The sequence below is a fragment of the Serratia sp. (in: enterobacteria) genome (genome assembly GCF_051654945.1).
GTDB lineage: Bacteria > Pseudomonadota > Gammaproteobacteria > Enterobacterales > Enterobacteriaceae > Chania.
Map to the genome: position 1 here is coordinate 115344 of NZ_JBOFZA010000118.1, position 57671 is coordinate 173014.

55 protein-coding genes and 1 pseudogene (1 of these 56 only partly in view) are annotated in these 57671 nt (G+C 54.4%); 14 read left to right on the forward strand and 42 right to left on the reverse strand.

What is annotated here, in order from left to right; genetic code table 11:
- Positions 1–8: 8 nt before the first annotated feature.
- The 3 genes from ACRDCA_RS25865 to yfbV all read right to left on the reverse strand — a co-directional run bounded on the left by ACRDCA_RS25865 (position 9) and on the right by yfbV (position 1849).
- Positions 9–665, reverse strand: a complete 657-nt coding sequence (locus tag ACRDCA_RS25865) for a sugar phosphatase (RefSeq protein WP_438692068.1) — start codon at positions 663–665, stop codon at positions 9–11.
- Positions 666–686: 21 nt separating this feature from the next.
- Positions 687–1181, reverse strand: coding sequence for a YfbU family protein (locus tag ACRDCA_RS25870; RefSeq protein ID WP_025122797.1), 495 nt, complete (start codon positions 1179–1181; stop codon positions 687–689).
- Positions 1182–1393: 212 nt separating this feature from the next.
- The gene (gene yfbV, locus ACRDCA_RS25875) at positions 1394–1849 is read right to left on the reverse strand and encodes a terminus macrodomain insulation protein YfbV (protein WP_438692069.1); all 456 of its coding nucleotides are present in this window, start codon (positions 1847–1849) and stop codon (positions 1394–1396) included.
- Positions 1850–2251: 402 nt separating this feature from the next.
- On the opposite strand from yfbV, the gene ackA reads away from it, so the two are divergent.
- The gene (gene ackA, locus ACRDCA_RS25880; protein WP_438692070.1) at positions 2252–3454 is read left to right on the forward strand and encodes an acetate kinase; all 1203 of its coding nucleotides are present in this window, start codon (positions 2252–2254) and stop codon (positions 3452–3454) included.
- Positions 3455–3555: 101 nt separating this feature from the next.
- Entirely contained in the window at positions 3556–5715 is a 2160-nt protein-coding gene (gene pta / locus ACRDCA_RS25885) for a phosphate acetyltransferase (RefSeq protein ID WP_438692071.1), read from the forward strand.
- A 256-nt stretch (positions 5716–5971) separates the two neighbouring features.
- Here pta and ACRDCA_RS25890 read toward each other — a convergent pair whose 3' ends face one another.
- The 5 genes from ACRDCA_RS25890 to ACRDCA_RS25910 form a co-directional block, all read right to left on the reverse strand.
- The gene (locus tag ACRDCA_RS25890; RefSeq protein ID WP_438692072.1) at positions 5972–6934 is read right to left on the reverse strand and encodes a transketolase family protein; all 963 of its coding nucleotides are present in this window, start codon (positions 6932–6934) and stop codon (positions 5972–5974) included.
- On the reverse strand, positions 6927–7763 hold the full coding sequence (locus tag ACRDCA_RS25895; RefSeq protein ID WP_438692073.1) for a transketolase: 837 nt from the start codon (positions 7761–7763) through the stop codon (positions 6927–6929). Before ACRDCA_RS25895 ends, ACRDCA_RS25890 begins: the two co-directional genes overlap by 8 nt.
- On the reverse strand, positions 7760–9142 hold the full coding sequence (locus ACRDCA_RS25900) for a PTS ascorbate transporter subunit IIC (RefSeq protein ID WP_438692074.1): 1383 nt from the start codon (positions 9140–9142) through the stop codon (positions 7760–7762). Before ACRDCA_RS25900 ends, ACRDCA_RS25895 begins: the two co-directional genes overlap by 4 nt.
- Before the next feature lie 23 nt (positions 9143–9165).
- Positions 9166–9447, reverse strand: a complete 282-nt coding sequence (locus ACRDCA_RS25905; RefSeq protein ID WP_438692075.1) for a PTS sugar transporter subunit IIB — start codon at positions 9445–9447, stop codon at positions 9166–9168.
- A gap of 93 nt (positions 9448–9540) precedes the next feature.
- On the reverse strand, positions 9541–9984 hold the full coding sequence (locus ACRDCA_RS25910; RefSeq protein WP_438692076.1) for a PTS sugar transporter subunit IIA: 444 nt from the start codon (positions 9982–9984) through the stop codon (positions 9541–9543).
- Between the two features lie 356 nt (positions 9985–10340).
- Here ACRDCA_RS25910 and ACRDCA_RS25915 point away from each other — a divergent pair, with 356 nt between their 5' ends.
- Positions 10341–11360, forward strand: coding sequence for a LacI family DNA-binding transcriptional regulator (locus ACRDCA_RS25915; RefSeq protein WP_438692077.1), 1020 nt, complete (start codon positions 10341–10343; stop codon positions 11358–11360).
- A gap of 54 nt (positions 11361–11414) precedes the next feature.
- On the opposite strand, the gene ACRDCA_RS25920 is transcribed toward ACRDCA_RS25915, so the two are convergent.
- From ACRDCA_RS25920 to ACRDCA_RS25970, 11 genes are all read right to left on the reverse strand, one after another.
- The gene (locus ACRDCA_RS25920) at positions 11415–12107 is read right to left on the reverse strand and encodes an oligogalacturonate-specific porin KdgM family protein (protein ID WP_438692078.1); all 693 of its coding nucleotides are present in this window, start codon (positions 12105–12107) and stop codon (positions 11415–11417) included.
- 239 nt (positions 12108–12346) lie between these two features.
- Positions 12347–13636 (reverse strand): ABC transporter substrate-binding protein, encoded by a 1290-nt coding sequence (locus tag ACRDCA_RS25925; protein ID WP_438692079.1) that lies wholly within the window; start codon positions 13634–13636, stop codon positions 12347–12349.
- Between the two features lie 15 nt (positions 13637–13651).
- On the reverse strand, positions 13652–14779 hold the full coding sequence (locus ACRDCA_RS25930; protein ID WP_438692080.1) for an ABC transporter ATP-binding protein: 1128 nt from the start codon (positions 14777–14779) through the stop codon (positions 13652–13654).
- Positions 14780–14792: 13 nt separating this feature from the next.
- Positions 14793–15707: a carbohydrate ABC transporter permease gene (locus ACRDCA_RS25935; protein WP_438692081.1), complete on the reverse strand. Its 915-nt coding sequence runs from the start codon at positions 15705–15707 to the stop codon at positions 14793–14795.
- Positions 15700–16590: a carbohydrate ABC transporter permease gene (locus ACRDCA_RS25940; protein WP_024485193.1), complete on the reverse strand. Its 891-nt coding sequence runs from the start codon at positions 16588–16590 to the stop codon at positions 15700–15702. The genes ACRDCA_RS25935 and ACRDCA_RS25940 overlap by 8 nt, the downstream gene beginning before the upstream one ends.
- 655 nt (positions 16591–17245) lie before the next feature.
- The gene (gene yfcD, locus ACRDCA_RS25945; protein WP_438692082.1) at positions 17246–17821 is read right to left on the reverse strand and encodes an NUDIX hydrolase YfcD; all 576 of its coding nucleotides are present in this window, start codon (positions 17819–17821) and stop codon (positions 17246–17248) included.
- A gap of 142 nt (positions 17822–17963) precedes the next feature.
- Positions 17964–18515: a phosphodiesterase gene (yfcE, locus tag ACRDCA_RS25950; protein ID WP_438692083.1), complete on the reverse strand. Its 552-nt coding sequence runs from the start codon at positions 18513–18515 to the stop codon at positions 17964–17966.
- A 102-nt stretch (positions 18516–18617) separates the two neighbouring features.
- A complete protein-coding gene (locus ACRDCA_RS25955; RefSeq protein WP_021178550.1) occupies positions 18618–19262 on the reverse strand; it encodes an RpiB/LacA/LacB family sugar-phosphate isomerase in 645 nt (214 codons plus the stop codon).
- A gap of 45 nt (positions 19263–19307) precedes the next feature.
- A complete protein-coding gene (gene kduD, locus ACRDCA_RS25960) occupies positions 19308–20069 on the reverse strand; it encodes a 2-dehydro-3-deoxy-D-gluconate 5-dehydrogenase KduD (RefSeq protein ID WP_438692084.1) in 762 nt (253 codons plus the stop codon).
- 311 nt (positions 20070–20380) lie between these two features.
- Positions 20381–22444: a right-handed parallel beta-helix repeat-containing protein gene (locus ACRDCA_RS25965; protein WP_438692085.1), complete on the reverse strand. Its 2064-nt coding sequence runs from the start codon at positions 22442–22444 to the stop codon at positions 20381–20383.
- A 90-nt stretch (positions 22445–22534) separates the two neighbouring features.
- On the reverse strand, positions 22535–24100 hold the full coding sequence (locus ACRDCA_RS25970; protein ID WP_438692086.1) for an MFS transporter: 1566 nt from the start codon (positions 24098–24100) through the stop codon (positions 22535–22537).
- Between the two features lie 405 nt (positions 24101–24505).
- Here ACRDCA_RS25970 and ACRDCA_RS25975 point away from each other — a divergent pair, with 405 nt between their 5' ends.
- From ACRDCA_RS25975 to ACRDCA_RS26000, 6 genes are all read left to right on the forward strand, one after another.
- Positions 24506–25672 carry an oligogalacturonate lyase family protein gene (locus tag ACRDCA_RS25975; protein WP_438692087.1) on the forward strand — a complete coding sequence of 389 codons (1167 nt, stop codon included), beginning with the start codon at positions 24506–24508 and terminating at the stop codon, positions 25670–25672.
- A 26-nt stretch (positions 25673–25698) separates the two neighbouring features.
- Positions 25699–26022, forward strand: coding sequence for a cupin domain-containing protein (locus ACRDCA_RS25980; protein WP_438692088.1), 324 nt, complete (start codon positions 25699–25701; stop codon positions 26020–26022).
- A gap of 638 nt (positions 26023–26660) precedes the next feature.
- On the forward strand, positions 26661–27272 hold the full coding sequence (locus tag ACRDCA_RS25985) for a LuxR C-terminal-related transcriptional regulator (protein WP_438692089.1): 612 nt from the start codon (positions 26661–26663) through the stop codon (positions 27270–27272).
- A gap of 290 nt (positions 27273–27562) precedes the next feature.
- A complete protein-coding gene (yfcG, locus tag ACRDCA_RS25990) occupies positions 27563–28192 on the forward strand; it encodes a GSH-dependent disulfide bond oxidoreductase (protein WP_438692090.1) in 630 nt (209 codons plus the stop codon).
- Positions 28193–28349: 157 nt separating this feature from the next.
- Entirely contained in the window at positions 28350–28727 is a 378-nt protein-coding gene (folX, locus tag ACRDCA_RS25995; RefSeq protein WP_438692091.1) for a dihydroneopterin triphosphate 2'-epimerase, read from the forward strand.
- Positions 28728–28754: 27 nt separating this feature from the next.
- On the forward strand, positions 28755–29660 hold the full coding sequence (locus ACRDCA_RS26000) for a TIGR01777 family oxidoreductase (RefSeq protein WP_438692092.1): 906 nt from the start codon (positions 28755–28757) through the stop codon (positions 29658–29660).
- Positions 29661–29782: 122 nt separating this feature from the next.
- Here ACRDCA_RS26000 and hisP read toward each other — a convergent pair whose 3' ends face one another.
- The 14 genes from hisP to pdxB form a co-directional block, all read right to left on the reverse strand.
- Positions 29783–30556, reverse strand: coding sequence for a histidine ABC transporter ATP-binding protein HisP (hisP, locus tag ACRDCA_RS26005; protein WP_438692093.1), 774 nt, complete (start codon positions 30554–30556; stop codon positions 29783–29785).
- Between the two features lie 17 nt (positions 30557–30573).
- Positions 30574–31281, reverse strand: coding sequence for an ABC transporter permease (locus ACRDCA_RS26010; protein ID WP_025120689.1), 708 nt, complete (start codon positions 31279–31281; stop codon positions 30574–30576).
- Positions 31278–31964 (reverse strand): histidine ABC transporter permease HisQ, encoded by a 687-nt coding sequence (locus tag ACRDCA_RS26015; protein ID WP_438692094.1) that lies wholly within the window; start codon positions 31962–31964, stop codon positions 31278–31280. Before ACRDCA_RS26015 ends, ACRDCA_RS26010 begins: the two co-directional genes overlap by 4 nt.
- Before the next feature lie 97 nt (positions 31965–32061).
- Positions 32062–32844, reverse strand: a complete 783-nt coding sequence (argT, locus tag ACRDCA_RS26020) for a lysine/arginine/ornithine ABC transporter substrate-binding protein ArgT (RefSeq protein ID WP_438692095.1) — start codon at positions 32842–32844, stop codon at positions 32062–32064.
- Positions 32845–33141: 297 nt separating this feature from the next.
- Complete coding sequence (locus ACRDCA_RS26025) at positions 33142–33714, reverse strand: UbiX family flavin prenyltransferase (protein ID WP_438692096.1); 573 nt, start codon at positions 33712–33714, stop codon at positions 33142–33144.
- 147 nt (positions 33715–33861) lie between these two features.
- The gene (gene purF, locus ACRDCA_RS26030) at positions 33862–35379 is read right to left on the reverse strand and encodes an amidophosphoribosyltransferase (RefSeq protein ID WP_438692097.1); all 1518 of its coding nucleotides are present in this window, start codon (positions 35377–35379) and stop codon (positions 33862–33864) included.
- Between the two features lie 21 nt (positions 35380–35400).
- Positions 35401–35901 (reverse strand): colicin V production protein, encoded by a 501-nt coding sequence (gene cvpA / locus ACRDCA_RS26035; RefSeq protein ID WP_025120694.1) that lies wholly within the window; start codon positions 35899–35901, stop codon positions 35401–35403.
- A 471-nt stretch (positions 35902–36372) separates the two neighbouring features.
- Entirely contained in the window at positions 36373–37119 is a 747-nt protein-coding gene (gene dedD, locus ACRDCA_RS26040) for a cell division protein DedD (RefSeq protein WP_438692098.1), read from the reverse strand.
- Positions 37120–38385 carry a bifunctional tetrahydrofolate synthase/dihydrofolate synthase gene (gene folC / locus ACRDCA_RS26045; protein ID WP_438692099.1) on the reverse strand — a complete coding sequence of 422 codons (1266 nt, stop codon included), beginning with the start codon at positions 38383–38385 and terminating at the stop codon, positions 37120–37122.
- Between the two features lie 155 nt (positions 38386–38540).
- Complete coding sequence (gene accD, locus ACRDCA_RS26050) at positions 38541–39449, reverse strand: acetyl-CoA carboxylase, carboxyltransferase subunit beta (RefSeq protein WP_438692100.1); 909 nt, start codon at positions 39447–39449, stop codon at positions 38541–38543.
- Between the two features lie 228 nt (positions 39450–39677).
- Complete coding sequence (locus ACRDCA_RS26055; RefSeq protein ID WP_438692101.1) at positions 39678–40340, reverse strand: DedA family protein; 663 nt, start codon at positions 40338–40340, stop codon at positions 39678–39680.
- A gap of 80 nt (positions 40341–40420) precedes the next feature.
- Positions 40421–41242, reverse strand: coding sequence for a tRNA pseudouridine(38-40) synthase TruA (gene truA, locus ACRDCA_RS26060; RefSeq protein WP_438692102.1), 822 nt, complete (start codon positions 41240–41242; stop codon positions 40421–40423).
- Positions 41242–42252: an aspartate-semialdehyde dehydrogenase gene (locus tag ACRDCA_RS26065; protein ID WP_438692103.1), complete on the reverse strand. Its 1011-nt coding sequence runs from the start codon at positions 42250–42252 to the stop codon at positions 41242–41244. Before ACRDCA_RS26065 ends, truA begins: the two co-directional genes overlap by 1 nt.
- A gap of 96 nt (positions 42253–42348) precedes the next feature.
- Positions 42349–43470 (reverse strand): 4-phosphoerythronate dehydrogenase PdxB, encoded by a 1122-nt coding sequence (gene pdxB, locus ACRDCA_RS26070; RefSeq protein WP_438692104.1) that lies wholly within the window; start codon positions 43468–43470, stop codon positions 42349–42351.
- 337 nt (positions 43471–43807) lie between these two features.
- Here pdxB and ecpA point away from each other — a divergent pair, with 337 nt between their 5' ends.
- Positions 43808–44389, forward strand: coding sequence for a common pilus major fimbrillin subunit EcpA (ecpA, locus tag ACRDCA_RS26075; RefSeq protein ID WP_438692105.1), 582 nt, complete (start codon positions 43808–43810; stop codon positions 44387–44389).
- A gap of 16 nt (positions 44390–44405) precedes the next feature.
- Here ecpA and ACRDCA_RS26080 read toward each other — a convergent pair whose 3' ends face one another.
- Complete coding sequence (locus ACRDCA_RS26080; protein WP_438692106.1) at positions 44406–45179, reverse strand: AraC family transcriptional regulator; 774 nt, start codon at positions 45177–45179, stop codon at positions 44406–44408.
- Between the two features lie 235 nt (positions 45180–45414).
- Between ACRDCA_RS26080 and ACRDCA_RS26085 the strand changes: the two genes are divergently transcribed.
- Positions 45415–46308 carry a DMT family transporter gene (locus tag ACRDCA_RS26085; RefSeq protein WP_438692107.1) on the forward strand — a complete coding sequence of 298 codons (894 nt, stop codon included), beginning with the start codon at positions 45415–45417 and terminating at the stop codon, positions 46306–46308.
- Between the two features lie 36 nt (positions 46309–46344).
- Here ACRDCA_RS26085 and ACRDCA_RS26090 read toward each other — a convergent pair whose 3' ends face one another.
- Together ACRDCA_RS26090 and ACRDCA_RS26095 are read right to left on the reverse strand one after the other, a co-directional pair.
- Complete coding sequence (locus ACRDCA_RS26090; protein ID WP_438692108.1) at positions 46345–46971, reverse strand: CatB-related O-acetyltransferase; 627 nt, start codon at positions 46969–46971, stop codon at positions 46345–46347.
- Positions 46972–47151: 180 nt separating this feature from the next.
- On the reverse strand, positions 47152–48138 hold the full coding sequence (locus tag ACRDCA_RS26095) for a DMT family transporter (RefSeq protein ID WP_438692109.1): 987 nt from the start codon (positions 48136–48138) through the stop codon (positions 47152–47154).
- Between the two features lie 167 nt (positions 48139–48305).
- Here ACRDCA_RS26095 and ACRDCA_RS26100 point away from each other — a divergent pair, with 167 nt between their 5' ends.
- Positions 48306–49760 (forward strand): PLP-dependent aminotransferase family protein, encoded by a 1455-nt coding sequence (locus tag ACRDCA_RS26100; RefSeq protein WP_438692110.1) that lies wholly within the window; start codon positions 48306–48308, stop codon positions 49758–49760.
- Positions 49761–49930: 170 nt separating this feature from the next.
- Here ACRDCA_RS26100 and ACRDCA_RS26105 read toward each other — a convergent pair whose 3' ends face one another.
- From ACRDCA_RS26105 to ACRDCA_RS26120, 4 genes are read right to left on the reverse strand one after another with little or no spacing between them, the layout of a single operon-like run.
- A complete protein-coding gene (locus ACRDCA_RS26105) occupies positions 49931–50437 on the reverse strand; it encodes a protein disulfide oxidoreductase (RefSeq protein WP_438692111.1) in 507 nt (168 codons plus the stop codon).
- Positions 50430–51146 carry a DsbA family protein gene (locus ACRDCA_RS26110; protein ID WP_438692112.1) on the reverse strand — a complete coding sequence of 239 codons (717 nt, stop codon included), beginning with the start codon at positions 51144–51146 and terminating at the stop codon, positions 50430–50432. Before ACRDCA_RS26110 ends, ACRDCA_RS26105 begins: the two co-directional genes overlap by 8 nt.
- A gap of 2 nt (positions 51147–51148) precedes the next feature.
- The gene (locus ACRDCA_RS26115) at positions 51149–53179 is read right to left on the reverse strand and encodes a protein-disulfide reductase DsbD family protein (protein ID WP_438692113.1); all 2031 of its coding nucleotides are present in this window, start codon (positions 53177–53179) and stop codon (positions 51149–51151) included.
- A 50-nt stretch (positions 53180–53229) separates the two neighbouring features.
- Positions 53230–53598 (reverse strand): hypothetical protein, encoded by a 369-nt coding sequence (locus ACRDCA_RS26120; protein WP_025120715.1) that lies wholly within the window; start codon positions 53596–53598, stop codon positions 53230–53232.
- Between the two features lie 181 nt (positions 53599–53779).
- On the opposite strand from ACRDCA_RS26120, the gene flk reads away from it, so the two are divergent.
- Positions 53780–54805, forward strand: coding sequence for a flagella biosynthesis regulator Flk (gene flk / locus ACRDCA_RS26125; protein ID WP_438692114.1), 1026 nt, complete (start codon positions 53780–53782; stop codon positions 54803–54805).
- On the opposite strand, the gene ACRDCA_RS26130 is transcribed toward flk, so the two are convergent.
- Positions 54802–55254: a rhodanese-like domain-containing protein gene (locus ACRDCA_RS26130; RefSeq protein WP_438692115.1), complete on the reverse strand. Its 453-nt coding sequence runs from the start codon at positions 55252–55254 to the stop codon at positions 54802–54804. The genes flk and ACRDCA_RS26130 overlap by 4 nt on opposite strands.
- Before the next feature lie 92 nt (positions 55255–55346).
- Here ACRDCA_RS26130 and ACRDCA_RS26135 point away from each other — a divergent pair.
- A pseudogene (locus tag ACRDCA_RS26135) lies at positions 55347–56799 on the forward strand (PLP-dependent aminotransferase family protein).
- On the opposite strand, the gene ACRDCA_RS26140 reads toward ACRDCA_RS26135, so the two are convergent.
- On the reverse strand, positions 56768–57671 hold the 3' portion of the coding sequence (locus ACRDCA_RS26140) for an SLC13 family permease (RefSeq protein ID WP_438692116.1). Its footprint extends 212 nt past the window's final position; the window shows 904 of its 1116 coding nt (coding positions 213–1116); its start codon lies off the right edge, out of view — the gene reads right to left on this strand; its stop codon occupies positions 56768–56770. The pseudogene ACRDCA_RS26135 and the gene ACRDCA_RS26140 overlap by 32 nt on opposite strands.

Genomic DNA, 57671 nt, shown 5'->3' on the forward strand with positions numbered 1-57671 from the left:
AGTGCAGATTAAGCAATAAGTTCGATAACAGCGCCCTGCTCAGTCTTGGCAATCTTGATCTGTTCCAGAGAGGAAAGGATCAAATCGACCTGCTCCAATTTCGGTGTATCTGCTGGCGCGTTCACCGCAATCACCTGACAACCGGCAGCCAAGCCGGAAAGGATCCCGGCGGGCGCATCTTCTACCACGACGCAATCCTGCGGTGCCAAGCCAAGGCCTTTTGCCCCTAACAGATAGGCATCCGGATGCGGCTTACCCTGTTTGACCAGCTCACAGGTGATGAACACCTCAGGCAGCGGCAAACCACCGGCAATACGACGTGCGCTGGCCACCGGCACGGAACCCGAGGTGACGATCGCCCAAGGTATCCCCAACGCATTAATCCGTTGCAACAGGGCCAATGCACCTGGCAGGGCGTGGACGCCGTCGGTATCCTCTGCTTCCACCTGCTCAAGCAGTGTGAATTCATGCTGAAGTTCCGCCTCGGAGGCATTCGGCATAAAGTGGCGCAGCGAGGTGATCGCCTGTTTCCCGTGGATAAAGTCCAGCACCTGTTGCGGGCTGATGCCATGGCGTTCTGCCCAATGCGTCCAGGCTCGCTCTACCACCGGTAATGAATCTACTAACGTTCCATCAAGATCGAACAGAAAACCCTTACACTCCACGGGAAACCCCTCTACGTTTAATCAGGCATTGATGATTTGCGCAATCTCAACGGCGCTCAGATGATACTGGCGTGGGCAGGAGAGCCAGATACTCAGCATGCGCTGGTATTTTTCCCACATTTTGGTTTGGGCATTAAAACCGTGGCTGCCAGAATCGAAATGAGTATACCGCCCTTCCGTGCTAACCAGGAAACGCACATAGCTCAGATAACGTGCTTCGGTAGCGGCATCAAAGCCCAGAAACGCCAGGCGGCGTGCTTCCAGCCCCTGCCGCTCTTTGAGGTTCTCCCAAGACACCTGAAGCGCATGATGCATTTCCATAATGTTGATGATGGTGCGGCACACTTCTTCGCTCATCTCACCAAAATCTCGATCCAGCTCGCGCATTTGCAAACCAAAACCGCGCTCAATGATCGTTTGCAAGCGGCGGTAGCGCTCCGCATTGTCCGGATCGAGCATGGTCATCATCTTGTATTGATTCGATAAGATCAGGCGCTGGGCGTTAGTCATTTCCATTTCATCGTCCTCATTTCTTCAAATTAACGAGAGCATCGCATGAGTTGATTATGGCGTGGAATAGCAACTACGCCTTTCTTTGATTTGAAAGGGGGTATTCGTTGAATGTGAGCAGCTGCCAGACATGATCCAGGCAAGGACTTTATGTACAGGAGCTAAATTATGGCACATTCGGTCCCCTCTCCCTGTGGGAGAGGGTTAGGGGAATCACGCTAGAGATCGTCGAGGAAGGTTTTGTCCAACTGTTTGAAGGCACGTTTCAGCACGTCCGCCAGCGCCTGGTAGGTTGGTGTCCCTTCGACGGGGGCAATCGCCTGCCCGGCCTCCGCCAGCTTGTTGCGTACCTCATGGAACCATTGCAGCAAGGTTGGCGGCAACGGCGTCACCGAACGGCGGCCCAGCCACCACAACCCCTGCATTGGCAGGCTGCAGGCAAACAGCGCGGTGGCAATCGCCGGGCCAAGCTGGCCGCCAAGCGCTATCTGCCAGGTCAGGGTAAAAATCGCCAGCGGTGGCATAAAGCGAACGGCAAAGCGGGTAGCGCGCGACACGCGGTTCTCAGGGAAAAGCGGCGTCAACCGTTTGTCTGCTGGCCAGGTTTTCATGTAATGCTGCCCGCGCTGGAATATCTGAAACCAGCTTACGGAACCGGATGGTCTGCTCGTCATTGCGCACCTCAACTTCACGTATAAAAAATAAAATATTCTTGCAAACACACTAACAAAAAAGTTGAAGCTTTAAATTTATTTTGTGTTTGTGTCGGGCTATCGGTATCCTAAGCCGGCCTTGTGCCGGTAGAAGATGATAGAAGATTTGTCAACTTTTAGCCCTATCTCTCTATTTCCGCCGCTGGCGGTGATGAGGGGCCAGGGAGCGGTAAAAATCAGGATCGCTTAAACCGCAGAGAAATCATCGGTTTTTTCATCATTGTGTCCTTTGTATCACTGACATGATGTTAATCATAAATGTCAACGGCATTATGCGCTACGCTTGATGTCTGATTGACGTTTTATTCACCACGTGTTTTTGGGTCTTCCTTATACCAACACGAACTATAAGTAGGTACTTCCATGTCGAGTAAGCTAGTACTGGTCCTTAACTGCGGCAGTTCTTCCCTGAAATTCGCTATCATCGATGCAGCCAACGGTGAAGAATACCTCTCTGGCCTGGCCGAGTGCTTCCATCTTCCTGAAGCCCGTATCAAATGGAAAATGGATGGCGGTAAACAAGAAGCGGCACTCGGTGCCGGCGCAGCGCACAGCGAAGCGTTGAACTTCATTGTTAATACTATTCTGGCACAAAAACCAGAGCTTTCCGCCCAGTTGACCGCTATCGGCCACCGCATCGTGCACGGCGGCGAGAAGTTCACGGCCTCCGCCGTCATCAACGACGAAGTCCTGCAGGGTATCAAAGATTCCGTACCTTTTGCACCACTGCATAACCCGGCTCACCTGATCGGTATTGCCGAAGCGTTGAAATCCTTCCCTAATCTGGCTGATAAAAACGTTGCCGTGTTCGACACCGCGTTCCACCAGACCATGCCGGAAGAGTCCTACCTGTATGCCCTGCCGTACAGCCTGTACCGCGACCATGGTGTCCGCCGCTACGGCGCACACGGCACCAGCCACTTCTTTGTGACGCAAGAAGCTGCCAAGGCGCTGAACAAGCCGGTTGAAGAAGTTAACATCATCACCTGCCACCTTGGTAACGGCGGTTCCGTAACCGCAGTACGCAACGGCAAGTGTGTTGACACCTCCATGGGCCTGACCCCACTGGAAGGCCTGGTCATGGGCACCCGTAGTGGTGACATCGATCCAGCCATCATTTTCCACCTGCATGATGCCATGGGCATGAGCGTTGACCAGATCAACAAGATGCTGACCAAAGAGTCCGGCCTGCTGGGTCTGACCGAAGTCACCAGCGACTGCCGTTACGTTGAAGACAACTATGAAACCAAGGCCGATGCCAAACGCGCCATGGACGTCTTCTGCCACCGTCTGGCCAAGTACATCGGTGCCTATAGCGCCCTGATGGAAGGCCGTCTGGATGCCGTGATCTTCACCGGTGGTATCGGTGAGAACGCCGCGATGGTACGTGAGCTGACCCTGGACAAACTGGGCCTGCTGGGCTTTGAAATCGACCACGAACGCAACCTGGCTGCCCGCTTCGGTAAATCAGGCAACATCACCAAAGACGGCAGCCGCCTGGCACTGGTGATCCCGACCAACGAAGAATTGGTCATCGCGCAAGACGCTTCCCGTCTGACCGCTTAATGCTCTTCACACCGTCAGCCAAGGCTGGCGGTGTTGTTTTGAGCCTGTCATCTTTGTCTGCGCCCCCGTTGCAGGCAGAAAACCGTGAAGAGGACTATTCTGTGTCACGTACAATTATGTTGATCCCCACAGGCACCAGCGTCGGTCTGACCAGCGTCAGCCTGGGTGTCATCCGCTCCATGGAGCAAAAAGGCGTTCGCCTGAGCGTGTTCAAACCTATTGCCCAGCCACGTACCGGCGGCGATACCCTCGACCAGACCACCACCATCATTCGCAGCAACTCGACCATTCCGGCGGCCGAACCTCTGCGTATGAGCTACGTTGAGAGCCTGTTGAGTTCCAACCAGCAAGACGTGCTGATGGAAGAGATCGTGGCGCGTTACCACGAAAACACCAAAGATGCGGAAGTGGTGCTGATCGAAGGCCTGGTGCCTACCCGTAAGCATCAGTTCGCCAACTCGCTGAACTACGAGATCGCCAAAACGCTGAACGCAGAGATCGTCTTTGTGCTGGCACTGGGTAACGATTCTCCAGCCCAGTTGACCGAGCGTATCGAACTGGCTCGCTCCAGCTTCGGCGGCAGCAAGAACAAAAACATTACCGGCGTGATCATCAACAAGCTGAACGCACCGGTGGACGATCAGGGCCGTACTCGCCCAGACCTGTCCGAAATCTTTGACGATTCCACCAAGGCCAGCGTCGCCAACGTCGATCCTGCACAGCTGTTCGCCAACAGCCCGCTGCCGGTATTGGGTTGCGTACCGTGGAGCTTCGATCTGATCGCTACCCGTGCCATTGATATGGCCCGCCACCTGAAGGCGCGAGTGATCAACGAAGGCGACATCATGACCCGCCGGGTGAAATCCGTGACCTTCTGTGCGCGCAGCATTCCGCACATGCTGGAACACTTCCGCCCAGGCTCACTGCTGGTAACTTCCGCCGACCGTCCAGACGTGCTGGTTTCAGCCTGCCTGGCCGCGATGAACGGCGTAGAGATTGGTGCCATCCTGCTGACTGGCGGCTACGAGATCGATGCCTCCATCAACAAGCTGTGTGAGCGTGCCTTTGAAACCGGCCTGCCGGTATTCATGGTTGATACCAACACCTGGCAGACCTCGTTGAGCCTGCAAAGCTTCAACCTTGAAGTACCTTCAGACGACCACCAGCGTATTGAGAAAGTCCAGAACTACGTAGCCAGCCACATCAATGCCGATTGGATCGAGTCCCTGACCGCCACTTCTGAGCGTTCACGCCGCCTCTCCCCGCCGGCATTCCGTTATGAACTGACCGAACTGGCACGCAAAGCGGGCAAACGCATCGTGCTGCCGGAAGGCGACGAGCCACGTACCGTGAAAGCGGCGGCCATCTGTGCCGAACGTGGCATCGCGGACTGTGTGCTGTTGGGTAACCCGGAAGAGATCAAACGCGTTGCCGCTGCGCAGGGCGTTGAACTGGGCAAAGGCATCGAGATCGTCGATCCGGTTGCCGTGCGTGAACTCTACGTGCCGCGTCTGGTTGAGCTGCGTAAGAGCAAGGGCATGACCGAAGTGGTTGCACGTGAGCAGTTGGAAGACAACGTGGTTCTCGGCACCCTGATGCTGGAGAAAGGCGAAGTCGACGGCCTGGTTTCCGGTGCCGTTCACACGACCGCTAACACCATCCGCCCACCGTTGCAGTTGATCAAAACCGCACCGGGCAGCTCTCTGGTTTCTTCCGTGTTCTTCATGCTGCTGCCTGACCAGGTTCTGGTCTACGGTGACTGCGCGATCAACCCGGATCCAACCGCCGAGCAGCTGTCAGAAATCGCCATTCAGTCTGCCGATTCCGCTGCCGCATTCGGTATCGAGCCACGCGTTGCCATGATCTCCTACTCTACCGGTGATTCCGGCGCGGGTAGCGACGTTGAGAAAGTGCGTGAAGCAACCCGTCTGGCACAGGAAAAACGCCCGGATCTGATCATCGATGGCCCACTGCAATATGATGCAGCGATTATGGCCGACGTCGCCAAATCCAAAGCGCCTAATTCGCCAGTGGCCGGTCAGGCTACCGTGTTCATCTTCCCGGACCTGAACACCGGTAACACCACTTATAAAGCGGTACAGCGCTCTGCTGACCTGGTTTCCATCGGGCCAATGCTGCAAGGCATGCGCAAGCCGGTGAACGACCTGTCCCGTGGTGCTCTGGTTGACGATATCGTCTATACCGTAGCCCTGACGGCGATCCAGTCAGCTCAGGCTGATGCACAGGCAGCCAAAGCCTGATGCTATAGGCTTCTGTAGCCCCCGGTAATACTCAAAACGGCCTGGTGATCATCACCGGGCCGTTTTATTTTTGACGCCTCCTCACCCTAACCTTCCCGAAGGGAGGGGCCGATCGAGTGGGGCTGAAAATTCGGTGACGCAATCAGGATGAAGGAGGCATTCGAGTTTACTGAGATGGTCTTCTTTCTTCCAACGGGCAAGGGCTATCAGCTCCCTCCCCTGTGGGAGTGTACAGGGAGAGGGTTGGGGTGAGGGGCTAGCCAAGCGCCAACAGTTCATCCGCTGCCGCTACAATATGCCCTGCGGTCAGGCCGTACTCTTGCTGTAAGAACTCCTGGGTACCCACTTGCCCATAGCGCTCTTTTACTCCCACCCGCCGCATCGGCACCGGGCACTCTTCCACCAGTACTTCCGCCACTGCAGAGCCAAGCCCATTATGAATGCTGTGGTTCTCGCAGGTAACGATCCTGCCGGTTTTCGCCGCAAAGGTTTTGATGATTTCACGATCGATAGGCTTGAGCGTAAACATATCAATCACCGCCGCGCTGATACCCCGCTGCGCCAAAGTATGCGCCGCCTGCAACGCTTCGGCGACCATAATGCCATTGGCAATCAGCGTGATATCACACCCGTCACGCAGTAGATTGGCCTTGCCGATGGTAAAACCATAGCCTGCTGGATAAATGCGTGTTGCCTGCTTACGGATGGTTCTCACCCAGTAGAAACCTTGCAGCCCCACAAGTTGCTGCAAAATGGCCTGGAACATGGTGGCGTCGGTCACTTCCAGCACCACTGAGTGTGCCAGACCGCGCACAATCCCCATGTCCTCAAACGACATATGCGTCCCCCCGTTATGGCAGGCACTGACCCCGGCATCGGAAGCGATCACCTTGACGTTGTTGCGCTGATAGTCCAACGACATAAATAGCTGATCAAAACAGCGGCGGCTGGCAAACGCGGTGAAAGTGTGGACAAAAGGCACTCGACCGGTCAGTGACAAACCAGCAGCTACGCCAATCACGTTGGCCTCCATGATACCGCAGTTGATAACCCGCTCGGGGTGATCCTGATGAACGCCATCCATCGCCATCGAACTCATCAGATCGGCTTCCAGTGCAATCACCGGCGTACCGGCTTCGGCCTGTTGGCGGATCGCGCTGGCGTAGACCTTACGCATTTCGACGGCATCTTTTTCCAATGGCATTGCTACGTTAAACATAGGCGGCCTCCAGCTCGGCAATGGCCTTTTCGATTTCGCTGCGTACATCCGGCGTTAAGCGCAGATGGTGTGAGTTTTTCAGATGCTCCAGATACGCCACGCCCTGCCCCTTGATGCTATCGAGGATCACCACCAACGGCCGCTGCTCACCATTACGTTCCGGCACCACGGCATCACGGATCGCCGCGATGTCATCCCCGCGTACAGTTTGCACCTCAAAACCAAAGGCGCGGAATTTACCAGCCAGATCGAAGGGTTTGATCACCTCATCCAGCGTCCCATCCAGTTGCTGTTTGTTGTAATCAATAAACAGCGTCAGATTATGCAGGTTGTGGTGGGCGATAAACTGGAAGGCTTCCCAACATTGGCCTTCGTTCAGCTCACCATCCCCCAGAATGCAGAACACCCGGTTGCTGCGCTTGGCCAGTTGGTGTGAAAGTGCCATACCGGCAGCGATAGAAACACCCTGCCCAAGCGATCCGGTGGTAGCATCCACCCCACGGGTCAACAAACGATCCGGGTGGCTTGGCAACCGGGTGCCATTCTGGTTGAGCGTTTGCAGCTGTTCTAATGGGAAGTAACCCTTAAGCGCCAACACGCTATACAACGCCGGGCCAGCATGGCCTTTCGACAGCACAAAATAATCGCGCTCAGGCCAATCCGGGTCACCCGGGTCGATACGCATCACCTCGCCGTATAGCACCGCTAGCGTTTCAACCACCGACATACAGCCGCCGTAATGGCCAAATCCCAACCCGGTCAGCGCCTTCAGCGTTTGCAAACGGATCGCGGCGGCCAATTGAGTCAAATCGGTCACGCTATTGCTCATGAGCTTTCCTCCTTATTTCGGGCTGGAGCATCTTTGCGTTTCCCCAGATAGTTATGCGCGACCAGCAGGCCAAAAATAGCCACGATCGCCACCATGATCATTTCTTTAGTCAGGAAGCGCGCCATATTGCCCAACACGATACCCACCACGCCAAAGTCCGCGTCGGAGAAGGTGGTGTTGGCAAAACCCAGCGCTCCCAGCACCGGTAGCAACAGCACCGGCAGGAAGGTAATCAACAGACCGTTGGCAAACGCCCCCAGCATGGCTCCGCGCCTCCCGCCGGTCGCATTGCCGAACACCCCGGCGGTGGCCCCGGTGAAGAAGTGCGGCACCACCCCCGGCAGGATCAGTACCATTTTCATTTGGCCGAGCAGGAACAGGCCGACCAGGCCCCCCAGGAAACTGAACAAGAAACCAATCAATACCGCATTGGGGGCATAGGGATAAACCACCGGGCAATCCAGCGCCGGGCGGGCATTTGGCACCAGTTTTTCCGAGAAGCCGGTAAACGCCGGGACGATCTCGGCCAGGATCAGCCGCACCCCTTGCAGAATGATGAATACCCCTGCGGCAAAAGTGATCGCCTGAATAATCGAGTACACCAGGTAGTTCTGGCCGCCGCTCAATTGGCTTTCGACGTAGTCCTGGCCCGCACAGATGGCCAGGATCAGGTAGATGACGATCATGGTCATCGAGATGGAGATCGAGCTGTCACGCAGGAAGCTGAGGTTTTTCGGTAAGTTCATCTCCTCGGTGGAACGTGAGTTTTTGCCTACCTTGGTGCCGAGCCAGCCGGAAAGGACATAACCCAAGGTGCCAAAATGACCAAAGGCAATGTCGTCGTTGCCGGTGATACGGCGCATATAGCGCTGGGCGATCGCCGGGAAAAATGCCATCACCAATCCCAACGTCAGCGCACCGGTGAATACCAGCTGTATCCCCTCAAAACCGGCCACGGTAAGGATGATACCGATCATGCAGGCCATGTAGAACGTGTGATGCCCGGTCAGGAAGATGTATTTCAGACGGGTAAAGCGGGCGACGACGATGTTGGCCACCATGCCAAACGCCATGATCAGCGCGGTGGAGGCTCCGTACTTCTCTAACGCGATAGAGACAATGGCTTCGTTATTGGGAATAATCCCCTGAATATTGAACGCATGTTCAAACATGCCACCCAATGGATTCAGCGAACCGACCAATACCGTCGCCCCGCCGCCCAGTACAATAAAGCCCAGAATGGTTTTAACCGTGCCTTTGACCACGTCAGAAAAAGATTTCTTTTGTGCCAACAGACCAATCAAGGCAATCACCCCAACCAATACAGCCGGAACTTTTAATATATCAACCACAAACTTGAGCGTTTCCTGGATAAACATATCCACCTCGCCAATCGGTCAGGTTAAATAATTGAGTGAGCTTCGAAGTAAGCACGCAGCTTGGCTTCAAGTTCGTTAATATCGATAATATTGCTGATCACCACCAACTGTTCGGCAGGTACGCTGGCGCTATCGGCAATATCTTTCGCCATCACGAAGATATCTGCCGCGCCTGGCGTGGCGGAGGAGAGATCGGAGTGTTCAACTTCCGCCTCAATATTCATTTTCTTTAGCACTTTCTTGATGTTCATTTCCACCATAAAGCTGCTACCCAATCCGGATCCACAAATAGCCATGATTTTCATTGTTATTACCTGCTGATTATTGTGTGTAGAGTAACGTCACCCGAAATAAAGCGGATGCTGAGTATATAAACGCGTGGGTATAACGGTTAGGGATTAATAGTTGGCGATAATGTCCTCAATTTGCCGTTTGGTTTGTGCCTGGAAAAGTTTCGCCATGGCTTCGCTATCCGCAAATAACTCGGCCAACTGCGAAATCAATTCAATGTGGCTGCTGCCATCTGGCGCGGAAAGCATTACCACGACGAAGACCGGGTCGTTATCTTCTGAATGAAACTGCACACCCTGGTTGAGCTTCAACAGTGAAAGCCCCAGCGCTTTAGCGCCCTCTTCCGGTCTGGCATGTGGCATGGCGATACCGGGCGCCAACACAAAATAGGGCCCCAGCGCCTGATGCTGGCGAAATATGGCGGTCAGGTAGGCGTCCGTGATCGCCTCGCGTTGCAACAGCGGTTGCGCACTCAGCGTTACCGCCTCCTGCCAGTCGGCAACGTGATCACACAGTTGAATGTGGTCGGCGTTCAGCCAGTCGTTGAGCACATCTCCTCCTTATGAATTTCTCCCTTCAGCCAGCAGAATTCCCGAGCCAAGACGCTACGAAATCTGATGACCAAGGATCGTTTGATGGCACGTAGCCGTCATGGGATAGGCCGGCGACGATAAAACTTTAATCAACAGGACGAGGGTAAACCGTGACCAACATCTCAAAGATAGCGCTACCAAAAGCCTATCATTCAGATCTGTGATAGCGCTATCAAAAAGACAGAGCCTGAAATCACACGACTCAGTTTTTTGAACTCTCGCCAAAGGAACGGGGTAGAATGGGCGCGAAAGCAGGAATGTCGAACCCATTAGCTCATTTATGCGTGATGCGCGCATTTCAGTCAGGATCAGCAATGTCGATCGGTAGAAAACGACGCAGTACCGGCCGGGTCACCCTGGCCGACGTAGCCCAATTGGCAGGTGTGGGCACCATGACCGTCTCGCGGGCGCTCCGCACGCCGGAACAGGTTTCAGATAAGCTGAGAGAAAAAATTGAGGCGGCGGTCAGTGAGTTGGGTTATCTGCCCAACCTGGCGGCCAGTTCGTTAGCCTCGGCGTCTTCTTATACCATCGCCATGGTGGTGCCGAGTTTTTCCGAGTCCGGCTGTGCAGATATGTTTGCCGGGCTACAGCGGGTATTACAACCGGCGGGCTACCAGATCATGCTGGCCGAGTCACAGCATCATATTGAGCGTGAAGAAACGTTGCTGGAAACCCTGCTCTCTTACAACCTGGCTGCGGCCGTATTGTTGAGCGTGGAGCATTCAGAGAATACCCGGCAGGCATTGACCACGGCCAATATTCCGGTGGTGGAGATCGGAGCAATCCGCACCGATCCGATCGATATCAACATCGGCATCGATTACGTCGCCGCAATGTATCAGCTTACGCAAACGGTCATTAGCAGCGGGTATCAAAACGTCGGCCTGCTGTGTGCCAATCAGGAGCAGTGGATTTTCCAGCAGCATCTGCAAGGTTGGCACAAAGCGCTATTACAAAACCACATGTCTCCCCATCGGGTGATTAATGCCGCACAGCCCGCCAGTTTCAGCCTTGGTGCCCAGCAGTTGCCGGAGTTTTTGCTGGCCTGGCCGGAGATGGATGCCTTGGTGTGTGCGTCCGATGAGTTGGCCTGTGGTGCGCTATATGAATGCCAGCGGCGGCGGATCAAGGTGCCGGATCAGTTGGCCATCGTGGGATTTGGTAACAGCGAGGTCAGCCAGGTGTGCCAGCCACCGCTGACGACCATGACCGTGCCACATAAAGAGATTGGTATCCAGGCAGGTAAAGCATTGTTGGCCCGGCTGAACGATCAACCCTGGCAGCCCGAAGGTTCGATTCCGTCCACGCTGTGCCGTCGTAGCAGTTGTTAACGTTGGATAACGGGGATCCGCTGACAAGACGGCATCCCCGGTATCTCACATGACTTACCAGCTATAGTTTATCCCGACACGGTAGCGCGTCTGGCGGTTATCATTTTTGCTATCCTGCTTCACGTTGCCCACTTCGATATAAGGCTTCCAATTTTTATCCCATTTATAGGCCAGCTTGACGTTATGTTCGTAATCGGTTTTACCGTCGTCAAAAATAACCTTGTTGCTGCTCTTATAAACGTAGTTATATTCGGCAGACCAGTCCTTATAGAAGTTATAACCTAACCAGAAATCACCACGGTTGGTTTTCTCATCCCCCTCTGAACCTTTTGAAGTGGTACGCTTATATTCATAGCGATATCTGCCAGCCACATACAGTTCTTTGGTCAGGTTATACTGCGCACGCAGGTAAGGACGATAACCGTTATTATTACTGCTGGACTCTAGCGAGAACCCTGGTTGCAAGGTGAATGCATCAAATTTATGCTGATAGCTGACCACGGCTTCTGTCCCGTTACTGACCTGCTCATGGTAAGGTTTATCAGGCGTGGAATCTGAAGAATCCTGGCGCCATTTCGCCTCCAGAGAGAATCCCAGGCCATTATCGAAGCGATGGGAAACCAGCATGCGATCTTTATGGTCGCCTTTGCCGGTATCTTGCCATTCATGGCGCAAATCAAGGGACATGGCCATTGCACTAAAGTTTGCTACAGAGGCTAACACCAGAGTCAATAATTTAAATTTCATTATTACTACCCTTATCATTTAATTATAAGAAGATAGCTCCCCTGTTATCGAGGGAGGTTATAGGTTTATTTAAAGTACTTACCACTCAAAATCAGGCGAAATAATCCCGCTCATTCTGAGAATGCTGATATTTTCTTTGCTATAATTTTAAGCCCGAAGAACCCTGCTATTAATAACAAGCTAAATATGGTGTTGCTATTATTTGGTTATATCCCCACCTGAGTAGATGGGGATAGATATTATCTCATTGCACGTTTCAGAATACGGTCACCCTGGCGCTGGAAGTCGGCAGCCACTTCCTGCACCGTTTTTTTACCGTAATCAATATTCTGAATGGCATCCTGGAACAACACCACAATCTGCGGGTCGTCAAAATACGGTGAAGTGCTGATGGCATGCGGCAATGACAGCGCCAGCTTCAACCCGGAAACGGCCGGATCGCTATCCTGGATGGCACCGCTTTCGCGCAGTTGGCTGACGGCCGCCTTGCTTAACGGTACGCCACGCTCCAGCTTCAGCGCCTCAACCCCTTCCTTGCTGTTTAGCAGGAAGTTAATCAACATTGCAGCCTCTTTTGGATGCTTGCTGCTCTTGCCAATCGAGAACATTTGCGACGGCTTGAAGAATAACCCGGCGTCCGTAGCCCCTGGCAACATCGGGTATGGCCCCAGCTCCAGCTTGGCCGGTGCCTTCAGGTTGTCGGAGTATTTGTTGATGGTGGAGTTCCACATATAGGTTCCGCCCCACTCACCCGCAATCCACGGTTTCATCTCATACATATTGCTTTTGCCGAATGAGGCATAATATTTCGATGACGGCATCACGTGGCTGTCGACCATGTCTTTATACATCTGGAAGAAATCGACCCATTGCGCTTCGGTGTAAGCAAACTTTTTCTGGCCTTCATTGATAATGTCGACGTTATGCTTTTGGATCATATAGGAACGTAACAGCGCGAAGGTATCCTGATGCTCCAACACCACGGGATAATATTTATCCCCCAGCTTTTCCTTAAAGGTTTTACCCGCCGCGAGCAATTCATCCCAGTTATTCGGATATTGCACACCGGCGTCTTTCCAGGTGACGTCGTTATAATAGAAAACGCGCGCGGTTACCGAAATCGGGATGCCGTTCAGCTTGCCGTCGATGGTGGTCGTTTGCAGCTCTTTCGGGTCAAACTGGCTCAGATCCAGATACTCGCTGACCTTGTTCAGATCGTAAAACCCGGTGCCGGTTTTGGAAAAGATTGGCAGCCAGTTCCAGTTGGTCTGCATCACGTCCGGCTCGGTGCCGCCGGCAATCTGGGTAGTCAGGCGTGAAAGATGGCCGTCCCAACCGGTATATTCGGATTTGACCTTGATATCCGGGTTCTGCTTCTGGAACTCCTCAATCGCCTTCAACGTGACCTGGTGGCGGCCATTGCCTCCCCACCAGGACATACGTAAATCAACCTGCTCAGCGGCAAAGGCCTGATGAGCAAATATCGCCATAGATGAGGCTACCAGAGTACGTAAGACTATTTTTTTCATGGTTTACAACCCCTGTTAAAGAGAAATGTTCTTTTCCGTTTTCGCATCAAAAATGTGGCATTTATTCATGTCGAACCTGAAATAAACCGGACGATGCAGGCCATTTTTCAGGATCGGCTTGACGTCATCGGAAGGAATGCGGCAGGTCAGCTCAAAGTCATTCACCTTCAGGTAGACAAAGAACTCATGGCCCATATTCTCAACGCGCACCAATTCCCCTTGTGAGTGGTTGCCTTCAAACGGCGATTCTGAAATCGACACAAACTCTGGCCGCACGCCGAAGAACACGTCCTGCCCGACAAAGCTGGCCACCTTGTCCTGCTGGTGTTGATTGAGGGTCAGGGTGTAATTACCGACGGTCAGACCGATTTTGCCGTCTTGCTCCACCAGCTTGCTCGGCTTGATGTTCATTTCTGGCGCACCGATAAAACCGGCCACGAACATGTTTTTCGGGAAGTGGTACAGGTTGTCTGGCGTATCCACCTGCATGATATGGCCCAGCTTCATCACGCAGATACGGTCGCCCATGGTCATGGCTTCGGTCTGATCGTGGGTGACATATACAGTGGTTGCCGGTTTGCCACTCTTTTTCAGTTGCTTATGCAAATCGGAGATACGGATACGCATCGACGCACGCAGCTTGGCGTCCAGATTGGACAACGGCTCATCGAACAGGAACACGTCCGGCTTTTTCACAATCGCGCGGCCAACGGCCACACGCTGCGCCTGTCCACCAGAGAGTTGGCGTGGCAGACGATCCAGTAGCTCTTCCAGCTCGAGGATCTTGGCGGCTTCGTTGACCTGCTCTTCAATCTGCTCTTTAGGCAGCTTGCTCAGCTTCAAACCAAAGGCCAGGTTATCTTTGACCGTCATATGCGGATACAGCGCATAGTTCTGGAACACCATGGCAATGCCACGGGATTTAGGAGCCAGGTTATTCACCACGCGATCGCCAATGCGTACTTCGCCACCGCTAATGGTTTCCAACCCAGCCAGCATCCGCAGCGTGGTCGATTTGGCACAGCCGGAAGGGCCGACAATCACCATAAACTCGCCGTCGGCAATGGTCAGATTGATACCATGCACCGCCTTATAACCGTTGCTGTACACTTTCTGCAGATTATTAAAAATGACTTCAGCCATGATAAATCCTCAATTAACCTTTAATTCCGCTGCTGGTAACGCCCTGCACAAAGTAGCGTTGGGCCAGGAAGAACACGATGATGGACGGCAGAATAGAGATGCTTGCCATGGCCAGGATTTCATTCCACGGCGCACCTTCTGTCACGTCGATAGACATTTTCAACGCCAGCGCAATCGGATACTTATCGACGCTGTAGACGTAGATCAACGGGCCAATAAAGTCATTCATCGACCACATAAACTGGAACAGCGCGACGGAGATAATCGCCGGTTTCAGGATCGGCACCACCACATACCACAGCACCTGGAACGAGTTGCAGCCATCGATCTGGGCCGCCTCTTCCATATCCCGGGGAACGCCGCGCAGGAACTGGATCAACATAAAGACGAAGAACCCCTGCGTCGCAAATGCCAGTGGCAGATACAGCGGTAAATAGCTGTCTAACATGCCCATTTCACGGAACATGATGTATTGCGGGATCAGTAACACCGTGCTTGGCAGCAACATGGTGGTGATCAGCGTGGCAAACCAGAATTTCTTCCACGGGATCTCAAAGCGGGCAAAACCGTAGGCCACGATGGTCGAAGAGATAATGGTTAATAACACCTTGGGGATCACAAACTTGAAGGTATTAAGCATGTAATGGCCAAAGTTGTATTCCGTGCCGGTTTTCCAACCGTTGACGAAACCGTCCGAGGTCGCATTGTCTGGCCACAGGCCCAAAGTGGTGAAAATTTCCTGATTCGGTTTGAACGATGCCGAGAACATCCACACCAGCGGATAAAGCATCAACAATCCCACCAGCAGCAGTACGACGTAACGAATGGCCGCGCTGATTTTTTCCCTGCGCAAAGTACGCTGAACCTCAAGCTCAGCCATTTCCTGCGCATTGGACATGGGTAATTGGTTCTGTTGCATGTCAGCCATTTTTGCCACCCTTGTCTGCCGAGTAGAAGACCCAATACTTCGATGATTTAAAGGCGATTGAGGCGAACAGGGCCACAACCAGGAACAGGATCCACGCCAATGCGGCACCGTAACCCATATCAAAATATTTAAAGGCGGTATCGTAGATATACAGTGAGAACAGGTAGGTGTAATGGGTTGGCCCACCTCCGGTAATAACATACGGGGCCGTAAACTCCTGGAACGCCTGCGTGGTTTGCATAATAAAGTTAAAGAAAATCACCGGCGTGATCAGCGGGACCGTGACCTTCATAAACATCTGCCACTTGGAGGCACCATCAATCATGGCCGCTTCATATTGTGACTGAGGCACGTTTTGCAGCGCCGCCAGGAAAATCACCATCGCGGAACCGAACTGCCATACGCGCAGTAGCGTGACGGACATTAATGCCAGTGAAGGCTCGCCCAGCCAGTTGATCGGATCCATGCCAAAGACGCCGATAAAGCTGTTCAGCAGCCCGTCGATGGCAAACAGCGCACGCCACAGCACGGCAATCGCCACGCTGCTACCGAGAATAGAAGGAACGTAATAGGCCGTGCGGAAAAAACCGATACCGCGTAGTTTAAAATTAAGGACAAAAGCGATACCCAAGGCAAACGCCAATTTTAACGGGATGGTCAGAAACACATAGGCAAAGGTGACGCCCATCGATTTCCAAAAAAGATGGTCTTCCATCAGCATATAGCGATAGTTTTCTACCCCGTTAAACACCGGGGGGTTCATCAGATCATATTCCGTAAAGCTCAGCAAGAATGATGATACAAAGGGGAACGCCGTAAATATGATCAACCCGATTATATAGGGTGATATATAGGCTAACCCCAGCATTCTGTTTTCATTCATGGTTGTTACCCATAGCCATTTAAATAGAAAAAGAAATGAAATTAGTTAAGTAAAATTTAAGTCAGATTAAACAATAGAAATGAAAAGCCAGGCAGTCCGCCCAGATTCAGCATCCCCCCGTAGTGATAAAGCAATAAAATTTTTCAGACGATCGCTGGCCAATTTCAGCCAGCGCTCAGCGGCTAATGCTCGCATTGTCACTATGCTGTCGGGTTGCGTGTTACAGAAGGCTAAGTCCATTCTTCGGTCTCCCTGATGCCCCGGCATCTACCAATCAACAAACTGAAACACTATTTCAAATTATTATATCTGAAATTTCCTCAACGTCATTCAGCGGATGGCAAAAGTGTGACCAAAGTAGAAACGTTGTTTTGATTTTTTTGTTTAAAAATAGAAATTATCAAAACTAAGCCAACACAAAGATATAAGACACTGATAAATATGAACATTTGCTCTTGACCAATTTGTAACGCCAAGGATAGGAATTTTGATGAGATCGGTTAGTCAATTGTAGGTAGGTAACTCAGCCGATTTGGGGCAGGAGGAAAAGTATGACTGTCGTCATTGATGGTTACATTTGTGATTTCAGGCGGTTGATAGGGGGAAGGGAGCAGACGGCCTTACTACGCAATGGGCAGCAAGGCCGAACGGTAAATCAGGCGTCTTCCTCGCCAGAGTCGGCTCTGCTGTCACGCGGCAGCGGTTTACCGTAGTCCTGGCCATTATTACGCGTTAGCCATAACGATAATGCCTTCAGTGAATCGGGGGTGAACTCGTCGCAGCGGGCGGTGATCTCCTCCGGCGTCAGCCAGCTCACTTCGGCCACTTCTTCTTCTTGTAGCGCAAATGGGCCATTGGCGACGCAGCTGAACAACGCCCCCCAAATACGGCACTCGGTTTCTTCAAAGTAGAACAGACCATGCTCGGCAAACGGTACCCCGGCAATGCCCAGCTCCTCTTCCGCCTCACGGCGCGCAGAGTCCAATACGTTCTCCCCGCTTTGTACGACACCGCCTGCTGTGGCATCCATCCAGCCCGGGTAAAAATCTTTGTTATCGGTGCGCCGCTGCACCAAAATTTTCCCCATGCCGTCATGCACCACAATATAGGTCGCACGATGGCGCAGCCGTTGGGCACGCATCTGTTGACGACTGGACTGAGCAATCACTTCGTTTTGCTCGTTGACGATATCAACCCACTCGGTATCTGCAGCCTGATCCTGTTCCGCCATCCTGTAAAACCTTCTATTTTGGGCGCGATGCATGCCGCGCACTGGTTAATCAATGAGATTGCTTCAATGATTGTTATGGTGTTCCCCTGCTCTGCCAAGCCACAGCCATGGCTGTCATTTCCGAGCTACCGGGTCTATAAAATTAGTGCGTTAATGCTATCTCTGCAACAACCTTGCCGTTGTGCAATTCAACCACGCTCAAGACATCATCTGACAGTATGCCATAGCTGGCAGGAAAACCCCCTTTCGGGATACTGACCGAGCCAGGATTAAAGCAGTAGATCTCTCCCTGCCTTTGTGCCTGGGGTAGGTGCGTATGGCCATAGACCAGCACGTCTCCACCGGTTAAAGGCGGTAAAGTGTTGGGATGATAAAGGTGCCCGTGGGTTAAAAACAATCGTCTTTTCGGCAATAGCACCTGTTGGTAAGGCGCCATCATGGGGAAAGCAAGCAGCATCTGATCGACTTCACTGTCGCAATTACCGCGAACGGCAACGATCTTGTGACTAAAGTGATTCAATTGCTCGGCTACCTGCGCGGGCTGATAGTTATCCGGCAAGGCGTTACGCGGGCCGTGATTAAGCAAATCGCCCAGCAGTATCAGCCAATCGGCCTGGCTTTGGGCAAACAATTCGAGGATTTTGTCAGTGGCGGAGAGTGAACCATGCAGGTCCGAGGCGAACATCAGCTTCATAACCTTTCCTTTGCTGCGGAATAGGCAACCATTTTAACTGAGCTGAGTGATACAACAAGAGATCGATAACCAGGTGGCCGATATTCGGCCACCTGAAGAACATTAGGCGCGGGCCAGCAGTTCTTTGACAAACGCCACGATCTCCGGCTTTTTGCCGTTGGAGAACAGGCATTCCTGGAAGCGAGGGCCGCTAACCGCGGTCTTCACCAATTCCGGATCGATAGCACGCAGCGTATCAAGGTAGTTATCTTTGATCACCGCCTGCTTAACCTGATTGAGGATCCCGGCATTACGAACCTGAGGTTCTTTACGCTCCACCGGATAACCTTCACCTTTACGCCCGGTAAAGGCCTTCTCAAAGATATAGCGCACGTTCAGCTCTGCGCCCCAGCCGAAGCCTTTGGCAAACGGCAGAGACAGCGCATTACCGTTGTTGATCTGCGCGAACAGGAAGGCATCAGCAGGATCAATACAGTAACCACATACCACGCCAGGATGGATGTTCAGTGACATCAAAGCACCCTGCCCGGTACCGCAACCGGTGACCACAAAGTCGACCGCTTCGGCGTTCAGCAGAATGCTGGCCATAATCCCCAGATGGATATAGGTCAGATGGTGATCCTGCTCATCGCTCATCCCCACGTTGAACACTGCATCATGATTGCCAGCCGCAACCGCCTGCAATTGTTCGAGAACCAGCGCATTTTTACCCGCCTGGCTGTTTTCCATCATCAGTGCAATATTCATCTTCTGCTCTCCGCAAGTAAAATCAATCAGTTATTCTTTATCGAGTTAGCGAGCCAACCAACCGCCATCCACCGCAATGGTGTAGCCATTGATATAATCCGAAGCTGGGGAAGCCAGGAATACCGCCGGCCCCATCAGATCTTCTGGCAGGCCCCAACGGCCAGCCGGGATACGCTCAAGGATTTCTTCACTGCGAGCCTGATCGTCACGCAGTTGGCGAGTATTGTTCGTCGCCATATAGCCCGGAGCCAACGCGTTGACGTTGATACCGTGGCTGGCCCATTCGTTGGCCAACAGACGGGTAACGCCCATCACGGCACTCTTGGATGCAGTGTAAGATGGCACACGAATGCCCCCTTGATAAGACAGCATGGAGGCGATGTTGATGATCTTGCCGCCGGTGCCTTGGGCAATAAACTGGCGGGCCACCGCCTGCGACATGAAGAACACCGTCTTGATGTTCAGATTCATCACGTCATCCCAATCTTTTTCACTGAATTGCAGCGCATCCTGGCGGCGAATGATGCCGGCGTTATTGACCAGAATATCGATATGATCGAATTCGGCCACCGCGCGCTCCAGCAACTCTGGCAGCACTTCCAGCTTGCTCAGGTCGGCTTTCAGGCTAAGGAAACGACGGCCCAGCGCGGTCACTTTGGCAATGGTTTCTTCCGGCTCGACCACGTTAACACCAACGATATCACAGCCCGCCTGAGCCAGCCCAATCGCCATCCCTTGTCCCAACCCGGTATCGCAACCGGTTACAATCGCCACTTTACCCTGTAATGAAAAATTATCGAGAATCATGCTCTTGTCCTTAGTACTCAGGGCATCAGCGGCCCTTGTCAAAAGTGGGGATAGCGTTGCAATCCCGCCAGTGTCCGCAGCTTGCTGCCATACAGGGGGAGCGATGTTGCCCGCCCCTGTCATCATGATGGCGCAAGTCTAACGCTTATCGCTGACGCAATCAATAAAATTGAAACAATGTTTTATTTTAAATGAAAGTAATTTTTGGTTATGTGACATGCGCCGTTTTAACAAGGTCAAAAACGGCGCAACAGCAGCCGGTCCATTACATATGTTGGGACGCAGTTCACATGCTGCGCCCCTAAGGCGTTTTATTTCCCTGCTGACAGCATAAAGGCATTGTTGTCGGCGATATTCCCCACCACCGCATCGGCATATTCTCCCGGCTTGCTGCGTAGCGAAACGTTACCACTGAATGTGCCCTGCTTATCCTGGGTGGTATAAGGGCCCGGGCGGAAAATGTAGTTGAACCGCTGGTTATCAATCGCCGTGTTGTTGGTCACTTGCAGTGCGCCAGGATTGAAGTTGTCGGTAAACCCATCCATACCGTTTTCCATCGCCAGGCTATTGGTCACCTGGTGGGCCACTGGCAGCCCTTCGCCCCCCAGTTTGAAACCATTATTGACGTTGCGCAGCGCGACGCTGTTTTCAATGATCACCCGCCCGTTGGGGCCATCCTCGATCTTGTTAAACAGGTCAAAGCCGTCATCCACGTTGTCATGCGAGAAGCAGGCAACCAGCCGGTTCCCTTCACCCACGCGCATTTTGACAGCAAAGCCATCCGCATTGATCAGACCAGGATCCTTGTTGGCGTACGATTCCGCGTGAGTGATCAGGTTATGGCTGGCCCACAAAGGGCGATCCGCTTTGGCCGGGGAAGAAATGACAATCCCGGTATCATCCGCATGGTGTGCTACCACTCGGTCAAGGTGGTTATGGCTACCCGCAATATGCAGGCTTTTTTCCGTTACCGTGATGCCCTGAATATCCCAATAGCTGGCTTCCAGCTCCATCCCGCGCAGTACCACGCCTTCCCCAACCGGCCGCAGTTTTTTGGCATGCATGGCTGTGCCACTGGCCGCAGCAGGGATGACCGCCAAAGGGTAATCCCCCGCAGCCAGCCAAAGTGTGCCACCTGGCGTTAACGATTGTACTGCGGTGGCAAAATCCAGCGGATGCTGCTGGCTGCCATCATTTTCAGCTTTGCCCTGTGGTGAAACATACAGGTTGGCGGCATCGGCATAATGCACTTTACGCACCATCAGCTTATCGCTCTGGGCGCTGCCTTTTGGTCCAGTGAAACTGTAATCCAGCGCAGTTTCCGCCTTCTTCAGCACAACCTTCACCGCCAGCATCTCTCCGGCCTGCACCTTACGCTCTGCGGCAATGACCACGCCGTCCTGGCTCAGCGACAGAGTGCCACTCTCATTGCTTCGTAATTGGAAGACGTAATCGTCCGTGGCGGATAGTGGTGCAGAGCCGATTTCGACCTGCAGCGGCATCGCTTTCACCACAAACTCTTGCGCCGCCGGAAGCTGGCTTTCACTCAGCGTCAGGCTGGCCTGATTGACGGTAATGCGCGCGTTACGTGAAGCAAAGAAGCCCACGTAGTAACCTTCAGGATCCAGCTTGGTGACGCGGTGCGGATCGTTGGCCGTTTTACTGACCCAGTTGTCACTGCCCAGCGGGGCGTAGGCTGCGGTAAATCCCTGATCCGTCCGGGCCAGACGTAGCCGGAAGCTTGGCGTTTTCTGCAAATCCACCTCTGGCTGATAGCCTTCACGTTTGATCTCGACGCCTGCATTGCCCCAGGAATTGAGCACGCCGTTGCGGGATATCATCGTCATTTTGACCCGCTGATGATCTTTCTTATCCTGCGTCATGATGGCATTCATCACCATGTTGGACGCCGCCGGAAACTCCTCATAACCCTGCTGGACCTTCTCCAGTCTTGGTTTGCCGAGGATATCGCGGATCAACAACCCCGCCCCTTCCTGCCCGGCTGGCAGCGCCGTGTTTTCGGGGCCAAACTGATCGACCGTCACCTCCGCCTCCAGAACCACATTGGCAGTGGCCGGAATGCGCGTGTAATAGAAGGTCAAGCCATCGTGGCTATTGCCGATTTTGCCGCCCCGGCTTTCGACGTGGAACGGTGTTTTCAGCGGCCCGACCGGCATCGGTTTGCCATCAGCCATCGTCACCTGATTGGTACCCACCTTGTCCGGCAACACGTTGGTGGCAAAATTGACATCCGTGGACTGGCCGAAAGCAATGGCCTGCCACACCAGTTGATTAGCCGCAGGCAGCGGCGCGGCGGCACCGTTATGACATACGCTGGCCAGAGCAACTAATAACGACAGAGGTACGATCTTCATTTCCCTTTCCTTGTTTTTAATATGTAGGGATCCCCCCGCCGCGCTGGCGAGAAGATCCCATCACTGGTTTTTTGGGGAGATCAGGCCCAATCAGGCCGGTTTATACACAGGGGTAGCGACTTCGGGAGTGATATTCATCTTCTGGCAGATCTTGCTGTTGCCCCAGCATTGCTCGTAAGGCAGTCCTACCAGGTTTTCGATCACCAGACGGACTTCGGGTTTAATGTCGCCGATCTTGCCACCGGCCTTGATGCGGGCGACTTCGTATAACACTACCTGGTGGGTCTGGCGGTTAAGCTTCATCTGGCTGCTGAACACAATCGCCATCAGCGCCAACAAGATCACACCGGCAAAGAACACCCAGGAGATCGCGGTGATCGCGGTTTCGGGCTGAGTGTGAGACTTCGACTGGAAGCCGTAGTAACTGAGAATAGCCCCCATGGTGAAAACGATAATCGAGCGCATGATCTTGCCGGAGAAGGTCATCGCACCGGCATAGATCCCTTCACGGCGGCGACCGGTAAAGACTTCATCCACGTCAGCCAGGAAGGTGTACACCGTCCAGGGAATGTAATACACCCCACCGGTGCCCAGACCGAATATCACGGTGATACCGATGATGGCCGCAGTAGCAATATGCGCAGGCAAATTAAAGAAATGCAGCAGGGAGTAACAACAGACCGCAAACATCACAATACCAAGCGCCCAGCTGTAAGGTTTACTGAAGCCTTTCTTCACACACAGGCCAATAAAGATGGCCGTGGAGATCAGCTGCAAAATGGCATTCAGGCTGTTCAAGCCAGCCAGAATGGCGGGATCGTATTGCAGCACGAAGATCACGAAATAGGTAAATACCGAGGCGAATAACCATTCCGCGCCAAAGCCGAACAGATACATGCCCAGATGCTTGCGAAATACCCGCAGGTAGAAGGTCGATTGCATATCACGTGCTAACGAAACCAGGGTCTTAAGCAGCGATGCCTTATGCTTGACCACCGCCACCGCTTCATCCTTGCGCTCCCAGGAGAATAGATACAACACGGTGATGGCAATAAACAGGATCACGCCATAAGTGATACCGGTATACAGAAAAGGCTGTGCCGATTCTTTACCGTAGAGCAGAATAAATTGCCCTGGAATAAACGCCGCCAGGAAGTTGGCCATCTTGCCAAAAATCGCTTTATAGCCAGTCAGCTTGGAGCGCACGGCAAAATCATCGGTCATTTCGGTAGCCAACGTTTCGTAAGGCACCATCACCGAGGTATAGATCAACTCGAAAATCACGTAGGTGGCGAGGTAGTACCAAAAACCGAAGCCCTCAACCCACAGCAGCGGGTAAAAGACCATCAGTGGCGCGCCAATCAGCAGGAAGAAGCGCCGCCGTCCAAAACGCTTACCGAGCCAGGTGTTGCCAAAGTTATCGGTCAGATAACCCATTACCGGATTACTGATAGCATCGATGACACTCGCTACCGAGAAGATAAAGGACGCTTCCAGCAGCGTCAAACCACAAAACGTGGTGTAAAAATAGAGCAGCCAGGCACCGCTGATCGCCAGCGCACCGCTGCCCAGCAGGTTACCCCCACCATAAGCCAGCTGATGCCCTAACCTGACCGTTCTTCCCTTACCCAGAGCGTTAATACCATTAGTTGTCATCGTTTCTTCTCGCAAACAAAAATAATGAACCACAATTTCATTTTTACAGGAATAACGTTTTATACTTTTAGGTGAGTTATGATGTTGTGATGAAAGTCACATAAAAAATAAGGAGATCTTTTTAAACCGACTTAAAAAAGCGGGAAGCCTCTGGCCGCCAAGGATTACTGTGATCGCGAGCATGCAACGGCGTCATGCAGGTTGGCTATGAGCAAAACCGCTATCTGATATCAATCGTGCAAACAGCAACGATTTATGCGATACAGCTCTCATAAATCACCCGTTCGGGTTGGCCTTATTCGTCACTTTGATATCATTTTTCTAAATTTATGAAACGATGTTTTGTTTTTGTTAAAGGATCGTCTGAACAGCGGCGGTTTATCGATAAGGTCAAGGGAGGCCATCGTGGCTAAAGGTTCAATCCACAAGTTCAATTTCCATCGTACGACCGATGCCGGTACTGGCGCACAAATCACCCGCCTGACGCCGCCTGAGGTACTGTGCCACCGCAACTACTTCTACCAGAAGTGTTTCACCAACAACGGCAGCAAGCTGTTGTTTGCCGGCGAATTTGACGGTAACCGCAACTACTACCTGCTGGATCTGCAACTGCAGCAAGCGGTGCAGCTGACCGAAGGCCCTGGCGATAACACCTTCGGCGGCTTTTTATCGCCGGACGATCGCTTCCTGTATTACGTGAAAAATGAGCGTGAGCTGCGTCGGGTCGAGCTGAGCAACTGTAATGAACAAACCGTTTATCGCGTGCCTGAAGAGTGGGTTGGCTACGGCACCTGGGTGGCTAATAGTGAATGTACCAGCCTGGTGGGCATCGAAATCGATCGCCAGGATTGGCAACCCCTGACCGACTGGAAAATTTTCCACAGCTTCTTCACCAAAAACCCGCATTGCCGCCTGTTGCGTGTCGATCTGGCCAGCGGTGAATCACGCGTGATCTATGAGGACCGTCTCTGGTTGGGCCACCCAATCTATCGCCCACATCATAGTGACTGCGTCGCCTTCTGCCATGAAGGGCCGCACGATCTGGTCGATGCCCGCATGTGGCTGATCAACGAAGACGGCAGCAATATGCGTAAGGTAAAAGATCACGCCCCAGGCGAGAGTTGCACGCACGAATTCTGGGTGCCGGACGGCTCGGCCCTGATGTACGTCTCTTATATGAAAGGTCAGCAACAGCGCAATATCTGCCGCTACGATCCGCAAACCGGCCAGGATGAGGTGGTAATGAGTATGCCTGCCTGTTCCCACCTGATGAGCAACTACGATGGCAGCCTGCTGGTGGGCGACGGCTCGGCTACCCCGGTTGATATCAAGGATGCACAGGGCTACACCATTGAGAACGATCCGTGGCTTTACGTATTCGATGCCAAGCAACAGCGGCAGGCTCGCCTGGCCGCACATAACAGTTCATGGCGCGTGCTGAATGGTGACCGCCAGGTTACGCATCCGCACCCCTCCTTTACCCCGGATAACCGGCAAGTGCTGTTCACCTCCGATTTTGAGGGTGAGCCCGCTCTGTATCTGGCCCGCTTGCCAGAAGATCTTTTTGCTTGATAGCACAGCTTCACTGAGGAATAACCATGTTTATCTACAAACAGGATTGCGCGCTGGAAGATTTGGGGAATGGCGTTACACGCCGTATTCTCGCTCATGGTGGCACCATGATGGCGGTAGAGGTCAACTTTACCCAAGGCGCTGTCGGCCCGTTGCACAGCCACCCGCACGAGCAACTGACCTATGTGCTTTCCGGCCGCTTCAGCTTCACCATTGATGGCGTCACCCAGGAAGTGGCTGCCGGAGATACCTTGTACAAAAAGCCCGATGTAGTACACGGCTGTGTGTGCCTGGAGGCCGGAACCTTACTGGATACTTTCACCCCTCAGCGTGAAGATTTCCTGAGCTAATCCCCAGTGCCCCCGGTCATTATCGGGGGCAATATAGATCAATAATCCAGCGGCAATTCCCTTCAGCCAAAACGGCTTATCCCACCGGCTATTATTCAGTTTTTCCTGGTTTTGGGCGGCAATATGCCAGCAGAAAACCACTCCCTGACGGGAAATATGAACAATCCCTATTTTCCATAATAGAAGCTGAACATATACCCCAAACGAATATATAAGATTATTCTCAGTCATTCATTAGCCAGTGATGATGCATGAACTTATCTTTTGATTTCATTGAAATAATTGGTAACTTATCGATAAAATCAATTGTTTTTATCCAATCGATCTATTTTATTGATCATTAAAATCAACTCTGCTATCCTATGCAATATAATTTATCAATATAAATCAATAGAATGAGTTAAGTTAATGGCTTACTGCGAGTCTGTAGCCTGTTGCCCACATTGTGATATTTCTATCACCTACGTAGGGAAAGTCCCTCCCTACACTGAGGGGGCGAGCTGCTGCTGCACATGCGGTAAAAACGCATTCTGATTGTCAAAAAATCGGCACCAAACCGTGCACGTAATCGTGCAGATTGCGGCCCATTCGCCAAAGCGTGCGCCAGATAGGATTATTACTGATTAGGATGATCATCTATGCCTGATATTCATTTCTACACGGTGGGTAATGACCGCTATTACGCCGCTGGTTTGCACGCGCTGCTCAGGCACGGTGAAACGTTGGCCCACGATAAAATAGCGCTGCATGAATTGCCTTTTGAAAAAGAGACATTCGAGAGCCACACGCTGCCAGAGCTGAAAAATAACGCCTGTGACTTTCTTATTTTGGATTGCAGCTGCGGCTTTATTAATTACTACGGTGCCTGTTCCGCGCTCTATAGCGCCCTGGAACAGGGCACGTTGAATGCCAGGATCATTCTGCTGTATGAAAACAGCCTGTGCCTGACCAACCCGGATATGTACAACCATTTTATCACTCTGGATAAAAATGCCCGCGTAGAGGAAATCTTGCTTTCGATGTTCCCGCTCACTACGATGCCGGATGAACTTGATACCGAGGCAACGGAAACAACGAGCCACCAGTATCTGACCACCAGAGAGCTGATCATCATTAACGAAATCTACAGCGGTGCTCTGCCTTGTGAGATAGCCAAAAAGCTCAAGCTCAGGTTAAAAACCATTAACTGCTATAAAAACCGGGCGATGAAAAAGATCAGCAGCAAAAGGCCTCAATATTTGCATCCTTGAGGCTGTGACAGGCTAGACGGGGCAGCATGCAACTGCCCCTAGGCCAGGAGCCGGTTAAAACGCCTTAATTCTTCCTACCCCCTCTCCATCTACACTCCGCACACCAAAGCCTGGATCCAACATCATGCGATCGTATAAGCTGTAACAGTACCCTCAGCACTCTCAGAGAAAGCCGTTGTGGCGTTTGTTTGATCAAACCCCACTGGCACCATCAGGGTGCGCCATAGCCTCAAACATACCAACCGATCCATGCTCATCTTATCTTGCTGTTTTATAAGGAGTATTATCATATGATTGATCTGTATTACGCACCGACTCCAAACGGGCACAAAATTACCCTGTTTCTGGAGGAGGTTGGTTTACCTTATCGTATCCATCGCGTAAATATCAGTGCTGGCGATCAATTCACCCCAGCGTTTTTGGCCATTTCCCCTAACAACAAAATCCCCGCTATCGTCGACCAACAACCCGTGGACGGCGGTGCCCCGATCAGCGTATTTGAATCGGGCGAGATCCTGTTCTATCTGGCAGAGAAAACCGGCAAACTGCTCAGCAAAGGGGTACGCGAAAGGGCTGCGACACTGCAATGGCTATTCTGGCAGGTGGCCGGATTCGGGCCGATGCTTGGTCAAAACCATCACTTCAATCACTATGCTCCGCAACCCGTCCCCTACGCGATAGAACGCTACCAGCAGGAAACCAAGCGCCTGTATGGCGTGCTGGAAACCGAATTGCAGCGGCACCCTTATCTGGGTGGTGACAACTACAGCATTGCCGATATTGCCACCTATCCCTGGGTCGTATCTCACCCGCGCCAGCGCATCGATCTGGAAGATTATCCGGCGGTGCGTAACTGGTTTGAACGCATTCGCAACCGTCCGGCAACGGAACGTGCCTACCAACTGGCAGAGCAAGCCTGATGCAAGCCAGCCCCTCTCGGTGTACGGAGAGGGGATAACTCTCGAAAACCGATGTGATCTCCCCCGCGTTGCTCTCTTTAAGCGTCTGGCTACATTATCTTTTCTTCACTTTCCGTGTATTCTGAGTACAAACAATCAGACCTCCGGAGAATCTCTGATGCCATGCCAGCAACCCGATGCCATTATCCGTATTAAAAACCTGCGGTTACGCACCTTCATCGGTATCAAGGAAGAAGAAATCAACAACCGTCAGGACGTTCTGATCAACGTGGCGATCCACTACCCGGCGGACAAGGCGCGTAACAGCGAAGACATCGACGACGCCCTCAACTATCGCACCATCACCAAGGCGATCATTCGTCATATCGAAGACAACCGCTTCGCGCTGCTGGAAAAATTAACCCAGGATGTGCTCGACATAGTGAAACAACATCCATGGGTGACCTATGCTGAAGTAGAGATAGATAAACTGCTGGCCCTACGTTATGCCGACTCGGTTTCCATGACCATGAGTTACCAACGGGAAAGCGCTTAGCACTCACCCCTACCAGGGAGGCCGAACATGAAGATCCTGATTACCGGCGCAACTGGGTTGATCGGCAGTAGCCTGACCAGGCAACTGTTGCACCTTTCGCATGAACTCACCCTGTTGACGCGCGACGTCGCCAAGGCACGGGATAAGTTTGGCGATCGGCTCAGCTACTTGCCTTCGCTCGATGAGCTTCACGCTCTGGACGGTTTTGATGCCGTGATCAACCTGGCGGGTGAGCCGATTGCTGACAAGCGCTGGAGCAAGGCGCAGAAAGAGCTACTGTGCCGCAGCCGTTGGGACTTGACCGAACGCCTGGCCACGCTGATTGCGGCTAGCCAGACGCCGCCTTCGGTGCTGATTTCCGGATCGGCGGTCGGTTATTACGGCGATCAAGGTCAGGCGGTAGTGACGGAAGACGAAACCCCGCACGATGAATTTACCCACCAGCTGTGTCAACGCTGGGAGGCGCTGGCCCTGCGGGCGCAAAGTAGCTATACGCGAGTCTGCCTGTTGCGTACCGGCGTCGTCCTGTCGCCCAAAGGTGGAGCGCTGGCGAAGATGCTGCCGCCATTCCGCCTGGGTTTAGGCGGGCCGATCGGCAATGGCCGTCAGTACCTGCCCTGGATCCATATTGACGATATGGTCAATGCCATCATCTTCCTGCTGGATAATCCCCCGCTGCGTGGCCCCTTCAATATGGTGGCCCCTTATCCGGTGCATAATGAACAGTTCACCGCCACCCTGTCCAAGGTGCTGGATCGCCCCGCGTTTATACGGGCACCCGCCTTTGCCATGAAGTTGTTGATGGGGGAAGCGGCGGTGTTGGTGCTGGGTGGGCAGCGGGCAGTGCCGAGGAGGTTGGAAGAAGCGGGGTTTGTTTTCCGTTTCTTTGAGCTGGAACAGGCGTTGGATGATGTGATCAATCAGCAGGCTTAGCCCTCACCCCTACTCGTTTGCAAGTAATAAGGTCAACTCAACAGGTACGTCACCGAACTTGCAAACCCACTCGATCGGTTCCCTCTCCTTTTGGGAGAGGGTTAGGGTGAGGGGCAAAATATCTACTTCAGCGCACCAGAAAGGAACTGCTGTAAACGCGTGCTTTTGGGGTTGCCGAAGACTTCCGCTGGCGGCCCCTGCTCTTCAATCAGCCCCTGATGCAGGAAAATGACGTGGCTGGAAACATGGCGCGCAAATTCCATCTCATGCGTCACCACCACCATGGTTTTCCCCTCTTCTGCCAGCTTCTGCATAATGCGCAGCACTTCGCCCACCAGTTCAGGATCCAGCGCCGACGTTGGCTCATCAAACAGCAAGACTTCCGGCTCCATCGCCAACGCCCGGGCAATAGAAACCCGCTGCTGTTGCCCACCGGAGAGATGCACCGGGTATTTAATCTGCGCGCGCGCGTCAATACCAACCTTATCCAGATAGCGTACCGCTCGTTCGCGCGCCTCGGCCTTGCTCAACCCTAATACCTGGATGGGCGCTTCCATCACGTTTTCCAGCACCGTCATGTGGCTCCACAGGTTGAAATGCTGGAACACCATGGTCAGGCGGGTACGCAACAATTGCAGCTGTTTCTTGTCGAAGACTCTTAGCTGGCCGTCCTTGTCCCGCACCATGCGAATATTTTCATTATTCAGGCTGATAGCGCCTTCGCTGGGTTTTTCCAGGAAGTTGATGCAACGCAGAAAGGTACTTTTACCGGAGCCGGAAGAACCGATAATGCTAATCACATCGCCCGCATTGGCCGCCAGGGATACCCCTTTCAGCACTTCATGGTCACCATAACGCTTGTGCAGTTCGGTGACGGCTAATTTTTGGTCAGGCATAGTGAATTCCCCGTCATTCATCGATGAGTTACGTGCGCCATCCAGCGTTTTTCCGCCCTGCGGAACAGGCTGATCAACGTATAAGAGATGATGAGATACAACACGGCCGCAATGCCAAAGGCATAAAACGGCTGGTAGGTTGCCGCGTTGATATCGCGGGCAACTTTCAACAGGTCCGGCACCGTGGCGGTAAAGGCCAGCGCGGTAGAGTGCAGCATCAGAATGACCTCGTTGCTGTACATCGGCAATGCCGAGCGCAGCGCCGAAGGCAAAATAATGCAGCGATACAGCTTAAAGCTGGAAAACCCATAGGCCCTGGCCGCCTCAATTTCCCCATGAGGTACCGCACGAATCGCCCCGGCGAAGATTTCCGTGGTATAGGCACAGGTATTCAGCGTTAATGCCAAAATGGTGCAGTTTAATCCGCTGCGGAAAAACGCGTTGAGCAGTTCGGTACCCCGCACGATCTCCAGACTGTACATGCCGGAATAAAATACCAACAGTTGTACGTACAGCGGCGTACCGCGAAAAACGTAGGTATACAACCACACCGGGTAGCGCACCCAACGGATGGAAGAAACCCGTGCCACCGCCATCGGGATGGCCAGCAGGCCGCCCATCACCACCGATGAGATCAGCAACCACAGCGTCACCGCCACGCCGGTATAGCGATAACCATCGGTCCACAGCAGTTGCTGCCAGTACTGATGCAGGATATCGATCATAGTTCGGCCCTTTTGACACCCAGTGAATAACGCCGCTCAAGCCACAGCAATACGCCGTTGGAAAGGGTGGTGAAAAGCAGATACACCAGGCCTGCGACAATGGCATAAAAGAAAGGCTGATAGGTGCCCTTGCCGGCCAGTTGCGTGGCTTTTACCAGATCGTTGAGACCAAGAATGGAGACCAAGGCCGTCGCCTTGAGGATCACCTGCCAGTTATTACCGATGCCGGGTAATGCAAAACGCATCATGGCCGGAAACAGAATACGGCGGAAAATCTGCCCGTTGCTAAAACCGAAGGCGGTCGCCGCCTCGATCTGACCACGTGGCACAGCCAGATAGGCCCCCCTGAAGGTCTCGGTAAAATAGGCTCCGTAGATAAAGCCCAGGGTAATGATGCCCGCCCCCAGCGGATCGATATCTATCTGTGAGAAACCAATAGACTCCGTCACGGTGTTGAGGGCAATTTGCAGACCGTAGAAGATCAACAGCATCAACACCAGATCCGGCACGCCACGGATCAAGGTGGTATAGGCACCAAAGATCGTGGCAATAACAGGGTTTTGTGAAAGTTTACCGCCAGCGCCGATCAAACCAATCACCACTGCCAGCAATACGGAACTGAGGGCCAGCTCCAGCGTCACCAGAGCCCCCTCAAATATCAGTTGGGAGTAACCTTGTAGCATTTACGTCACCCTGTCGTCATTGAGCACGTCGCGACACTCCAGCCAGAACAGGCCCGGAAAACCGGGCCTGTTACCATCGCAGAGTACAAGACAGGTATTAGCCGCCGTAAACGTCAAAGTCGAAGTATTTTTTCGCAAACTTGTCGTAGGTGCCGTCTTTGCGCATTTCGGCAAAGGCTTTATCCAGCGCCGCCTTCAGCTCGGTTTCATCCTTACGTAAGCCCATGCCGGTGCCCACGCCAAAGAACTTATCGTCTTTTACCGACTCACCGGCAAACGCGTATTCCTTGCCCGGGGGCTGCTTCAGGAAGCCTTCACTTGCCGCCACTTCATCTTGAAACGCGGCGTCAATACGCCCGGAAGCCAGATCCGCATACACCAGATCCTGATTCTGGTAAGGCACCACGGTCACGCCTTTTGGCTGCCAATTGGCAATCGCATAGGCTTCCTGGGTGGTCCCCTGCAATACGCCGATGCTTTTGCCCTTCAACGCATCGACAGTTGGCAGGATCTTGGAGCCTTTTGGCGCGATCAGGCGTGAGTTGGCCGCAAACAGCTTGTCGGTAAAGGCAATTTCCTGCTGACGTTTTTCAGTAATGGACAGAGAGGAGATGATAGCGTCGATTTTCTTCGCTTTCAGGGAGGGGATCAGCGCGTCAAAATCGCTTTCCACAAAGGTACATTTGGTGTTTATGCGTTTGCACAGTTCGGTAGCCAGATCGATATCGAACCCAACCAGTTGACCCTGCGCATTTTTCGACTCAAAAGGCGCATAGGTAGGATCGGTACCAATTTTCAGCGTGGAAGGTAATGCGGCAAATGCACTGCCAGCCGCGCTCAAAGCCAAGATCAAAGGGAGAACCAAAGCATGCTTTTTCATAAGTACCCTCAAATGGATATTTTTGCCGATGCCACTACGGGCATTACTTTCATCACACACAGGATCTGCAGTAATCATGCCACTTTGTCGTTATCAAGCGTGGGGAACGGCCACGCTCTGTTCAAAGCACTTCCCAGAGACAATGAACGACAAAATGAACGGCAAACTCGGGCTTCGCCATGGAAAACCAGCAAGATTCGGATACAGAGTGCATGGTGAAGCGGGATCATTATGATGCATCAATCGCACTAAATCAGTGCGATGTTGCACAAATGTATAAATTTGAGGGTAAAATAGTTAATTAACGCCTTGCCAACGCGTGAAGAGATCGTGCGGCAGTTCGATATCAAACTGGTCGATCACCCGATTTACGGTTTGATCGATAATATCGTCAACGGTTTGCGGACGATGATAGAAGGCCGGGACCGGCGGCATAATCACCGCCCCCAGTTCCGCTGCCTGCGTCATCAGCCGCAGATGGCCCAGATGCAGCGGCGTTTCACGTACGCAGAGCACCAATGGCCGGCGCTCCTTGAGCACCACATCGGCAGCGCGAGTCAGCAACCCGTCGCTATAGCTGTTGACGATGCCAGATAAGGTTTTGATTGAGCACGGTAAAATTACCATTCCCATAGTTTTGAAAGAGCCGGAAGAAATGCTGGCAGCAATATCGCGCGCATCGTACACCACATCGGCCAAAGCCTGAACGTCGCGCAGGCTTAGCGTGGTTTCCAACGCCAATGTCTGGCGTGCAGCATTGCTCATTACCAGGTGAGTTTCCACCTCTTCCACGTCACGCAGCACCTGCAATAAGCGCGCGCCGTAGATAGCGCCGCTGGCGCCGGAAATACCGATAATGAGTCTTTTCATCAAACTGGCCTCTGCCGGGAATATCCCGTAAGGATAGCCGAATCGGGGTAGGCTTTGCAGCAACCTTCGCAGATTAACCGCCGGAAAAAGACAGTGCACCGTAACTAACGCTACGGTGCACCGTTTTGGTGACACAGGGCAGGCGAGTTAGCCCTCGTTGTGCATTTCCAGATTTTCTGCTTCGGTCTGGCCGCGCAACGCTTTGGCATCGTCATTACGCAGCGTTTCCAGATATTCCAGATAGCTCTGGTCAACATCCTTGGTCACGTAGATACCGTTAAATACCGAGCATTCGAACTGGACGATGTCCGGGTTCTCTTCGCGCACGGCGGCAATCAGATCTTCCAGATCCTGGAAAATCAGGCCGTCTGCCCCGATAATCTGGCGGATTTCGTCCACTTCACGTCCATGGGCAATCAGCTCCGTCGCGCTCGGCATATCGATACCGTAAACGTTAGGGAAGCGGATCTCCGGGGCGGCAGAAGCCAGATAAACCCGTTTGGCCCCGGCATCACGCGCCATCTCCACGATCTGCTCCGAAGTGGTACCACGGACGATGGAGTCATCCACCAGCAACACGTTCTTGTCACGGAACTCGGCACGGTTGGCGTTCAGCTTGCGGCGTACCGATTTACGGCGCGCCTGCTGGCCCGGCATGATAAAGGTGCGGCCAACATAGCGGTTCTTGACGAAGCCCTGGCGATACGGCTTATCCAGAATGCGGGCAATCTCCAGCGCGATATCGCAAGAGGTTTCCGGGATCGGGATCACCACGTCGATATCCAGATCTTCCCATTCGCGCGCAATCTTCTCACCTAACTTCTGCCCCATACGCACGCGGGCGCTGTAGACGGAGATTTTGTCCATAAAGGAATCAGGACGGGCAAAATAGACATATTCGAACAGGCAGGGATTGGTTTTTGGGTTCTCGGCGCACTGGCGAGTGAACAGTTGGCCTTTTTCGGTGATATACACCGCTTCACCCGGCGCCACATCGCGCAGGAAGTCGAAGCCCAAGGTATCCAACGCCACACTCTCAGAGGCCACCATGTACTCACAGCGGCCATCTTCCAGCTCACGTTTGCCGATCACCAGCGGGCGAATGCCGTTAGGATCGCGGAACGCCACCAGACCGTGGCCGATAATCATGGCTACGCAGGCATAAGCGCCACGCAGTTGCTGATGCATCGCGGCAACGGCGGTAAAAATGTTGTCGGACTCCAGAGGATAATGCGGGAAACGGTCTAGCTCGGTGGCCAGCACGTTCAGCAGGATCTCGGAATCGGAAGTGGTGTTGACATGACGACGGCCACGTTCAAACAGCTGTTGGCGCAGTTCGTGGGCATTGGTCAGGTTGCCGTTGTGTGCCAGCGTAATGCCGAACGGCGAGTTGACATAAAAAGGTTGAGCTTCTGAAGCGCTGGAGCTGCCAGCCGTTGGGTAACGCACATGACCGATGCCCATATTGCCCTGCAAACGCAGCATATGGCGGGCTTCAAATACATCCTTCACCAGACCATTGGCCTTGCGCAGGCGGAACCCATTATGGGCATCAATAGTGACGATGCCAGCGGCATCCTGTCCACGATGCTGAAGCACCATCAATGCATCATAAATCGACTGGTTTACCGGCATAAAACCGGCGATACCGACAATACCGCACATGTTGTCTTTTCCTCTAAGCCGCTACCGCCCCGGTAATTGGGTTGGTAAGAAACTCGACGTGCTTTGCAGATAGTCAAAGAACCATCTGATGATGTAACTGAACTGGGGGACCAGCTGTGACTGTTTCCAGTCCGCACTTTGCGACAGGCTGGTAAAGGTATCCAGGAAGAACAGTATCGCCGCGACGATCAACACGCCGCGCAGTGCGCCGAAACACACGCCCAGCACCCGATCGGTGCCCGATAACCCGGTTTTCTCTACCAGTGACCCAATCACATAGTTAACGATAGCGCCCACAATCAACGTTGCGATAAACAAAATGGCAATCGCAATGCCGTTACGTACCAGCTCATCTTCAAAACGGGTGAAGTAGGCTGCAAGGTATGGGTAGAAATGGCTGGCGACAAAGAACGCACATCCCCATGTCACAAGTGACAATGCTTCGCGAACAAAACCTCGGATCAGGCTCACCAGAGCCGAAAATCCAATCAACGCTATAATGACGTAATCAATCCAGACCATGAACTATTCCAATGATGAATCGCCCCTGCATCCAATCGCGGCGAATTCTAACAGAAAAAGAAAACGTTTGCGTAGCGGATTTCCCACCACGTAACAAATAAAAAACGGCGATGCAAAAATTGCTAATCGCCGCACCTACATAGGATCTTTGGCCTGCGTAGGCACATTTTTAGTAGTGATTTGCCAATGACTCCTCCTTGAGCGCGTTAAGGGCATTCACTTCAGCGATCGGCCCCTCACCCTAACCCTCTCCCACAGGGAGAGGGGATCGTCCGAGTCACTATTGCCGGTTGTGATGCCATTTCTTTTCCCTCCTGATATTTAGGGAAAAACTACCGGCTTATACCCTATGGATTTCAAGTTGCAGCTAGGCGACAAGCTATCTCATCCCCAGGAGCTTACTTTTGGGTAAGTGACTGGGGTGAGATAGCGCAGGTAACAACGCTGCAGCTTGAAAGACGACGGGTATAATTAACGTGCGCTATACGCCTTCACCTGCCCGCTTAAACCACTGATGCCATTCAACTCCGGCAGTGACGCCTGTAGCTTCTGCTTCGAGGCATCCGGGCCAACGTAGATACGGGTGATCTCACCCTGTACCGGCGTGGATGGCACGGTATACGCCCGATGCCCAGACAAACGCAACGAAGCGACGATCTCATTGACCTTGGCGGCATTCTTCAACGCCCCCAACTGCACCACGTAAGCCTGACCCGCCGGTGCCTTTTCCTCAACCGCTGGCTTGGTTTCCGGCTTCGGCTCTGGTTTCACTTCCGGCTTTGGCTCTACCCTTGGCGGCGGTGACACCGGCTTGGGTTTCACTTCCACGGGCTTCACTTCCACCGGTTTGGTTTCTACTGGCTTAGGCTTAACTTGCTGAACCGGCTTGGTTTCGATTGGCGGCGGAGCAACCACCGCAGGCTGCTGCCGCGGTTGAGTAGTTTGATTAGCCGCCTGCTGGGCGGAAGCCTCGGCGGCGGCCTGCTGTTGCTCAACCAAAGCACCCGCCCCCTCCGGCGGCACTGACGGTAGCGCCTGATTGGCCGGCGGGATCACATCGATTTCATGCGCATCGCCCGGTTTAGGTACCAGCGGGATCGCCGCAAACTCATCCTCATAATGCTTCTTTTTGCCGTCAAGCAACCCCGGCAGGATAATCACCCCCAGGGCAACCAAAATCACGGTACCAACCAGTCGATTCTGAAATTTACTTGCCACTCACACTCCCCGCCTCTCGTCTAACGCCGCCATCACATGTGCCACGGTGTGGAACGAACCACAGACGATCACAATATCCTGAATATCCGCGTCCTGCATAGCCTGACGCCAGGCAGTTTCGACATCGGCAAACTGGCGTGGTTCCGTCAAATACTGCGCCAGCAGCTCAACGCTGGCCCCGCGCGGGCCTTCCAGCGGCGCACAGTACCACTCATCCACCTGTTCGCTCAGGCAGGCCAACGTACTGGCAATGTCTTTGTCCGACAGCATCCCCACCACGGCGCGTACCACACCGCCATTGCGTGGCAGCTTCGCCAACCGCCCGGCCAGATAGGCCGCCGCATGCGGGTTATGGGCAACGTCGAGGATCAGCTGCGGGTTATGCTGCACAGTCTGAAAACGCCCTGGCAAAGCCGCCTGCTGTAAACCGGCAAAAATCGCTTTCTCATCGATTTCCAGCGCTGAGTAATGCAGCGCAGCCAATGCCGTTGCCGCATTCGCCAAGGGGACGTTAGGCATAGGCAGATCGGTCAGGCGTGTGCCATCCCCTTCCCATTGCCAGCGTTCGCCCTGTTCGCTGAATGACCAGGCTTCATCACGACGATACAGCTGCGCGCTGAGATCTTGCGCTACCTGCCGAATGCTGTGTGGCATATCCGGCTCACCGACCACGGCAGGCTTGCCGCCACGAAAAATCCCCGCCTTCTCGCGGCCGATGCTTTCACGATCGTGGCCTAGCCAGTCGGTGTGGTCCAGCGCGATGCTGGTGACCACGGCAACGCTTGGCTCGACGATATTGGTCGCGTCCAGACGCCCACCCAGCCCCACTTCCAGGATCACCACGTCGAGCTTGGCCTGTTTAAACAATTGTAGCGCCGACAGGGTGCCAAATTCGAAATAGGTCAGCGAGGTTGCGCCCCGGCCAGCCTCAATCGCGGCAAAGGAGCGGCTGTGTTCGGCCTCGCTCAGTTCTTCGCCCTGAATGCGCACCCGTTCGGTGTAATGCACCAGATGTGGTGAGCTGTAGACCCCGACCCGCAGTCCGGCCGCCAGCAAAATGGCCTCTAACGTGCGGCAGGTGGTGCCCTTGCCGTTAGTCCCGGCAACGGTAAATACCGTAGGGGCAGGAGTGAGAAGGTCGAGGTGCGCCGCAACGTGTTGTACACGCTCCAGGCCGAGTTCGATCGCCTGGCTGTGCAGACGTTCCAGATAGTAAAGCCACGAGCTCAATGGCGACGTGGCTTGGGGAATTTGGTGGTTTTGCATGAGTCCCATCACTGACTTTGGGTTCATAAATCCGTAAGACACAGCGCCCTGACGGCGTCAAAAGCGATGTTCTTCGTTTCCCGCCGCAACTTAGCCACAAAGTGGCGGCGGAACCCGGCATGGGCTTGTACCTATGCCGGGTCTCTGTCTTTTCCTCAGGCGTCGGCCTGATTTTCCTGAGCGATGACCGGCGCGCTCTCATCGAAATGAGGCTGCGGCTGGTTGGTCAGCTTGGACAGAATGCTGGCCAGGGTCTGACGCATCACCGGGCGGCGCACGATCATGTCGATAGCGCCCTTTTCAATCAGGAACTCACTGCGCTGGAAGCCCGGCGGCAGTTTTTCGCGTACGGTTTGTTCGATAACCCGTGGCCCGGCAAAGCCGATCAGCGCTTTTGGCTCGGCAATGTTGATATCGCCCAGCATCGCCAGGCTGGCAGACACGCCACCCATGGTCGGATCGGTCAGCACCGAAATGTATGGCAGACCACGCTCTTGCAGCTTGGCCAACGCGGCGCTGGTTTTTGCCATCTGCATCAGCGACATCAGCGCTTCCTGCATACGCGCACCGCCACTGGCTGAGAAACACACCAGCGGGCAGTTATCTTCCAACGCCTGCTCAACCGCACGCACAAAGCGCGCGCCGACCACGGAAGACATCGACCCCCCGATAAAGGCGAATTCGAAGGAAGCGGCGACGATCGGCATGCCATACAGCGTGCCCTTCATCACCACCAGCGCGTCTTTCTCGCCGGTGGCTTTCTGTGCGGCAACCAGACGATCCTTGTATTTTTTGGAATCCTTGAACTTCAGAACGTCTTTCGGCTCCAGCTCGCTGCCCAGTTCCACTTCACTGCCTTCGTCCAGCAGGGTATGCAGACGCATACGGGCTGACATACGCATGTGGTGGTCGCACTTGGGGCACACCTCAAGATTACGCTCCAGTTCGGCGCGGTAAAGGACCTGACCACAGCTATCGCATTTGGTCCAGACCCCTTCAGGAATGCTCACCTTACGGGTTTGCGTAACATTGCTTTTATTGAGAATTCGTTCAATCCAGCTCATCGATGACCTTTCTGTTTGAACCTGGCAGACACACGTCCGCTGTTCATGCTTTAACAATCCCCCCGAAAACACACCCAAAACATGCCGAGTACAGCGCAGCGGGTGCGCTACCAGAGCATTGGCTTCAGGGCCGTTCGCGGGAACAGACCATAAATGTCGCTCATTAAACCATATCGGCCCGACACTGTGGATAAAAAACTGGTCGAACCGACGGGTTAAGCGGTGTTTTTACTGTTTTTGTTGGCGGGCAGCCGCGCGTTTATGGCGCCAGATTTCAATCACGCCGGGCAAAATGGATACCAGGATGATGCCCACAATCAACAACTTCAAGTTTTCCTGCACGATCGGCAAGTCGCCAAACAGGTAGCCAGCATAAGTGAACAGCAGCACCCAAAGTAGCGCACCAATCACGTTATAGGCAGCAAAATGGCGATAGGACATATGCCCCATACCGGCGACGAACGGCGCAAAGGTACGCACGATCGGCACAAATCGCGCCAGAATAATCGTTTTTCCGCCGTGTTTCTCGTAAAACTGGTGGGTTTTATCCAGGTAGCTACGACGAAAAATTTTCGAATCCGGGTTGCTGAACAGCTTTTCGCCGAACAGCCGTCCAATAGTGTAGTTGACGGCATCGCCGATCACCGCCGCAATCACCATCAACGCCACCATGGTATGCACATTGAGATCGTTGGAAGGCAGCGCGGCCAGCGCACCAGCGACAAACAGCAGAGAATCCCCTGGCAGGAACGGCGTGACCACCAGCCCGGTTTCACAAAACAGGATCAGGAACAGAATAGCGTAAACCCACATACCGTATTGTGCGACCAGTTCTGCCAGGTGCACGTCAATATGCAAAATAAAATCAATCAGAAACTTGATAATGTCCATAAACTCTCTCAATTGACCGGGTGTCTCTCCCACCCGGCGTTTGCGCCCCAAAATAACGCATTAATCTGCCATGCGGCCAGTTAATCGTCGGCTAAAAACAGCGGCCCCATCGGTGGCCGGGGTAATGCGAACGACTCTGGATAATCAACCGCGACCAGATACAGGCCTTCGGCCCGTGCGGTAGCGGCCGCCAGGCTGCGATCTTTCAGCGCCAACAGCTCGCCCATCCAGTTCTCATCCTGATTGCCACAGCCAATCTCCATCAGGCTGCCTACAATATTGCGCACCATGTGATGAACAAAAGCGTTGGCCTTTATATCTACCACGATATATTCGCCATAGCGCGTAACCTTAACGTGTTTTACGTTTCGCCACGGCGTGCGCGACTGGCATTGCACCGCCCGGAAGGAGGTAAAGTCGTTTTCCCCCAAGATGGCCTGCGCCGCACGATGCATGCGATCGGCATCCAGCGGATGATAAAAGTGCGTCACCCCCTGTTGTAAAATCGCCGGGCGATAGCGGTGGTTATAAATAATGTAGCGATAACGCCGCGCGGTGGCGCTGAAACGAGCATGAAAATCGCTGCCGACTTCTTTCACCCAGCGTACTGCGATATCCGGCGGCAAATGGCTATTCACCCCCATCGTCCAGGCGGCATCTTTGCGCAGTGCGGCGGTTTCGAAATGCACCACCTGCCCGGTGGCGTGTACCCCGGCATCGGTTCGCCCGGCACAAAATACGCCGATCGGCGCGTCCGCCACCTTGCTCAACGCTTTTTCCAGGCAGGCCTGAACGCTGGTGACCTCTTGCTGACGCTGCCAGCCGTAATAACGGCTGCCGTCATACTCAATCCCCAGCGCAATTTTCAGCATTGGCTGGGTTGGCAACTCCACCTCGGACATCAGTACATCTGCTCCTGCAACAGCCGCTCAGCGGTTTCGATCGCCATCAACGCGCCGCCAAAGCGCACGTTATCGGCCACCGACCAGAATTGCAGCATCTCGGGGATGCCGTAATCGTTGCGCAGGCAACCAATGCTCAGCATATCGCTACCGGAGGCTTCGGTAACCTGAGTCGGGTAGTCATCTTCTTCGCTCAGTTGAATGTCTTCAGCCTGCTCCAGCTCGTGGCGAGCTTCTTCTGCGGCTATCGGGCGCAATGCTTCCAGATGCACCACTTGCGCATGACCATAGAAGACCGGTGATTGAACACAGCTTACCGAGATCGGCAGCCCTTCATCCTGCAACACCTTACGCACCTGATCGACGATCAGACGCTCTTCACGCACGCTGCCCTGCTCATCGGTCATCAATGGCAGCAGGTTAAACGCCAACTGCTTGGCGAACACGCCCGGCTCGGCAGGAATGCCGTTCAGCAAACGCGCACTCTGGCCAGCCAGGTCGTCCACGGCAACTTTACCGCGTGCCGAAACCGACATCAGCGTGGTGACGTGCAGGCGGGACAGCCCGGCCTGTTCGGTCAACGGCTTAATCGCCGTCAACAATTGGCTTACCATGCTGTCGGCCACCGCCACGATATTACGGTTGCGATAATCCGCCAGTACCTGCGGGTTAACGCCAGGCACCACCAACGGGACATCCGGCTCCAGGGCAAAATAGCCGCTGGTATCGATCACCAGGCAGCCCATATTGCCAGCATCATCCGCATAACGGGCAGAGGCTTCGCTACCGGCAACAAAAAACGCCAGCTGCGCCTGCGACCAGTCGAATTCTTCTACGTTTTCGACCAACAGAGACTTGCCGTTGAAGCGCACCGTCGCACCGGCGCTACGTTCGCTGGCTAAAGGAAAGAGTTCACCCACCGGGAACTGGCGTTCCTGTAGCAATTCCAGCAACGCTTCACCTACTGCGCCAGTGGCACCGAGCAGAGCGATATTCCAGCCGTCAGACATTGGGTTTCTCCAGAGTATTTGATTCAAATGCAATCGGGCGGTGCATTTACCGCCCGATAAACGTTAACGCTTATTGCTTAAGGCAACCTTACGCTGTTAGCGAACGCCGAAGCCCAGTTTATGCAACAATTCGGCACTGGCGCTGTCATCACACTGCACCAGCAGTGAAGACCACTCCCGGCGTTCCTGATAATGCTTGCGCAGGCGATCAAACTCACCCGGCAGCCCGGCAACTTGCCGCAGCGGCGCATCATCGCGGCGCACATCATACACCAAGTGCATCAATCGTTTTAACTTGGCTTCATCCAGCGGGCCATTGAGGCGAATTTCGCTGAACTCTGGCACCGGCAACAGCGAGGCCAGGTCGATATGTTGTGGCCGCCCCAGATGTTGGGCAAAGGCTTCAAACACCTGCGTGGTGCCGCGTGCCTTTCCTTCCAGCGTGTAACCGGCGATATGGGCAGTCCCGATATCCACCCGATCCAGCAATGGCACGCTGAGATCCGGTTCCGGCTCCCACACGTCCAGTACCGTACTCAGCCTTTTCCCACGCTCCAACACATTCAGCAACGCGGCGTTATGCACCACGGCACCACGACAGGCGTTGATCAGAATGCAATCGTCCGGCAAAGCATCCAGCAGATCCGCGTTGGCCAGATGCAATGATTTATACGGGCCGGTTTTGTTCAACGGGGTATGGAACGTCAGTACATCCGCCTCTGCCACCAGCTTTTCCAATGGCCAGAATTCACCGCCGTCGCCACGATCGGCGCGCGGTGGATCGCACAGTAGCGTACGTATGCCCAAAGCTTGCAAACGAGCATCCAGACGAGAGCCAACATTACCGACCCCGACAATCCCCACGGTTTTATCACGTAAAGCGAAGCCATCGCGTTCCGCCAGCAGCATTAACGACGAAAGCACATACTCCACTACCGCAATGGCATTACAGCCAGGTGCGGCCGAGAAACCAATCCCCGCCTGCTGCAACCATGCTTCGTCCACATGGTCGGTCCCCGCCGTAGCGGTGCCCACAAAGCCTACCTTGGTGCCAGACAACAGTTCCTGATTCACTTTGGTCACCGAGCGCACCATCAAGGCATCGGCTTCGGCCAGCGCATCGGTTGGGATCGGGCGACCTGGGACAGCCTGCACATCCCCCAAACGGCTAAACAGATCCACCGCATAGGGCATATTTTCATCAACCAATATCTTCACGTAATTCTCCAGGAATATACCCGTCGCCTTTCAAGCTGCAGCGTTGTTACCTGCACTTACTCACCCCAGTCACTTACGAAAAGTAAGCACCTGAGGATGTGTAAGCTTGTCGCCTAGCTGCAACTTGAAATTCATAGGGTATAGGTAAGCAGTAGCTACAAAATAGTGTGCCACCGAATGGCTTGGAAACCCAAGCGAGTTATGCCCGGTGAAATAGCGATTTTTTCTTCTAAGCTTTATGGAGTTCTTTCCGATAGATCATCACGCAGGGAGGCGATCTTTGGCGTTAGCTACCGACTGACGGATAAAAACCAATCGAACATCAAAGGCGTTAACCATGAAAAAAGTGACACTTGTTCTGGCGATCGTTGCAACACTCACCACCGTAGGTACCACTCAGGCAGAGGAGATGACGACACAAGCCGTCGCCACCTGGCCTGCAATAGCGGTGAAAGACACCGTCAGCCAATTGGTCGTTACGCCGATTGGCAGCCTGTATTTCCACTATGCCGAAGGCAGTAAACGCTTCAACAGCCCGCAAGGTCTGTTCGACGTGGCTCTCGCAGGCGAAGGAAGCGCGGTTAAACTGACCGCCAAACTGGTTTCCAATACCCTGACTCAGTTGGACACCACCGGTTCAACCCTGGAAGTGGGGGTTAAACACCACGGCGCGGCAATAACAAAAACCGCCGAAACGACCCTGATTGATACCTCTGCCGGGATATCCGGCGGTAATCTGAAGAAACTTGCCCACGCCACCCCGCAGTCTGGCCGCGTTAGTGCGCAAGACCACTTCGACTTCAGCATCATTGGTGCGACGGCTGATGGCACCACGCCGGTGACCGACTTCAGCACCTTGCCAGCAGGTACCTGGAGTGGCGATGTCAACGTGCGCTTCGACGTCGTCTGGGCCAGTTGATAGCCCGACAGCGTGGTTATGCCCGGCGGAAGCGTTCCGGCGTGGTGCCAGCGATCTGCTGGAACATCACAATAAACGCGGATGCCGAGCTGTAACCTACATCAAGCGCTACCTCCTGAACGGTTTTCCCCTGTTCGAGCAGTGACAGCGCATGTAAAAAGCGCAGGCGCTGCCGCCACTCGCTAAACGACATCCCCAACTCCTGCTGGCAGCGGCGCGACAGCGTACGTTCGGTGGTATAAACCTTGCTGGCCCACACCGCCAAAGAGGTGTTGTCCGATGGGCAGCGTTCCAACGCCTGTAGCACCGGGCCGAGGAATTTATCTTGCGTGGTCGGCAGATAGGTTTGCTGAACCGGGGAAATACGCAGTTGGTCAATCAACACCCGGCACAGGCGCAGATCTTCTTCGCTCGTCGGCTCCAGCATCTTGCGCAGCAGGCAGTCCTCAACAATGGCGCTGAACACCGGCGAGACGTTGATTAAGCACGCCTCCTCCGGCAAGCCCACGCACAACGACTTGGCGATATTGATGGTGCGAAACAGTACCGGCTTGCGGTTATGGCTGGAATGCTCCATCCCCGGTGGCAGCCAGACGGCAAACTCCGGCGGGGCCAAAAAGCGTTGTCCGGCGATATTCAGTGCGATCACCCCGGTTTTGACACAAATCAACTGCCCCCAAGTGTGGCTGTGCGGTGAATATTCGGTATCCGCATTGGTTTCCTCACAGCGGAAAAATAGGGTGCGCGGTGCAGCGACGTCTGCGGTAGGGTAATTACGAGTTTCAGCCATGGTGATGTTGTCTTGATTTCGCGAAATACTGTCTGGTTTTAACTATATATTATAAATCAGACACGGGTAGACTAGCCAGCATGTTATATCCCCGTCGTCTTTCAAGCTGCAGCGTTGTTACCTGCACTTACCCACCCCAGTCACTTACCCAAAAGTAAGCTCCTGGGGATGAGTAAGCTTGTCGCCTAGCCGCAGCTTGAAATTCATAGGGCATAGGTTGTTGAGAATAATTATCATGAACGTGATTTTTCCCCTGCTGGCAGTGCTGATCTGGTCGATTAACGCCGTGGTCAGCAAAGTGTCGGCAACCGCCATCGACCCGGCGGCTATCTCCTTCTATCGCTGGGCATTAGCGCTGATCGTGCTTACCCCCTTCGTGCTGCCTGGCGCGATCCGCAATTGGCCAGCCATACGCGCCAACTGGTGGAAATTGCTGATCCTCGGTCTGTTGGGGATGGTGCTCTACCAGAGCCTGGCCTATTACGCCGCACACAGCGTCAGCGCGCTGTTTATGGGTATTCTCAATTCCCTGATCCCACTGCTGACGGTGTTAATCGGTATTTTTGTGCTGCGCGTCGCCCCCACCGTGGGTATCGCACTGGGCAGCATCCTGTCGCTGGGCGGGCTGGTGTGGTTGGTGAGCGCAGGTCAGCCGGGGTTGCTGCTGCAACACGGCATCGGCAAAGGTGAACTGATGATGTTTGGCGCTTCAGCCTCCTACGCCCTGTACGGCGTATTGACCAAGCGCTGGGCGATCCCACTGCCCAACTGGCAGTCGCTATATGTGCAGATCGTATTTGGCGTGCTACTGCTGTTGCCGAACTTCCTGATGGCGCATGATGTGCAATTGAATAGCCAGAACATCCCGCTGGTGCTGTTTGCTGGTATCCCGGCCTCGATTGCCGCGCCGTTCCTGTGGATCCAGGGGGTGATGCGCCTGGGAGCCAACAAGGCGTCGATCTTTATGAATCTGGCACCGGTGTTTACCGCCATTATCGCGGTGCTGTTCCTGCACGAGCATTTGCAGAGCTACCATCTGATTGGCGGCGGCGTCGCGCTGTTGGGAGTGATTTTGTCACAGCGCTTGCGCACGCCGTTGGGGCGTAGAAAAAGCGCCGAGAGCCTGTAACGAAAGCGGGCGGGAGTTAACCCGCCCAGCTTATTGCTAACGTATCCCCTCCATCGCCTGCTCCAGAGCAGTAATATCATCACTGGCCAGCAATGGCTGGATGCTGGCAAACGCCTCGGCGGGCAGATCGTATATATGCAATGCGAGCAAACGTGCGATCGTCTCCGGGGCAAACCGCCGCTTAATCATCCGGGCCGGATTACCGCCCACGATCGCGTAGGGTTCGACATCCGCAGTTACCACGCTACCGGCAGCAACTATCGCCCCTTCGCCAATCGTCACGCCAGGCATCAGCATCGCCCGCATCCCGATCCAGCAGCCGTCGCCAAGGCTGGTATCACCTTTAGACAAATAAGACGCCTGGATGGTTTCCATAAACGGATACAGGCTTAGCCAATCAATACGATGGGTATGATTCCCGCCCATCAGGATCACCGCTTCGGCACCGATACAGACATAATCGCCGATGTGCAACCTGTCTAGCGGCCCCAGCGGTTCCCACTGTTGGCTGACCGTATCGCCGTGCAAATAACGCACCACGGAACGTTCAAAACCGTTATCCCAGCAATGACTGTAATAACTGTGGGTTCCTTTAACCAGAATATTGGGGTTGGTCACCGTCTGGTGGAGTAATTCGGTTTTTGACCAGTGTTTTTCAGACATGGCATCTTCTCTTGATAAACTATAAGAGCCACGGAACATGATGTCGGTGGCAGTGTCTTCTGTTCAAAAAACACTGCCTGATTAAGCGATGATCGCCCGTTTTAATCTTGGATTGAGAGTCATTTTCTGCACCTTGTTTTTGCGCTGCCAATGGTAACAGACCGAAGCTAAAAGCCAAGCCTACTTCGCTTTTCTCAGCATCAACACCCCGCCCATCACCAGCGCGCTGCCCAACAGCTGCAATTGGTTCATGTTTTCCCCCAACAGGAAATAGGCAATCACCGCGGTGAACACCAATTCCAGCGACAGGATCAGGTTGGCTACCGCCAACGGCAGGGTTTTCAGGCTGATATTGTACAGGCCAAAGCCCAGCAGCGTTGGCCCGGCGGCCAGCGTAACCAGCAGCAACCAGCCGCTCCATTGAATGCCCTGCGCCCCCTGCGAAAGGAACCACAAATCGCCGGCCATGCCCTGAAAAGCGGCCATGGGGAAAAACGTCAACAATGTATTGAACACCCACTGATAGACGGCGGAAAAACCAAACACGTAGAGAATAGTGTTCCACACCGGGTAACGCCGCTCGCTGGCGATGCGTCCGCCGAGGGTATACAAGGTGTAGCCGATACCGGACAACATGCCGACCATCAGCCCCAACAAATCAAAACGAGTGTTGCCCATGCTGTCGCCATTACTGACCAGGAAGCAGCCACCCAGGCTGACCACGATCACCAGCAGCTCACGCAGGCTGAGGCGTTCGTTGTACAGCATCCACCCCAGAAATACGGTAAAACCGACCGAGCAATAGGTCAGAATGGTGGCCACCGAGGCACCATTGAGCGCCACCGACAGCGTCCATAAGCTGTTAAACAGCGCCAATAGCAAACCGTAGCCCGCGTAGAACGGTACCTGCTCAAAACGCAGTTGTGCCCATTGTGGTTTGCACAACAGCAATAGCGGCAATAACACCAGAGCCACCAAGGCTGCACGCCAAAAGGCCAGCACAAACGTCGGCAGATGGTAATACTCGGTCAACGCACGGATGATGATGGCGGTGAAAGCCAGCAGCATGGCGCTGATAATGGCGATCGCATAGCCCTGATTGGCTCCCCGCAGGAGTCCACCACTGACCACAACCGGTTCTGCTACAACACCCGACGGTAACGACATAACACCCTCTAAATTCCAGCGCTTGATTATCTGGCGAAGAGTTTAACGCGGCCAGATTTTGCCACCATAGCCACTTTACTGCGATGTTATGCAGGCCACTTTTCTCTTTGTTAAGCCTTGTTACACTGGGATATAGTGAAAATGAAGCTTACCGACCGGGCCAATTTATGCACATTCCACTGGATCGTCAGCAGGACATCCCGCTGTATCTACAAATCGAAGAAGCGCTGCGCCGCGCCATTCTTGGCGGCACCTTTGCCGATGGCGATAAACTGCCGTCAACGCGCAGTCTGGCTGCCGAGCTTTCGGTCAGCCGCCTGACGGTGGAAAGTGCCTACGCCGAACTGACGGCCAAGGGATTGTTGCAACAACGGCGTGGCAGCGGTGCTTATGTCCGGCACCTGCAACCTGCCCCACTGCGGCAACGGCCAGCATCCAGCGAGCTATTTCCTGCCGATCGCTTCACCACCACCACTTCACGGCTGGACGGTTATCCCGATATTCCTTTGCCGGAACACATCATCAACTTTGCCGCGGGCGTCGGCAGCCCCAAAGTGTTCCCACTAGAGGCATTTCGCAAGATCCTGCTGTCGATCCTCAGCCGTCATGCGGAAGAGGCCTTCAGCTACGGCGACTACTGTGGTTACTATCCATTGCGCGACACGCTGGGCCGGATCCTCACGGCGCAAGGTATCCCCACCCGTGCCGAGCAGGTACTGATCACCAACGGCTCACAACATGCCATCAGCCTGATTTTCCAGACGCTATTACGCCCTGGCGATACGGTGATTGTCGAAGAGCCAACCTACGCCGAAGCGCTGGGATTGCTACGCCTGCATCAAATCAACATTGTTGCGGTACCCAGCGATCGCCACGGTATGTGCGTTGAGCAACTGCCGGAGCTGATCGCCCGGCATCAGCCGAAAATGATCTACACCATCCCCAATTTCAATAACCCTACCGGGCGCTGTATGAGCGAAGCCCGCCGCCGCCGTTTACTGACGTTGGCCCAACAGGCCGGGATCGTGATCCTGGAGGACGATTTTGTCGGGGATCTGCGTTACAACGGCAAAAGCCTGCCATCACTGCGCTCCATGGCTCCCGCGGGCACGGTGATCTACGTCAGTACCTTTTCCAAGATGCTGCTGCCCAGCATGCGTATTGGTTATCTGGTGGCGGACAGTGAGCACTATCTGCAGTTTTCCCGGCTCAAGCACGTCGACAGCTTTACCAGCTCCAACCTGATCCAGCGCGCACTGGACGCCTTTGTCACCGTCGGTAGCTACGACAAACAGCTGCGCCGGGCGGGAAGAATGTACCGCCAGCATCGTGATGCCATGGTGGCGGCGTTAAGCGAGCATCTGCCGCCGGGCTGTCGGTTTGAAATCCCTGAGGGTGGGTTGTTCATCTGGCTGCAATTGCCACCAACCGCCAGCACCACACAGTTGATGCCAATCGCCTGGCAACAGGGCGTCACCTTTGCCCGTGGCGAATGCTTTTATGTCAAGGAACAGCACGGCGCACATGGACTGCGGTTAAACTTTGCCGCCAATACGCCAGAGTTGATTACCGAAGGGATTGCCCGGCTTTGCCAGGCGATCGTTGCGGTGACGGGGAATTAAATGTTGGTCAGCCAGCCCCTCACCCCAGCCCTCTCCCGCGGTAAAATCGAGGCCCCCATAAATACCGTGTTGGGGAGAGGGAGCAAGTCCAGAGCTGCGGTCAGGTGCAGGAGTTAAACTGTAGCCAATTCGGTCCCCTCTCCCTGTGGGAGAGGGTTAGGGTGAGGGGCCTAACTGATATGCCCCGCCCACCAGAGCCGCAATTTCATGCCCCAATAGCTGGTCCAGCCGGTGGTGCTTTGTACCACCTGGCCTTGAGAAATGACGACGATGGTCGGCGTTACGCCAATCTGCCACTGCGCCGACAGCTTGCCTTGTTCGTCATTCACCACCGGCAGTTGCAGCTTCTTGGCCGCCAGCCACTGCTCCACCTGCTGGTCATTGCCCGAACGCAGCGCCACGGTCATCACGTTACCGCCGTTCGCCACCAGTTTGGCCACGTAAGGCGTGGTAAAGCGGCAAACCCCGCACCAACTGGCCCAGAAATAAACCAGCAAGGGTTGATCCTGGCTGAGCTGCGCCAACGATACCGGCTCTCCGTCCAGTGTTTCCAGCATTTGCTGGTCAAAGGCTAGCGGTGCTTGCGGGGCTCGCCACCAATCCATAGCGAACATCACGCCCAGTACCAGCAACAGCAAGATCAGCAGTTCGCGCGTCCAGCGCCGCAACCTAGCCATGGTTGACCTTCGCCAACTGCTCCTTCACTACCGCTTCCAGATCTTCATAAGACACCGCGCCCGGCAACATCTGATCGCCTATCAGGGTGGCCGGCGTTCCCTGTACGCCAAACTGCTCCGCCAGCTGCATATTGGTGCGCAGCGTAGTCATGCTCTGCTCGGTGGGCGCAACCTGCTTGACCCCGGTTTTATCCTGGGCAGCAGCGATGCTGGCATTGTCATGGGTGCCTTTTTTAGCCATCAGGCGTTGATGCAACGGCCAGAACTGCTCAGGGTGCTGTTCCCAGGCGGTGAGGGCCACACGGGCCGACGCAATCGAGCTTTCCCCTTTGAACGGCAACAACTTCACTACCAGCGCCACGTCAGGGTATTGCTTGACGATCTTCTCCAACTGCGGATCAAACTGCTTACAGTACGGGCAGTTGTAATCGGTGAATGCTACCAGCGTCAGCTTGGCATTCTTGGCGCCTAACCTTGGGCTGGCCGGATCGTCGAACAGGATCTTGCTGTTTTGTTTAATCGCTTGGCCGATTTGCTGCTCGCTGGTTTGTTGCTGCCAGGCGTTGGCCGCCTCCGCCAGAATATCCGGATTAGAGACCAATGTTTCACGGATCAGCTGTTTAATCCGCACTTCCTGCTCAGGGGTGAAAGGGGCCGCAGCCCAGGCCGGGGTGATAATCAACAGCAATAACAGCAGTAACTTGTTCATTTTTATTTTCCTTTGGCGTTAGACAGGGCATGCAGTACGGCTTCACGAGTGAGTAGCGGAGACAACACTTCGCCGTCTGGCGTGCCAGGGCCATAAATTTGGTTAAAGGGTACGGCAACGCTGCCGCGCTGTTGCAGGAAGGCCGAGATGGTTTCCGACGGACGGCTCCAATCGCCGCGCAACGCCACCACATCCTCGGCACTGAGGGCTTTTTGCACCTCATCACGCAGCAGTACGTTGTATTTATTGGCCTTGCAGGTCACGCACCAATCGGCAGTGACATCAACAAAAACGCGTTTGTTGGCGGCCAGCGCCTGCACGATCGCCTGCTCAGAAAGCGGTTGCCAGGCAATATTGTCGTGTAGCGGCTGCCGCCAGTGGTTGGCCGTCAGCGAGCCCACCAGCAACTCCAAACCACCGATCACCAGCACGCTGGCCGTTGCGATCCCCGCTGAACGGGCACCCAACTGCTGCCACACCGCCAATAACAAGCCAACCAGCAAGACGGCTCCGGCGATCAGCGTCGGCGTCAAGCCGATATGGTTGGTCATCAGGCTAAGCAGCCAGAGCGAAGACACCAGCATCAGCAGGCCCAGCGCCAGCCGCATCCCGTTCATCCAACGGCCCGGGCGCGGCAGACGCAACGCCAATGCAGGCCAGGCGGCAATCAGCAGCCAAGGCAAACTCATGCCAATCCCCAGCGCGACAAACATGCCCCAGAGCACCGGCAACGGGGCCGCTAACGCAAAGGCCACCGCCGTTCCCAGGAAAGGGGCCGAGCAAGGCGTAGCCAGCAGCGTGGCAAACGCTCCCTGCCAGAAATGGCCGCTCAATCCGCGCCCACCTTGGGTAGCCAGCTTGGTATTCAATGAGGAAGAGAGTTGCAGATGGAACAAGCCGAACAGGTTGGCACTGAACAACAGCGTCACCAGCACCATAAAGCCGATAAACCACGGGTTTTGGAATTGGATCCCCCAGCCCAGCGCGTGATTGCTCAGACGCAACAACGTCATCAGCAGGGCCAGCGCCATGAAGGACACTACGATCCCCAGGGAAGAAGCCAGGAATTGCCAACGTACGCTGCGCCGATCGCGCTGTTCGACCTGCAAGATAGAACCCAGCTTCATCCCCAGCACCGGTAGCACACAAGGCATCAGGTTAAGAATGAAACCGCCGGCCAGTGCCATCAGCACCGCCTGCCACAACGGGAAAGCAGCCGTAGAGGACAGCGCAAGCGGCCCGCCAATGGTCACAGTAACCTCCTGAGCGATACCTCCGTCGCTGATAACCAGCCGCAGTGGTTTACCGCGTAGATCTGGAACTGCATCCCCCCAACCATCGCTTACTGGGACTCGCGCTTGCAGGCTCTCTCCAGCACTGCTGACCGCTGGTTTACCCAGATCGGCCCCCGATAACGTATCAAAGAACAGTTCAGGCTGTTGCCAGCCCGCTTTACGTTGTGCGCTAATCTGTAACTCACCGTTGCGATAACCGGCTTGCAGGCTGTCCACCAGCCCGCTGGCAATCGGCACCTGCCCCATCGCCTGAGCGAAGTCGTGATTGAACTGCGGATCATGCGGCGTGGTGAGATCCAGTTTGAACGGATAGTCGGTCAAGATGCAGACGTTGCTACAGGTGGATAAGGTGAGCGTCCCTGCCAATTGTTGCGGCGCAGTCCCCTTTAACACGATGGGTAGCGTTACCCGCTGCTGATAGCCTTGCGTAGAGATCCCTGCCACGTCAAAGCGCTGCGGCGTTGGCCAGAACCAGGTCGCCGGTGGCGGGTTGCCCTGCCAGGTGATGGCTGGCGCAATGCCCCCTTCCCCTGGTGAGCGCCAGTAGGTTTTCCACCCTTTATCCAGCTCAACGGCGAGCAGCACGCGGGTTTCGTCCCCTTTGCTGGTGTCGGCACGCAGCCTGATTTTCGCATGATCGTTCTGCAGGCTTTGCAGCCAGCCGCTATCCGCCGCCTGTGAAGCGGGTAGCCATAGTACTAACAGGCAAGTCAACGCCAGCCTGATGAAATTCAACATAGTTGTTCTCCAAAAAAGAAATTAGTCACTCGGTTTGACGAGGGATTAACTCATTCTCGGAACACGCATAATCGTAGATGTACCCTGAGGGTGGTGGGGGAAATAACGCGTAAAGGAGGCAGAGGCAGGCGTGGAGCGACGATCGGTGCCAACAGGATCAGCAGCATCCCCAGGCCAAACAGCACGTTTTCGAACATCACCGGCGGAGAGGCCAGCAGCGATTTGGCACTCAGTTCACAGGGGGTAGAAGTAGTCGCTTCTTCATCGACTCCGGCAGAAGATTGGCTAATGCTGACAGCAGGTAAGCCAAGGGCCAACTGCAAGGTATGCAGACCCGCCATGCGCTGGGTGAGGCACGTCAGTACCACCAGGCAAGCCAGGTATAGAAACCATTTTGCAATCCGCTGTCGATTAATCATCACGCCCTCAATGCCGTATCTGCGCCTATCTTAGCGGCGCAAATGGGATAAGCAACGATTGGCCTGTAAAGAAATGTCTGGCGGGCGGTATTGATGGCGTGAAATTACAGGTATCATAAGCGATTGAGCCTGTGCTTTTCGCCGGGTATGCCGACTTTATACACTGCGAAGGACTGGTGATATGCAACCGTTAAGTGGACCTGGCGCGCCTGGCGCAGCCGATCACCCTCCGACCCCAGGCAAAGCCCCCTCTGCCGACGATCAACCGCTCTCCCCGGCCCAACGTACCCAGTTGGAAAAACTGATCGTCAAGATCATGGCACTCAGCCCGGCCAAATCCGCCGAGATCTGGGTCACGCTGCGTCATGAACTAGGTGCGGATAACCACAGCGAACTGTTGGCACGCCATTTCCAGCCGGCAGAGCTGCTGCTGCAAAACCGCCTTGGCGTAGCCCAACAGAACCATGCCAGCCGCCAACTGCTGCAACAGCTCACCGAACTGTTGCCACAGGGCAATAACCGCCAGGCGGTCAGCGATTTTATCCGCCAGCAGTTCGGCCACACGGTGTTAAGCCAGTTGAGCCACCAGCAGTTGCAGCAAGTCTTGAACCTGTTGCAAACCGGCGCACTGACTATCCCTCATCCGCAGCAAACGGCCACCAGTGACCGTCCGCTGCTGCCTGCGGAGCATCAGCACTTGCAGTTGCAGGTAACCAAGCTCAGCGCAGCGACCGGCGAGACACCGGCCAAGCTCTGGCAGGCACTGTTCGATCTGGTCGGGGTAAAAATCAACGATCCGCTGCCGGCACGCCACTTCCAACTGCTCAGTCAGTTTATGCAGGTGAAATTGGCACTCAGCCCACAGACGGCACCGACACTGCAAAACCTGCTGGCGGTATTGAAACAGCCGGCAGACCAGCAGGAACAGCAGCAGCTCAACGACTATTGCCAGAACCGCTTTAACGGCAGCTTCACTACGCCGTTGACCCATGCGCAGTTGAACGACGTGATCCAGCAGCTGTTTGCCCGCCGTCTGGAGAAGGCTGGCCACGCTCCCTCGTTGCAAAGCGACGTGCAACAGCCGCAACCATTGCTTAACCCGCTCATCGCCGCCCTGCCGCAGCCTTTACAGTCGATATTCAGCAAGCCTTTGGCGTTGGTTGTCGGCGTTATCGTAGTAGCCTTGATACTGTGGGCGCTGTTCTAGCAGCCGCACTCCGGCGTTTTATCCCGCCCCTGCAACGTTCCCAGCTCAGCACCGATGGCCACCGGATGGCCATCGCGTAGCCAGAAATCCAACCCGCCAATCAGTTCTTTGACCCGAAAACCGAGCTTGGCCAACTTGTAGGCTCCCTGCGTGGAACCGTTACAGCCAATCCCATCGCAATAGGTGACATAGACTTTGTCACGATCGAGGGTTGAGGTACTGCTTTCATCCATCAAGCGATGGGGGAAACTCACCGCGCCAGGAATATGTCCGGCGGCGTATATTGCACTTGCGCGAGTATCGATCACCACAATTTCGCTGACGCCGTTGCGTAAATCCTCGGCAACATCCGCCGAGTCGGTGTAAAAGCTGAGCTTGGCCGCCAGATAATCCTGGCTTTGTGCCACCGTTGCCGGGGGAAAGGCCAATACCAATGAAGATACGCTCATAGTTTAATTCCAGTGCATGAAGGGTGATGACAATAGTGCCCGATTTTGGTCTTATCATTGATACCCATTTTACCCGATTGGTAAGACCGATTATGTCTCAGGTACTGTTGACGCTGTTTCAACAAGCGGAGAACGCGACGGGCACGCTGCGTGAACGAGTGTGCAATACGTTACGTAAGGCGATCCATGGCGGCACCTTAAGCGCGGGCCAACGGCTGCCTTCCTCACGGGTTCTGGCGGCCGATCTGGGTGTTTCGCGGGTTACCGCCGAGGCCGCCTACTCACAACTGGAAGCCGAGGGCTATCTGCAACGCCGAGTGGGCCAAGGCACCTATGTTGCCATCCAGATAACCAAACCGGCGGCAATACGCAAACCCAGCGGGCAGCTACGGCTTTCCCAGCGCGGTTTGGCGATCGTGCAAACCGGGGGCTGCCGCGATCCACAGCAGCCACTGCCTGTTTGCCGCCGGTTCGCCGGATCTGCGCGCCTTCCCGCTGAAGCTCTGGCAGCAGCTCACCGCCCAACGATTGCGACTCCAGGGGGAGAAACTGCTGCGCTATGGCGATCCGCAAGGCTACCTGCCACTGCGTGAAGCCATTGCCGGTTACGTTGGCCAGACCCGTGGCGTGAGCTGCGATGCGGAACAGGTGATCGTACTGACCAGCTCCCAACAGGCATTACAGCTGATCGCGACCTTGCTGATCGATAATGGGGATGCAGTGTGGCTTGAGGAGCCGGGTTACAACGGGGCCAGGAACGCTTTTACCAGCGCGGGTGCTAACCTGGTGCCAGTGACGGTGGATGAGCACGGGCTGCGGCCAGACGACTCATTGCCGCCCCCTCGCCTGATCTACCTGACGCCTTCACATCAGTATCCCACTGGCGTAGCGCTCAGCCTTGAACGGCGGTTGGCTCTGTTGGAGCAGGCACGGCGGTCGCACAGCTGGATTATTGAAGATGACTACGACAGCGAGTTTCACTATGACGGCCAGCCGATGCCTGCCATGCAGGGTCTGGATCGTCACGGCACGGTGCTGTATGTCGGCACCTTCTCCAAAGCGTTGTTCCCTTCGCTACGCTTGGCCTATCTGATCGTGCCCCCTGCGTTGGTCGCGGCGTTTACCACCGCGCGGTCGGTGTATGACGGCCATTGCGCTCAGTTGGCGCAGGCGGTAACGGCAGAGTTTATTCTGCAAGGGCATTTTGCCGCCCACATCCGCTACATGCGCCAACTCTATCGCAGCCGTCGCGATTGGCTGCTGACACAGCTGGCGCAGCACCTGGGGCATTTTGCCACACCACAGTACGCAGGCGGCGGGCTACAGCTCGGCGTCTGGCTACCCCCAGGGCAAGAGGCAGAACTGACCCGACAGGCACAGCAGTCAGGCGTCATTACCCCCGGCCTATCCCTGCAATATCAGAATGCAACTGCCAGACGCGACGGCTGGTTATTGGGCTTCTCGGCACTGACGCCAGGGGAGATAACCCTGGCGCTGGAACGGCTGAGCCGAATTAACGCAGGAGTAACCAGCCGACCAGCGTAGCCCAGGCCAGGAATGGTAGCGAATAGAAATGGAACCGCAGCCAGATCTGGCGTTCCCCTGCCATTCTCAGGGCGATCAGGTTCGCCATTGATCCAATCGCCAGACCAAACCCTCCGGCGTTTACCGCATAAGCGACCAAGGCGCTGGAAGGGACATAGTTCAGCAACAAAATGGTCGCCGGTACGTTACTGATCACTTGAGATAAAGCAATCCCCAAGGCATATACGCTACCGTCCGCCAACGAGGCAATCTGGTAAAACAGCGGCTGTAACGACTGCAATTGGGTCAGCAGACCAATGTTGATAAACATGGCGATAAAAACAAAGATCAGGCTCCAGTCAATCTGCAGCAGTACCTGCCGGGCCAGCAGCAAAAAACCGGCAAAGACCAGCAGCATCCCATACAGCGGAAAATCAAGATCCAGGCAGATCAGAAAAGCCACGTACAGCACGACACAGCCCAGCAACAGACGCATTTGATAAGGATAGGGCTGCGTATTTGGAGCCTTGATAATTTTCTGTGCCGGGAAACTGAACCAGGTGACCACCAGCAGGCTCAGCATCATCACGGCACCAAACGGTGCCATACGGCCAATAAACTCCATAAAGGTCAGCGAAGACTTGCTCCACAGTAAAATGTTCTGTGGATTGCCGATCGGCGTCAGCAACGACCCGGCATTCACCGCCAGCGCCTGGAAGATGATCAGGCGACTTACCGGCAATGAGGAGAGCTTTTTCAGCGTGATGGTCAGCGGGATAACGATAAACAGCGCCACATCGTTGGTGAGAAACGACGACAGCAGCGCAGCGGCAAACACCAGAAACAGCGCCAGCGAACGTTCACTGTGCAGGGTGTTAACGATCTGACGACCA

Excerpts from the sequence above, each read along its gene's own strand:
- ACRDCA_RS25870 (WP_025122797.1), bottom strand. The coding sequence starts at position 1,181 with ATGGAAATGACTAACGCCCAGCGCCTGATCTTATCGAATCAATACAAG.
- ACRDCA_RS26080 (WP_438692106.1), bottom strand. The coding sequence starts at position 45,179 with ATGGCTGAAACTCGTAATTACCCTACCGCAGACGTCGCTGCACCGCGC.
- ACRDCA_RS26010 (WP_025120689.1), bottom strand. The coding sequence starts at position 31,281 with ATGATCGATATCCTGCATCAGTACTGGCAGCAACTGCTGTGGACCGAT.
- ACRDCA_RS26000 (WP_438692092.1), top strand. The coding sequence starts at position 28,755 with ATGAAGATCCTGATTACCGGCGCAACTGGGTTGATCGGCAGTAGCCTG.
- ACRDCA_RS25920 (WP_438692078.1), bottom strand. The coding sequence starts at position 12,107 with ATGAAATTTAAATTATTGACTCTGGTGTTAGCCTCTGTAGCAAACTTT.
- ACRDCA_RS25930 (WP_438692080.1), bottom strand. The coding sequence starts at position 14,779 with ATGGCTGAAGTCATTTTTAATAATCTGCAGAAAGTGTACAGCAACGGT.
- ACRDCA_RS26085 (WP_438692107.1), top strand. The coding sequence starts at position 45,415 with ATGAACGTGATTTTTCCCCTGCTGGCAGTGCTGATCTGGTCGATTAAC.
- ACRDCA_RS26090 (WP_438692108.1), bottom strand. The coding sequence starts at position 46,971 with ATGTCTGAAAAACACTGGTCAAAAACCGAATTACTCCACCAGACGGTG.
- ACRDCA_RS26120 (WP_025120715.1), bottom strand. The coding sequence starts at position 53,598 with ATGATTAATCGACAGCGGATTGCAAAATGGTTTCTATACCTGGCTTGC.
- ACRDCA_RS26100 (WP_438692110.1), top strand. The coding sequence starts at position 48,306 with ATGCACATTCCACTGGATCGTCAGCAGGACATCCCGCTGTATCTACAA.
- ACRDCA_RS25935 (WP_438692081.1), bottom strand. The coding sequence starts at position 15,707 with ATGGCTGACATGCAACAGAACCAATTACCCATGTCCAATGCGCAGGAA.
- ACRDCA_RS25915 (WP_438692077.1), top strand. The coding sequence starts at position 10,341 with ATGTCGATCGGTAGAAAACGACGCAGTACCGGCCGGGTCACCCTGGCC.
- ACRDCA_RS26095 (WP_438692109.1), bottom strand. The coding sequence starts at position 48,138 with ATGTCGTTACCGTCGGGTGTTGTAGCAGAACCGGTTGTGGTCAGTGGT.
- ACRDCA_RS26105 (WP_438692111.1), bottom strand. The coding sequence starts at position 50,437 with ATGGCTAGGTTGCGGCGCTGGACGCGCGAACTGCTGATCTTGCTGTTG.
- yfcG (WP_438692090.1), top strand. The coding sequence starts at position 27,563 with ATGATTGATCTGTATTACGCACCGACTCCAAACGGGCACAAAATTACC.
- ACRDCA_RS26065 (WP_438692103.1), bottom strand. The coding sequence starts at position 42,252 with ATGTCTGACGGCTGGAATATCGCTCTGCTCGGTGCCACTGGCGCAGTA.
- yfcD (WP_438692082.1), bottom strand. The coding sequence starts at position 17,821 with ATGGCGGAACAGGATCAGGCTGCAGATACCGAGTGGGTTGATATCGTC.
- ACRDCA_RS25985 (WP_438692089.1), top strand. The coding sequence starts at position 26,661 with ATGCCTGATATTCATTTCTACACGGTGGGTAATGACCGCTATTACGCC.
- accD (WP_438692100.1), bottom strand. The coding sequence starts at position 39,449 with ATGAGCTGGATTGAACGAATTCTCAATAAAAGCAATGTTACGCAAACC.
- ACRDCA_RS25925 (WP_438692079.1), bottom strand. The coding sequence starts at position 13,636 with ATGAAAAAAATAGTCTTACGTACTCTGGTAGCCTCATCTATGGCGATA.
- ACRDCA_RS25965 (WP_438692085.1), bottom strand. The coding sequence starts at position 22,444 with ATGAAGATCGTACCTCTGTCGTTATTAGTTGCTCTGGCCAGCGTATGT.
- ACRDCA_RS25905 (WP_438692075.1), bottom strand. The coding sequence starts at position 9,447 with ATGAAAATCATGGCTATTTGTGGATCCGGATTGGGTAGCAGCTTTATG.
- ACRDCA_RS26025 (WP_438692096.1), bottom strand. The coding sequence starts at position 33,714 with ATGAAAAGACTCATTATCGGTATTTCCGGCGCCAGCGGCGCTATCTAC.
- ACRDCA_RS26015 (WP_438692094.1), bottom strand. The coding sequence starts at position 31,964 with ATGCTACAAGGTTACTCCCAACTGATATTTGAGGGGGCTCTGGTGACG.
- folC (WP_438692099.1), bottom strand. The coding sequence starts at position 38,385 with ATGCAAAACCACCAAATTCCCCAAGCCACGTCGCCATTGAGCTCGTGG.
- yfbV (WP_438692069.1), bottom strand. The coding sequence starts at position 1,849 with ATGACGAGCAGACCATCCGGTTCCGTAAGCTGGTTTCAGATATTCCAG.
- flk (WP_438692114.1), top strand. The coding sequence starts at position 53,780 with ATGCAACCGTTAAGTGGACCTGGCGCGCCTGGCGCAGCCGATCACCCT.
- argT (WP_438692095.1), bottom strand. The coding sequence starts at position 32,844 with ATGAAAAAGCATGCTTTGGTTCTCCCTTTGATCTTGGCTTTGAGCGCG.
- ACRDCA_RS25970 (WP_438692086.1), bottom strand. The coding sequence starts at position 24,100 with ATGACAACTAATGGTATTAACGCTCTGGGTAAGGGAAGAACGGTCAGG.
- ecpA (WP_438692105.1), top strand. The coding sequence starts at position 43,808 with ATGAAAAAAGTGACACTTGTTCTGGCGATCGTTGCAACACTCACCACC.
- ACRDCA_RS26055 (WP_438692101.1), bottom strand. The coding sequence starts at position 40,340 with ATGGACATTATCAAGTTTCTGATTGATTTTATTTTGCATATTGACGTG.
- ACRDCA_RS26110 (WP_438692112.1), bottom strand. The coding sequence starts at position 51,146 with ATGAACAAGTTACTGCTGTTATTGCTGTTGATTATCACCCCGGCCTGG.
- purF (WP_438692097.1), bottom strand. The coding sequence starts at position 35,379 with ATGTGCGGTATTGTCGGTATCGCCGGTTTTATGCCGGTAAACCAGTCG.
- hisP (WP_438692093.1), bottom strand. The coding sequence starts at position 30,556 with ATGCCTGACCAAAAATTAGCCGTCACCGAACTGCACAAGCGTTATGGT.
- ACRDCA_RS25980 (WP_438692088.1), top strand. The coding sequence starts at position 25,699 with ATGTTTATCTACAAACAGGATTGCGCGCTGGAAGATTTGGGGAATGGC.
- yfcE (WP_438692083.1), bottom strand. The coding sequence starts at position 18,515 with ATGAAGCTGATGTTCGCCTCGGACCTGCATGGTTCACTCTCCGCCACT.
- ACRDCA_RS25890 (WP_438692072.1), bottom strand. The coding sequence starts at position 6,934 with ATGTTTAACGTAGCAATGCCATTGGAAAAAGATGCCGTCGAAATGCGT.
- ACRDCA_RS25895 (WP_438692073.1), bottom strand. The coding sequence starts at position 7,763 with ATGAGCAATAGCGTGACCGATTTGACTCAATTGGCCGCCGCGATCCGT.
- ackA (WP_438692070.1), top strand. The coding sequence starts at position 2,252 with ATGTCGAGTAAGCTAGTACTGGTCCTTAACTGCGGCAGTTCTTCCCTG.
- cvpA (WP_025120694.1), bottom strand. The coding sequence starts at position 35,901 with ATGGTCTGGATTGATTACGTCATTATAGCGTTGATTGGATTTTCGGCT.
- kduD (WP_438692084.1), bottom strand. The coding sequence starts at position 20,069 with ATGATTCTCGATAATTTTTCATTACAGGGTAAAGTGGCGATTGTAACC.
- ACRDCA_RS25955 (WP_021178550.1), bottom strand. The coding sequence starts at position 19,262 with ATGAATATTGCACTGATGATGGAAAACAGCCAGGCGGGTAAAAATGCG.
- ACRDCA_RS26115 (WP_438692113.1), bottom strand. The coding sequence starts at position 53,179 with ATGTTGAATTTCATCAGGCTGGCGTTGACTTGCCTGTTAGTACTATGG.
- ACRDCA_RS26130 (WP_438692115.1), bottom strand. The coding sequence starts at position 55,254 with ATGAGCGTATCTTCATTGGTATTGGCCTTTCCCCCGGCAACGGTGGCA.
- ACRDCA_RS25900 (WP_438692074.1), bottom strand. The coding sequence starts at position 9,142 with ATGTTTATCCAGGAAACGCTCAAGTTTGTGGTTGATATATTAAAAGTT.
- truA (WP_438692102.1), bottom strand. The coding sequence starts at position 41,242 with ATGTCCGAGGTGGAGTTGCCAACCCAGCCAATGCTGAAAATTGCGCTG.
- folX (WP_438692091.1), top strand. The coding sequence starts at position 28,350 with ATGCCATGCCAGCAACCCGATGCCATTATCCGTATTAAAAACCTGCGG.
- ACRDCA_RS25940 (WP_024485193.1), bottom strand. The coding sequence starts at position 16,590 with ATGAATGAAAACAGAATGCTGGGGTTAGCCTATATATCACCCTATATA.